This is a genomic window from Tenacibaculum geojense, assembly GCF_042676005.1.
Lineage (GTDB): Bacteria > Bacteroidota > Bacteroidia > Flavobacteriales > Flavobacteriaceae > Polaribacter > Polaribacter geojense.
In genome coordinates this window covers 1-57,671 of sequence record NZ_JBHTJR010000047.1, presented here as the reverse complement: position 1 = coordinate 57,671, position 57,671 = coordinate 1, and the positions used below count along the sequence as shown (strand labels likewise).

Sequence of the window (57,671 nt, the reverse complement as noted above, 5' to 3'; positions counted from 1 at the left end):
TGTTTCAATGTTAGATAAATTAGCAAAGAACAACATTATTCATAAGAATAAAGCGGCAAACTTAAAGTCGAAGTTGGCTAAGCATGTAGCTGCTTTATAAGAGTTTTAAGGTTAGTTAATATAAAAGCATCACTTTTAAGTGATGCTTTTTTTATGGTTAAAATGTTAGTTGGTTCTTTTTATGAGAATAGGATATGTTCAAGCATTCTATAATTTAAGATTACGCTATAAAATTGATGCTTTGGACTTTACTCTACATTGATTAAGTTTACTTTTTTGTGTTTTTTACATGAATTAAAAGTCTTTTTAAAAATATTTAAAGAATGTCTATAATTAGATCTTTTGTATTTAGTTTAAACCTTTAATTTAAGTTCTGTGATTAAATTCTGAAAGCTTAAACTTTTTTATTAGTTCATAACTACAGAATTATTATTTATGATTTTTTGATTAAAAAATATAGTAGTTTACCAATCGTATTTTTTATGAGCATCTAATCTTATGAAGATAAAAAGAAGTAAGGTGAATCCCCATAAAGAAGAGCCTCCATAGCTAAAAAAGGGTAATGGAATACCTATGGTAGGTAATAGACCTATAACCATGCCTATATTAACAATTACATGGAAAAAAATAATAGATGCTGCTCCATAACCATAAATTCGAGCAAATTTGTTGGTTTGTTTTTCTGAAAGATATATTAAGCGATATAATAATATCATAAAAAGTATAATTACCATACTGCTACCAATAAAACCCCATTCTTCTCCAACTGTACTAAAAATATAATCTGTGTCTTGTTCTGGTACAAAATTTCCTTGAGTTCTGTCACCTTGTAAAAAACCTTTACCCCAAAATCCACCAGAATTAATTGTAAGTTCAGATTGATATGTGTTGTAGCCTAACCCTTTATTGTCTTCAATCTTCCCTAATAAAATATCAAATCTATCTTTTTGATGTTGTTCAAGAATGTTTGTATAACTATAACCTACAACAAATATAAATATGGAGCTTATTAAGTAAGTAATTAATATAATTGGCCAATTAAATCGTAAAAACTGTTTGTTTCTGTATATAATGTAAACTAGCACAAGGGTTAATAGTCCAATAAAACTTACAAGAACAGTTTTTGTTCCGAAATTTATTGTTAAGATGAATAATAGAATTGTAACAAAGCCTAAAATAAAATATTTTAACGTTAACCCTTCTCTATTTAATACAAAGAAAAATGAGAAATAAATTAATACAGAACCCATATCTGGCTGTAAAGCAATAAAAAAAGCGGGCAGAAATATTATAAAAAAGGCTTTTATTTGATTTTTTATTAAGTCAAGGTTGTATTGCCTATCACTCATCAGCTTAGCTAAAGCAAGGGCAGTAAAAGCCTTTGAAAATTCTGAAGGTTGTAACCCAATTCCTCCGAAGTTATACCAAGAGGTGGCACCATTAATTTTTTTTCCAAAAATAAGTACACCAGCTAAAAGTATTATCGATAGCACATAAAGTATACTAGCAAATTGCTCATAAAATTTTGAATTAAAAAATAAAATAAACACAATTAAAGGTAAACTTAGCCCCATAAATACTAGTTGTTTTCCGAATCTAGTAGAGAAATTTAAAATTTCACCAGAGGTTTCAGTAAAAGAAGCGGCATAGATATTCATCCAGCCAAAAACGACTAAAAGTGCATATATAGCAACTAAAAACCAATCAATATTTTCGAATATGTTATTTTGTTGTTGACGCAATGGAGTCTTTTTTTTCTAATTGTTGATCATATATCTGTTGTAAGCTAGAATTAATCATTCTTTCTTCCACAGTTTTACGATTAATAGATCTATTAATATATTTTTCTATCATTAAACTAGCAATAGGCGCAGCATAGGTTGATCCATATCCACCATTTTCAACAAAAACAGCCAAGGCTATTTTAGGATTTTCTTTTGGTGCAAATGCAATAAGTATAGAATGATCTTCTAACTTTATTTTTTTGCCATTTATTTTTGTGAAATTTTCTACAGTACCTGTTTTTCCACAAATATCAATGCCTTTAACCTGACTGTATTTTCCTGTTCCTGTTTTAAAAACTTCATGCATAGCTTCAATAGCAGGCTCATAATATTGTTTACTAATTGTTGTTTTTTTAGGTGTAGTATATAGTTTATTTTTAATACCCTGTTTGTTTATTTGTTTAACAATATGTGGTGTATAGTAAAAACCTCTATTAGCAATAGCAGCTGTTGCATTTGCTAATTGAATTGGAGTGGTAGATACTTCACCTTGGCCAATAGCATTAGAAATATTAGTAGTTGCACCCCATCCAAATTTATACCAATCGTTATAAAATTGTGCATTAGGAATGTATCCTTTTTGTCCAACTGGCAGATCATATCCTAGGTAGTTTCCTAAACCAAAACTTTTTACATGGTTGCTCCAGTTATCAAAGCCTACAGTTGTTTTTTCAGCTTTATCGATAATTTTTCTGTAAACTGTTGCAAAATAGCTGTTACATGATTTTGCAATGGCGGTTTTAAGTCTAACGGGTCTTCCATACATTCCACAGTGACATCCCATGAATTCGTGTGGTCTTTTACCATAGCGATAACCACCGTAACAATAAACAGCAAAGTTTTCATCAATAACCTCTTCTTCTAGTCCTATTAAACCATTAATAATTTTAAAAGGAGATCCAGGGGAATACATTCCTTGTAAACCACGATCAATAGTTGGGTTATTAATGGTATCTCCAAATAGTTTTACAGAGTTAGCCGATCTGTTTCTTCCAACCATCATGTTGGGGTCATAAGAAGGGGCGGTTACAAGTGCTAAAATTTCTCCAGTACTAGGTTCTAGGGCTACTATTCCACCGCGTTTACCAGTCATTAATAACTCACCGTATTGTTGTAATTCAGAATCTATAGTAAGCGTTAAGTCTTTACCAGGCACAGCTAATGTGTCATAAACTCCGTCTTTATAAATACCCGTAATTTCGTTTAAATTATTACGTTTAAAGTGTTTTTTACCTTTAATACCTCGTAAAACATCTTCATATTGTTTTTCAACACCCCACCAACCTATAAGTTCACCTTGTTCGTAATAATTACTTTTTTTAGCTACTTGTTCGTTTACTTCACTAATATAGCCAACTACATTTGCAGCTGATTTTACTGGGTAATTCCTGATAATACGTTTCTGAATATAAAAACCTTTGAACTTATGAAGTTTCTCTTGTAAATATGCAAAATCTTCTTTTGCCAACTGTTTCACAAATACAGAAGGTAACCAGCGAGCATAACGTTCGGCTTTCTGAAACTTTTTGATAAAATCTTCTTTTGAAATTTTTAAAAGGTTACAAAATTCTAGTGTGTCAAGAGGTTTTACATCTTTTGGTATAACCATTACATCATAAGAAAGTTGATTGGCTACCAAAAGTTTACCATTTCTATCGTAAATGTATCCTCTTTCAGGATAATCATATTCAATTTTTACAGCGGCACTTTGTACAGGATTGGTGTTAGAACCACGTAAAATTTGTAGTTGAAACAGTCTTCCAATGTAAATAACACCTACTAAAGTGATTAAAAATATAAGTAATATGCTTCTCTTCAAGTTTATATCTTTCGTCTAAAAATAAAAGTTCCTAAAAAATAAAGTAATAACGTAAAAATACCCGATAATAGTGTATTTACGATAACTTTTGAAAAATTTTGGAAGCTAAAGTTAATAAAACTAAAAAGAATAAAATGATGAATTAATGTAAGAGATACTATATAGTTAAATATTTTTCCAAAGTTTTCTTGGTCTAGTTTGAAAAACTCGTAGTCACTTTCTGTTTTTTGAAAAGCGACTCTAAAAAAATACGGTCTTAAATATGCAATAGTTAAAGTAGCGAGCGTGTGAATTCCTCCAGAATCAGAGAAAAAATCAACAAATAAACCTAATAAAAAAGCATACGTTAAAAAGGGAAATCGATTTTTTCTTAAAGGAAATAGAAATATAAATACAATATATAAATACGGATTAACATATCCGAAAAGTAAAATATTGTTTAAAATTAATGCTTGCAACAATATTAATGAGAAGAATAAAATAATATGATATAAAGTTTTATTCATCTGTAGATTGTTCTAGGGTGTTTATTTCTTCCTTATTTAAATTCTGAATAATATAAACAGGACTTATATTAGTCATATCATTAAATAATTTTATATCAATTGTATTTAATGCTGAAGGGTTTTCAGGTTTTGTGATTACGGTTCCAATTAAAATGCCTTCTGGAAAAATTGTTGATTTACCACCAGTAATAATAGTATCTCCAATATTATAGTTAGCTTGTCTTGGAATATCAGTTAACTGAACTATATTGATTTTTTCACCGTTCCAAATTAATGTCCCAAAGTGGAAGCTGTTTTTAAATCGAGCGTTTATTTTGCTGTTTCTGTTTAAAATAGATTGTACCCTGGCATACGAATTTGAAACATCATCTGTAATTCCAATAATACCTTTGCTATTCATGACAGCCATTTCTGAAGTAACACCATTTTTTTGTCCTCTATTAATGGTTAAGAAATTATAAGGTTTATGAAATTCGTTTTTAGTTATTTTTCCACTTATATAAATATACTGTTGTGTATAAATACTGTCTGTTGTTTTAGAAGTTACTACAGTGTCAGTAATAGCTTTATATTGTTCTAATAAATTTCTGAGTTTATTGTTTTCTTCAACTAACTCTGTATTTTGTCTTTTTAAATTAAAATAATCAGACCAGTTAGAAGCTTTATTATAAATACTTCCTGTAATAGTACTAGTAGAGCTAACAAATTTACTTCTATGAAAACTATGATTGTTTATAGTAAGTGCAAGTGCAATAAGCTGCAACAGCATAAAGTACAAGAAATACTTATATTTTTGAATAAAATAAAGTAGCTGCTGCATAAAAAAATATTACTTAATCAATACGCTCTTATAACGATCTAAGTCTTTTAAGGCAATACCTGTTCCACGAACAACAGCTCTTAATGGATCTTCTGCTACATACACTGGTAAATCTGTTTTTCTAGACAAACGTTTATCTAAACCACGTAACATTGAACCTCCACCAGCTAAATAAATACCAGTGTTATATATATCGGCTGCTAACTCAGGTGGAGTTTTAGATAATGTTTCCATAACAGCATCTTCAATACGTAATATAGATTTGTCTAAGGCCTTTGCAATTTCTCTGTAAGAAACCTGTACTTGTTTTGGCTTACCACTTAATAGGTCACGACCCTGAACCATCATGTCTTCTGGAGCTTCATCTAAATCTTCGGTAGCTGCACCAATTTGAATTTTAATTTTCTCGGCGGTAGATTCACCAACGTGTAGATTATGTTGGGTTCTCATATAGTACATGATGTCACTTGTAAATAAATCACCTGCAACTTTTACAGATTGGTCACAAACAATACCTGCTAATGCAATAACTGCAATTTCTGTAGTTCCACCACCTATATCAATAATCATGTTACCTTTTGGCTCCATAATATCTATACCTACACCAATGGCAGCAGCCATTGGTTCGTAGATAAGATAAATTTCTTTTGCATTCATATGACGAGCAGAGTCAATTACCGCTCTTTTTTCAACTTCTGTAATACCAGAAGGAATACAAATAACCATTCTAAGAGAAGGAGGGAAGAGCTTTTTTCTGATAGCCGGAATTTGCTTTACAAATTCTTTAATCATTTCTTCAGATGCCTGAAAATCAGCAATTACTCCGTCTTTTAATGGGCGAATAGTTTTTATGTTTTCATGGGTTTTTCCTTGCATTTTTTGTGCTTCCTTACCTGTGGCAATAATTTTACCATTTACACGGTTACGAGCAACAATAGAAGGGCTATCTATAACAACTTTTCCATTATGAATTATAAGGGTGTTAGCTGTACCTAAATCAATAGCAATATCTTCAGTTAAAAAATCGAAAAATCCCATATATAAAGTTTATTACTTTTTTAGTTTAAAATGATGTATTCTCGCAAATCTAACAAAAAAAGTAAGAAAATCATCAATTAAATTTTAATGTTTAAAATGTCTGGTGCCAGTAAATACCATAGACATTTTATTTTCATCACAATAATCTATGCTCAACTGATCTTTAATAGAACCTCCTGGTTGAATAACACTTTTAATACCAGCATTATCTGCTATTTCTACACAATCAGGAAAAGGGAAAAAAGCATCACTAGCCATTACTGCTCCATTTAAGTCAAAACCAAAATTAGTAGCTTTTTCAATTGCTTGTTTAAGTGCATCAACTCTACTAGTTTGGCCTGTTCCGCTTGCACACAATTGTTTGTTTTTTGTTAAAACAATTGTGTTAGATTTTGTATGCTTACATATTTTTGATGCAAACAATAAATCTTCTAACTCACTTTCGTTTGGTTTATTGTTTGTAGGATAGCTTAAATCTTCTAATTTATCAGTTTTATTATCTTTATCTTGAACTAAAAGACCGTTTAAAGCAGTTCTTACATTTTGTGTTGGTAAGGCTACTTCTTTTTGGATTAAAATAATTCTATTCTTTTTACCTTTTAAAACGTCTATAGCATCATCATCATAACTTGGTGCAATCACTACTTCACAAAATAATTTATGAATTTCTTCTGCTGTTGCCTTATCAATTTTAGTATTCGCAATTAAAATTCCACCAAATGCAGATACAGGATCACCTGCTAAAGCATCTATATATGCTTGATGAATAGTTTCTCTTTGTGCAAAACCACATGCATTGTTATGTTTTAGAATAGCAAAGGTTGGTGCTTCACCTGTAAACTCATTCATTAGATTTACTGCAGCATCAACGTCTAATATATTGTTATAGCTTAATTCTTTACCATGTAATTTGTCAAAAATGGCTTCTAGGTCACCAAAGAAATATCCTTTTTGATGAGGGTTTTCTCCGTAGCGTAAAGTTGTAGATGTTGTTTCGCTAGCTTTGAAAACTGTTTCCTCTTCATTAAAATAATTAAAAATAGCGGTATCGTAATGAGATGAAATGTTAAATGCTTTGGCAGCAAAACGTTTTCTGTCTGAAATAGCTGTTTCTCCGTTACTTTCTGTAATTAATTGTAAAAACTCATCATATTGCTCCATAGAAGAAACTATAAATGTGTCTTTAAAGTTTTTAGCAGCAGCTCTAATTAACGATATCCCACCAATATCAATTTTTTCAATAATTTCTTGTTCTGGAGCTCCAGAAGCTACTGTTTTTTCAAATGGATATAAATCTACAATTACTAAATCAATTTGTGGAATATTAAATTCTTCTAATTGTGCAACATCACTTTCGTTTTCTTGACGATTTAAGATACCTCCAAATACTTTTGGATGTAATGTTTTTACTCTTCCCCCTAATATAGAAGGGTAGTCTGTAACAGTTTCTACAGGAACTACATCGATGCCTAATTCTTTAATGAATTTTTCGGTACCACCTGTTGAGTAAATTGTTACGCCTAAGTCGTTTAATTTTTGTGCGATTGGAGCTAATCCGTCTTTATGAAAAACGGAAATAAGTGCAGATTTAATTATTTTTTTAGTGCTCATTGTTGTGTTGTTATTGAGCAAACAAACTTACTAAAAGTAATAGGGGTGTGCAATAAAAAAAATCGGAAAGCAAATTGATGTCAATTAAGCTTTCCGATGATTTGTTTTGTGCGTGCTTCGAAAAATTATTCTGCATTTTCTAGAAATTCTCTAAACCAAATTGCAAATTTTTGAAGCAGTGATAGTTTCTCGGGTTGAGCGGTGTTGCCCAAAACCTCATAACTTGGGAATTGTTTACTCATTTTTAGGGGATTTTGAAAGTTAGTAAAATTCTGCTACCTTTCAAATGTATAAAAAAAAAGTTATTACGCAAATATTTTTGTAATTTTTTACAAAATTGTTGATATCTTTTTGCAGATATACTCTAAAACTTCTTCGTCTTGAGCTGTAAATGGGTTAACAGTGTGAGAATCAATATCTATTTGACCGATGTTTTCATTGTTAACAAAAATAGGAATTACTATTTCTGATTTTACTTTCCACCCACAAGAAATATAATTGTCTTGTTCGCTTACATCTTGCACAACAAAGTTTTCATTACTAACTGCAACTTGTCCACAAATGCCTTTACCAAAAGGGATTATGGTGTGTTCGGTTGGCTCTCCAGCAAATTGAGCAAGTTTTAATTCTTCCTTGTCTCCGTTTTTAAAATAAAACCCTACCCAATCATAATAAGAGATTTCTCCTTTTAAATAATCACATATTTCTTGTAATTTTTCTTCTCTTGAAGCTGAGCTGTTTAAAATACTATCTGCTTTGGTTTTAATGTTTTCAACATTCATAGTAAAATTGGTTTAAATCATCTTTAAATTGTTAATTTCTTGCTGAGTAAGCTCTCTATATCTTCCTCTTGGTAAATTTTTCTTTGTTAAACCGGCAAATATTACACGGTCTAATTTTGTTACATTGTACCCAAAATGTTCAAAGATTTTACGTACAATTCTGTTTCTTCCTGAGTGAATTTCGATACCTACTTCAGTTTTCTTTTCACCTTCTACGTATGATACGGCATCAATAAAAACTTTTTTTCCTTCAATAATTACATCGCCTCTTAATTTATCTAAATCAGCAAGCGTTAATTTTCTGTCTAAAGAAGCATGGTATAGTTTTCTTACGTTATGTTTAGGGTGTGTTAGTTTTTTTGCCATTTCACCATCATTGGTAAATAGTAATAATCCAGTTGTGTTTCTATCTAAACGACCAACAGGATATATGCGTTCTTTAGTCGCATTGCCAATAAGATCCATTACTGTTTTTCTTCCTCTATCATCATCCATAGTTGTGATGTAGTTTTTAGGTTTGTTAAGTAAAATGTATCTTTTTTGCTCCATGGCAATTAGAGTTCCGTCAAATCTTACTTCATCACCAGGTTGAACTTTGTAGCCCATTTCAGTTACAAGTTTACCATTTACGGTAACACTACCGTGTTCTATGTATGTATCAGCTTCTCTTCTTGAGCAAATTCCAGAATTGGAAATAAATTTGTTTAAACGAACACCAGTATCAGTATTTTTTTCTGAAGAATTATTAGTGTTTGTTTTTTTTCTGAAGTCTTTTTTGAATTGATTTCTTTTTTGAGGACCTCTGCTGTTCTTACCAGCTTGTCGTCCTCTCGACGAGTTATTTTTATTCATTTTCTTATTGTTTTAAAAAAGGTGTGCAAAGATACGTTAATTGTTTGGTTTTTAATCCAAAACATTTACAACTTTATCTAAAATTAATGACTTGTCAATAAACAAAAGGCTAAAGACACCTATTAACAATAAGATTTTTAAAACATTATGTAGTAAACGATATTGATTTTTGTGAGTTGCTTTTTGTAAAAATAATCCTACTAACATTAAAATGATGCCTGCAACATAAAAATAGTATTTCATAAATTCAATTGCTGGATAGTTAAATAGAAAAGCTACTGGAACAAGGGTTAAAATCAATAAAAATAATATTAGTTGTTTGGTTTTTTTTTCGCCATAAGCAACAGGAAAGGTTTTATAGTTGTTAGCTATAGTGCCTTTAATGTTTTCTAATTCTTTAATTAACTCACGCACCATGATTACTAAAAATAGAAAACATGCATGAATGAAAATTACTGTTGAAAAATTTTTATAATGAATAAAAACTACAAAAAAAGGAAGTATGGTAAGTACAGTGGCTGAAAAAACACTAGTTAACGGATATCTTTTTAATTTATGAGAGTAAAACCAAATGGCAAAAATATAAACAGCAAAAAATAAGGCTGCTTTCCAGGATACTAGCCAGCCGAAACAGAAGCCAATGAAATTAAGAATAAAATAGAGACTTAACTTTGTTTCTTGTTTAATATAGGCATCTAAGCCAGATTTTAAAGGTCTGTTAATTCGATCTGCTTTAACATCATAAAAGTTGTTGATAATATAGCCAGATGCTACTACGCTAACTGTAGCAAGAACTAAATAAAGTAAATGCCAGTCTAAAAGTATAGGTTTTAGTTTTTTAGAGTCGGAGAAAATGAAAATAGCTGCTAAATATTGAGCAGCTATTAACACGAGAATATTATAACCTCTTACAACAGATAGTAGGCTAAAAAATTTATAAAGTAAACTTCTGTTGTTGGTATTCATTTAAAATCTATAAACTATTTCTAATTTATAATCTTTTAAACTTTGTTGTGCTTTGTCAAAATCTTCTGCAAACCCTAAGATGTATCCACCACCGCCAGAACCACACAGTTTAAGATAATAATCGTTGGTTGCAAGACCGTTTTCCCAAACTTTATGAAAAGCGTCAGGAATCATTGGTTTAAAATTAGCTAATACTACTTTAGATAATTTTTTAACGTTACCAAATAAAGACTTTACATTTCCTTTTAAGAAATCTTCAATACAAGCGTCTGTATGAATAGCAAACTCTTCGCTTATCATTTTTCTAAAACCTTCGTTTTTCATCTTATTCATAAAGATGTTAACCATAGGTTCTGTTTCTCCAACTTGTTCTGAATCTAGTAAAAATACGGCACCTTTTCCTTCTTTTTGAGATGGAATACCTGTGGCTTCAATATTTTCTTTAGAGTTGATAAGTATAGGTAAACTTAAGTATGAATTTAACGGATCTAAACCAGAGCTTTTACCATGGAAAAAAGATTCCATTGTAGCAAATATTTGTTTTAAAGCTAAAAGTTTATCGCGCGTTAAATTTTCTAATACCGTTATTTTATTTTGAGCATATTTGTCATAAATAGATGCAACAAGTGCGCCTGAACTTCCTACTCCATAACCTTGAGGTATTGAAGAGTCAAAGTACATGCCATTGTCAATATCTTTTTTTAGCTCATTTAAATCAAACGAGACTAATGTTGAGTTTAGATTTGCTAAATAGTTATAAAATTTAGCTAAACTTTCGTTTGATTTTTTAGCTTCACCGTTAAGGTTTTGAGCAGATTTTAAGGCTCCTTTGTATGAATTAAAAGGAATGGCTAATCCTTTTGAGTCTTTGATGATGCCATATTCACCAAAGAGTAAAATTTTTGCATAAAATAGGGGTCCCTTCATCGTATAATTTTAGGTTGCAAATTTACGGTAAAATTTAATTAGTACACATTTTTGTAAAAAGTTTTCCAAACACCAACTTTTTCACCATTTCTGTACTTTCCTTTAGAATTTATTTTACCATTTTTATAATACGTTTTCCAAACACCATCTCTCTTACCATAGTTATACGTGCCTTCTTCTTTAAGTTCACCAGTGTCATAGTAAACTCTTCGTAAGCCATGTAGTTCACCCTCTTTATAATTTGCTTTATGGTAGGGTTTTCCGTTGGAATGATAATATGAAACTAAGCCTTCAAACTCTTCTTCTAAAGGAGTTTTGTTTGAGCTTAATCCTTCCATTTGAATTTGTCCATTTTTATAATAATCAACAATCCAATATCCGTTGTCTACTTTTTTAGGTTCAGGTCTGTAGTACATACCTTTGTCCTTAGAGGTTATTTGCCAGTTTGCATCAAACCAAATAGTGCTTTGGGCAGTAATTGAAGTTGCAAAAAAACTAACAAACATTGCTAAAAGTAATGTTGAAGTTTTCATGGTTATAGGGATTTAATTGGTTACAAAGCTTTTGCTCCAGAACCCGTTTCATCACAAATATACTGATTTTTTTGGCAGTAAACCGATAATTTAGTTTCAATGAACTGATTAATAGCCTCTTTTTCATTATGAGGATATAAAACATGAACGTTTGCACCAGCATCTAACGTAAAACAAATATTACTATTGTTTGTAGCTCTATAATTCCATATTTCGTTAATAATTTGAAGTGTATTAGGTTTCATTAAGATGAAATAAGGATTACTGGTTAACATCATAGCGTGTAAAGTTAATGCTTCACTTTCTACTAAGTTTATAAAGTTTTTAATATCACCAGATTGTAGAATTTTAGATAGTTTTTCTAGATTATCATTAGCTTGTTTAAATCTATTTTCAGCATAAGGATGATTATGCATTAAATTATGTCCAACTGTGCTAGATACTTGTTTTTCTCCTTTATCAACAAGTAATATAGTGTCTTGATAGTTTTTAAAAATATCTGCTACTTCATAAGAAAAAGGAACGCCATATAAATCAGAACTTTCTTTAATATTAGGGTGCTCTCCCCAAACAACTAAGGGGCCTTCTATGCTTCTACTAGCACTACCAGAACCAAGTCTAGCTAAAAATGAAGCCTTTTTGTTAAAAAAAGCTGGATTTATATCGGGGTTTAATTCTTTTTCTAAGCTCATTAAACACATAGCAATTGCACTAAGTCCACTAGCGGATGATGCAATACCACTACTGTGTGGAAAAGAGTTTTCTGAGTAAATTGTCATTTTATAATCAAAGATATAAGGACAATACTCTTTTATTCGGTCTAAAAATTTTGCAATTTTTGGCTTGAATTCATCTTTCTTTTTACCTTCAAAAAATAAATCAAATAATGGCGTAGTTTGCTTTTCTACTTTAGTAAAATTAATTTTTGTTGTTGTATGGCAATTGTTTAAAGTGAAGCTAATTGAAGCGTTTTTAGGAATTTGAGGTTCCGATTTCCCCCAGTATTTAACTAATGCAATGTTACTCGGTGTTTGCCAAGTGTAAGTTGCTGTTTCAATATTTTTTTTAGATCCTTTAAAGACGAATTCAGATGTGTTCAATGCTATTAATTTTAATACAAATATAATAGATTTAAGTCTATCATTGTTGCAATGTTTTTAGCACACTTTCTTTATAACTTCTGCTTATAGGAATCGCTTTTTTATTAATTTCAATGTATTCGTTGGTAAAAGATTCTATAGCTTTAATTGATACGATGTATGACCGATGTGTTCGGATGAAGTTTTGAGAGGGTATTTTACTTTCAATATTACTGATAGTTTCTCTTGTAATAATTGTTTTATTGTAAAGATGAATTTTAATGTAATCACTTAAACTTTCTATATAACTAATGTCTTCAAAATTTATTTTAATCATCTTTCTATCAGACCTTACAAAAATATAACTTGAGTTATCGGCGTTTTGTTTAGGTTTTAATTTGTTTACGGCTTTTATAAACCTATCATAGGCAATGGGTTTTAGTAAGTAATCTGTTACGTTTAAATTAAAGCCTTCAATAGCAAACTCTCTGTGCGCAGTAGTGAATATAATTTTCGATTTGTCTCCAATTAATTTGGCTAAACTTATACCGTTAATTTCTGGCATGTTAATGTCAAGAAAAGCAATATCTATTTTATTTGCTTCAATATATCTTAAAGCATCAATAGCATTATCAAAAGTGTTTATAAGTTTTAATTGAGGTGTTTTATTGATAAAGCTTTCAATGATTTCAATGCCCATTGGTTCATCATCAACAACAATGCAAGATAGTTGGTTAGTCATGTGTAATTGGGATTTTTAAAGTAGCAATATAGAAGTCTGTATTACTATTAGTTTTCAATGTATAGTCTATACCATACAACATATTAAGCCTGTTTTTTAAATTTTCAAGACCAATTCCTTCTTTGCTTGTTGTTGTGTTTTTATTAATTGAGTTTTTGCAAGAAAAGTACAATTGTTCTTTATCGGTTTTAATACTGATTGATATTATAAGTTTACCATTTAAAGATTTACCATGTTTAAATGCATTTTCAATAAATGGTAATAAAAGCATAGGGGGAATATAAGTTTGTGAGTTAAAATAAGTTTCAGAAATTTGAATATCAAGCTTGTTTCTAAATCTTATTTTTTCGAGATCGCAGTAATTTTTAATATGATTTATTTCATCAGAAAGTAACACGTGAGGTTTGTTTACATGATATAAAATATAGTCTAATAAACCAGATAGTTTTAAAATAATTTCAGGTGTTTCTTGTGATTGTTTTAATGCAAAACCATAAATAGTATTTAAAGTGTTAAATAAAAAATGTGGATGAATTTGTGATTTTAAATATTTAAGTTCTTGTTCTTTTAGTTTAAGTTGAATATTAATAAACCTATTTTTTAGTTCTTTGTTTTTTAGTTCAGAGTTGTAGTCATTCACCAATATATTTAACATTGTGACAGTTAAAATAATAAAATATACGCTCAATAATATTACAGGTAATGGTTTAGTAAGAGCGGGTATATTTTCTCTTAAAAGATTTTTTGAGAAAATAACAGCATAAAAAACAGATAGGATTATAAAGAAAGTTGAGATTATAAATGTGTAAACACTATATAAAATGAATAAAGTTCTTTTTTTTGTGTGTAAGTATTTAGGTATAAGAAAATATGAGAAAAAATAAGTAGTAATTATAGTTACAGGCATTAAAAACACGCTAAATTTATTGGTGTATTCCGTGTTATTATATCCATAACTTAAAAAAAAGACAAAAAATAAATAAACACATAGCCAACAAATTGTATGTGTTGTAAATGTTAGTATAAGTTTGTGCTTTTTTTTGTTAATAATCATTTGCGCAATTTCTTAATATAAATAGGTTTCTTATTTTTTATCGACAGAATACCATTTTAAAGCATGATTTGACTGTAAAACGAAATACAAACTAAATATGTAGAAAATAAGGTTAAGACGGTAGTTAATCGATTAATTAATTTTAGAGCAACAATGTAAGTTATTTTCACAACAATAATTTTAAAAACTTAATAATATGAATTTTTTAATTTTCAATTTAATGAATGAGGGAGGTAGTTTTTTTATGTATCCTTTGTTAATAATGTTACTTACATCTGTTGTGTTAATTTTTTTAATACTAGCCAAAAAAACGAATCCTGAAAAATATATAGACATATTAAAACATTTAGGTTTATTTGCACTAGTTTGGGGCTTTCTAGGTCAAATGTTAGGTTTAATTCAAGCTTTTGATGTATTAACATTAAGCGGTTCTGCATCAACTGAAATACTAGCAAGTGGTTTGAAAGTAGCTTTATTAAGCCCATCTTTTGGTATGTTAGTATTTTTGGTTGGAAGATTTGGTTTGATGATTAATAGTATTAAATCTGTATAATAAATATGATACAAGCCCATTTCTTCTTGATGGAAATGGGTATTTTTGTAGAATGAAAAAAATAAAATTAATTTGGGATTTTAAAGGTCCTGATGCTTTGGAAACAGCTAAACATCATTGTGTTCATCTTAAAGAGTTTTCTCAAATTGAGAATTTAAAAAATTATGGTGTAGATTTTAATACGCTAAACCCAATGCATACTATAGCATTTGTAATTGTTGATGAGGCAGATATGAAGTTGTACAGAGATGCGTTAAAACCTCATAGAGGTCTGTTAGCATAGTCTATATCAAAAAATATACTATATTTCCGCATTATTTTACTGTTATGAAAACTAAATTAGTAGTTTGTTTTTTAGCTTTTTACATTTGTAATGTTCAAAGTCAATACAAATATTCATCGTTTAATTCACATCAATCTATAAAGCAAGCAATTAATGTTAGTAGTGATGTAATAAAAGCTCGTACGTTAGATTTTGAAAAAAAAGCAGAGCAAAAGCCATTGATGTTTCATCAGGTAAAGATAAAGATTGGCGAATTAAACAGGCTTTCTAATAATGTGGTTAGCTATGTAGAAAAGCTTCAAAAAGAAGTAGATTCTCAAAGAATATTATATGAGTTGTTAGATGAAGATCATTACCAAAAAGTGTTATTTACCCCATTAGGTCACTTAACTTCAAAGGGCAAAAAATTAAAAATTAAAATTGATAGTTTACATAATTATTCTGCAAAAATTAATATTCATAGACTTACGCATTTAGATGATTTTATTGAAAATAATTTTAATACTAAAGCAGATTTTTATGAAGATGAAACACAGATAAATTATTTTGACCATCGTTTTTATGATAAAACTAATTATGGTATAATGATGGCTATGAATTATTTGTTGTTAGATGTTAAAACATTCCAATTATTATATTTTGGAACCGTAATGAGTTACTAAATACCGTGCAAAATTGTTTTTAATTATGTAACTTAGCTACTAAATATTATAAGCTATGTTTTTAATAAATGCACATGCCGTTCCAGGTAAAGAATCAGAATATTTTAATGAAGTAGAAGGAGCTTATGTAAGCTTGTATATTAATTATGCAGATTTAGAAGGAGCTCTTGAGTTAGCTAAATTCTATATTCAAGATGAAGGTTGGAAAGTAGAGGATATTGAAAAAGACTACTATGTAGTAGAAAGTGAAGAAGAATTAGATGAAGATTTAAGAGAGTTTTATACCGAAGCCAAAGAGTATGGTTACTCAATTATTTTTAACTGTTACGAAGAAAGCGAAGATGAAGAGGCTTAATTATTAAATATTAGCAATAGCATTTGCGCAAATGAATCCGCCAGTCCATGCGTTTTGAAAATTAAATCCACCAGTAACGGCATCAATATTTAATATTTCTCCAACGTAAAAAAGGTTTTTGTGTAGTTTGCTTTCAAACTTTTTAAAATTTATTTCTTTTAAATCAATACCTCCAGCTGTAACAAATTCTTCTTTAAAGGTAGATTTTCCTTGGGCATGAAAAACAGCATTAGTTAATTGATTTGCAATAGCGGTAATTTCGTTTTTAGAAACATCTGCCCAATTTTTATTTGTATTAATGTTAGATGTTGTTAAAAAACGTTCCCAAAGCCTTTTTGGTATTTCGTTAAAAGGAGACTTAATTCCTATCTGTTTCTTGCTATTTTTCTTTTTAGTGCTATTTAATGTTTCAATAACTTGATTTGTTGAGGTTGATAACCAATTAACACCAACTTTATATTGGTAGTTTTTATCTGCTAAAATTCTAGCGCCAAAAGCAGATAGTTTTAAAATAGCAGGGCCGCTTAAACCCCAATGTGTAATTAATAGTGGGCCGTAATTTTCAAGTTTAGTATCTATTATGTTTACTGTTGCATTAGGAACAGAAATACCACCCAGATCTGTTATTCTTTCATCTTTTATATTAAAAGTAAATAAAGATGGAACCGTATTAATAATTTTATGACCAAGTTTTGTAGATAAATCCCATATTTTTTTACTGCTTCCGGCGGCAATTACAAGAGCGTCGGCAGTAAATTCAGCTGTTTTTGTTTGAACTTTCCAACAATCATCGGTTAATTTTTCAAAGTTTGTGACTACTTGATTGGTTAAAACTTTAATGTTTAATGTTTCTACTAAATTCTGAAAACAATCAATAATAGCTTGCGAAGTGTTAGCATCAGGAAAAACTCTATTGTCACTTTCAATTTTTAACGGTACACCTCTATTTTCAAACCATTCAAAAGTATCACCTGTCATAAATTGATGAAAAGGACCTAGAAGTTCTTTTTCTCCTCTGGGATAAAATTTAACGAGCTCTTTTGGTTCAAAACAAGCGTGGGTAACATTGCACCTTCCTCCACCAGATATTTTAACTTTTTGTAAAACGTCTTTTCCTTTCTCAAGAATTGTAATGTCTAGGTCAGGATTTAATTCTTTAGCATTAATAGCTGTAAAAAAACCAGCGGCACCACCACCAATTATAACTACTCTTTTCATAATACCATTTCTTTGTAAGGTAGTACGGTAGTAAAACCCTTTGTTTTGAAGTATTTTAATGTTTCTTGATTTCCTGTAGCGAGAACAAAATCGCCACCCCAAGCACCTAAACTTTTAATTTCTCCAAAATAATCAGAAAACAAAAGGTCTTTTACTTTAGGTAATTCAATAATTGAAGCGATTATGTTTTCATGTTCTTTAATTAAATCTTCAAATTCACTAATGTTTTTTGATGCTGTTATTTTTTCGCTTATTTGAGAAATTCTATCAATTTCATGTTGAATATGCTGTTTTTTTTCTTTGTACCTTTTAATACCTTCTCTGCTATTTTGTTTTTGGTTTAGATACACAAAAAACAAATTGTCATAAAATTGCGGGTTAAAATTTGCTGGAGTTGTATTGGGAGTTTTATCTGTTAATTTATAATAAATCGGAAAGTTGTTTTCAGCGCATGCAATATCATAACCACTACCAGAAAAAGCGTTCCACAGTAAGGTATATGCATTTACATTAGCCCAATTGGCTATATTACTTATTAAGGTTGAAGAACTACCTAATCCCCAATTTTGAGGAAAAGTTAGTTTAGTTTTTACTACATAACCTTTTTCAGATTGTAAAAAAGAAGGATTTAGTTTTCTTGCTTCCTGTAATATATTTTGAAGTGTTTCTGCAATAAATTCTGCGCTACCTTCTTTATCAGAATTAAAGGTAGCAGCGTTTAGTCGTAGTTTAGGTAGACTAAAAGAGGCTTCAAACCAACATTCACCCGTATGGGTAAAGCTTCCCCAAATTAGAGTAGGTTCGTTTATTGTTTTGACCACTAAATCTTGTCCGTATTTTGTAGGTACGGCCAATGATTGAGCACCGTCTAAAACTACGTATTCTCCGGTAATTAATAATTTTCCGTTTGCGTAAAATTTTTTCAAAATATAAAAGTTAATTGCCTTATTTGAATATTGAAATACTTTTTTGTTTTCGCTTTTTATCTAAAGCAACAGGACCTATCAGATAAATTCCAAAAATAACAACGGTTAAACTACTTAAAAAACATTATTTTGAAAAAAGCATCCTTAGGCTTCAGTAAGGATAATAGTATTATCAATTTCAATTATAAAATTTTCAGTAGACTTTCACCTGGTAATTTATACTAAACCAAATTGTTTAAAGTGATGTGTAAAATGTTTTATTTGGAATTTTTTCCATTCATCAAAATTTAATTCGCCAAAGAAAGGATGTACAACTTTTCTATTTTTATCTTCAGTAAAAACTTTAAAAAATTCGTCAATTTGTATAAGTAAATCATTTATAGCCTCTTGCATGCTGTTAAATTTCAAATCGGCTGGAGCTTCGGCTAAAAACGGAGCTTTGAATCCAATTTGTAATTCGTTTTCAGTATTTAAAAAAGGTTTTCTTCGTGCTGCTTTTTCATCAGAAACAAATGTGTCAACTTTCCAATTACCATTTGCTATTTGTGTAACAGCGCTTAAATGTTCAATCATTTGTTGTCCATTCATGCTTCCAAACTTTGGTTTAGCGTCTGCTGATAGTTGTAATAAGGTTTCTTTTACTAGCTTTTGATTTTCAAAATCTATCCAGTTTACTGCTGGTTTTCTTAATGAGTTTAATTTTTCTACCACAGCACTATGAGAAACAGTTCTGTTTTCAAAGTATTTAGCTACCGTTTCTTTTTCTTCATTGCTAGCGTGGTGTTGGTTAAGAATATTCATTAGGTGCATTTTCATATGACCGTGTTGAATTCCTTTGGTGGTTAACGCTCTTAAAGCTGCAAAGTTTTGAGCTAAACCTGCGGCAGCAATAATTTGCATTAGCACTCTGGCAGATGGTTTTTGCATCATGTCTAATGATAACTTAGCCATAGGATGTAATGCAGTTAATCCACCAACAGTTCCTAAAGCTAAAGGGATTTCAATCCAAAATTTAAAAACACCTTCTTTAACCTCACAATGTGTTAAGCTAGCATAATTTCCATTTCTGCTCGCGTAAGCATGTGCGCCAGCTTCAATCGCTCTAAAATCGTTTCCTGTTGCTAAAACTACGGCATCAATACCGTTCATAATACCTTTGTTGTGTGTAACTGCTCGGTAAGGTTCTATTTCAGCAATTTTAACTGCTTGTTCAAATTTATGCGCAAATTTTTCTGGGTTTTCGCCTCCTAATTCAGAAACTTTACAGCTAACTTCTGCTCTAACTAAGCATTCAGGAACATAGTTAGATAAAATACTCATGATGATTTCTATGTCATCATTTTCAAACTTTTTAGCAATAGCCTCTAAGCATGAGTTAATAAAGTTGGCCCCCATACTATCTTTAGTTTCAAAAGTAACATGTAATTGATAGTAGTTCGCAAGTTTATCTGTTTTATTAACAAGTTCAATGTCTAAAATACCACCGCCACGTTTCTCCATGTTTTTGGTGATAGCGGCAGTTGCGGCAAAAAGCTCAGTTTTATTTTCTTGAAAATACTTTTCTAAGTTAGATGTATCTCCTGCAAATAAAAAATGAACTTGTCCAATTTTTTTGGTAGCAATTACTTGAGTTTTAAAACCACCTCGTGTACTCCAATATTTAGCAACTTTTGAAGCTGCAGCTACTACAGAACTTTCTTCAACAACCATTGGTACAACATACTCGCGACCATTAATAACAAAATTTGGTGCGATACCATAAGGCATGTAAAAGTTAGAAATAGTGTTTTCTATAAAATCATCATGCAATTGTTGAAGTTTCTCATCAACGTTCCAATATTGTTTTATAGTTTGAATAATTTCGGGCTGATTAGTAAAATAATTTGCAGCTAACCAATCTATTTTTTCTTCTTTAGATAATTTAGAAAATCCGGATATCATTTTAGACATTCATCTGTATTTTTTCTTCAAAAACAAAGATAGTTGATTAATTCAAAAACCAGGCTTATGGCGTAGTTTTCTGTTAAATTAATGTAAAGTTTGTTATTTTTTGCGTAAACTTGGCATTCTTATATAATTAACTACATACTCAGATGAAAAAATTATGCTTTTTAGCAATTTTTTGCTTCATACTCGTCTCATGTAAGACATCAACTCAACAAACAGCTTCAAATACTAATACAGGAACTAAAGAAATTACTTTAGAAGAAATCTGGAATGGTACTTTTTCTGCCGATAGGATGAATGCTTTAAATTCTATGAACGGAGATTTTTATTCCCTATTAAATAGAAATAAAGAAACTAAAGCAGTTACTGTAGATAAGTACAGTTATGAAACTTTAGAAAAAGTAGCTACCATTGTTAGTAGTGAAAATTTAGACGGACTAGATTCTTTTTCTACCTACAGTTTTAATAATGATGAATCTCAATTATTATTAGGTACTAACTTTAAAAAAGTATACAGGCATTCATACAAAGGAACTTTTTATGCGTATAACATAGCAGATAAAAAATTAACCTTAGTTGGAGAAGATATTCAAGAACCAACTTTTTCTCCTGATAGCAAAAAAGTAGCTTACGCCAAAAACAACAATCTTTTTATTAAAAACTTACGTAATGGTAAGGTAACTCAAATTACAAAAGATGGTGAAGTTAATGCTATTATAAACGGAACCACAGATTGGGTTTATGAAGAAGAATTTGGTTTTGTTCGTGCTTTTGATTGGAATGAAACAAGCGAATATTTAGCATTTTTGCGTTTTGATGAGAAAGAAGTGCCTCAATTTTCTATGAATGTAACAGGGAATGATTTATACCCAAGTATGCATACATTTAAGTATCCTAAGGCAGGTGAAGATAATGCTAAAGTAAGTTTACATTTATACAATGTAGCTAATAATACCACTAAAAAATTAAATGTAGGAGAGTATGAGTACATTCCTAGATTACAATGGACAAAAGATGCTCAAACATTGTGTGTAACCACATTAAATCGTCATCAAAATAATTTGAACTTATATTTTGTGAATGCAAAAACAAATGCATCAACAGTTGTTTTAAATGAAAAAGATCAGGCGTATGTTGATATTCAAGACAACCTAACTTTTTTAGAAGATAACAGTTTTATATGGACTAGTGAAAAAGATGGTTACAATCACATTTATCATTATGATGCTTCAGGGAAGTTAATAAATCAAGTAACAAAAGGTGAATGGGAAGTAACTAACTACTATGGTTTTCAAAAAGAATCACAAAAAATATTTTATCAATCAGTAGAGAATGGTTCTATCAATAGAGGTATTTATAGTATTGGTTTAGACGGATCAGATAAGAAATTACTAAGTAAAGAAGATGGAAATAACAGTGCTTCTTTTAGTAAAAACATGAATTATTTCATAGGTACTTATTCATCTGCAGAGAGTCCAGCAGTATACAGTTTGTATAATTCGGAAGGAAAAGAGCTGAAAGTGATTAAAGACAATGCAGCATTAAAATCTTTAATAGCAACTTATAAAATGTCACCAAAAGAGTTTTCAACCATTACTGTTAATGGTAATGAGTTGAATATGTACATGATAAAACCTGTTGATTTTGACGCTAATAAGAAATATCCTATGCTAATGTTCCAGTATTCTGGTCCTGGTTCACAACAAGTAGCTAATAGATGGAATGGGAGTAATGATTATTGGCACAATATGTTAGCTCAAAAAGGGATGATTGTTGTTTGTGTAGATGGTCGTGGTACAGGTTTAAAAGGTAGAGATTTTAAAAAAGTAACTCAAAAACAATTAGGGAAATTTGAGGTAGAAGATCAAATAGCTGCAGCAAAACAATTAGCTCAAAGAAATTATATCGATGAAGATAGAGTAGGAATATGGGGTTGGTCTTACGGTGGTTTTATGAGTACTAACTGTATTTTAAAAGGAAATGATATTTTTTCAACAGCTATTGCAGTTGCTCCAGTAACATCTTGGCGCTTTTATGACACTGTATATACAGAAAGATATATGACCACACCGCAAGAAAATGCAGAAGGTTATGATGATAATTCTCCAATAAATTATGCAGACAAATTAGAAGGTAACTATTTATTAGTTCATGGTTCGGGTGATGATAATGTACACCAACAAAATACAATGAGAATGGTAAATGCATTAGTGGAGGCGAACAAACAATTTGATTTGTTTATTTATCCAGATAGAGCTCATGGTATTTATAAGGGTAAAAACACTAGGTTAAATTTGTATACTAAAATGACTAACTTTTTAGAAAAGAATTTACTTCAAAAAGACTAATCAAATTTAAAAAACAACAACTATGTCAAAATCAATATTATCTGAAAAAGAGCCGCAAATGTTTGGACATCCTAAAGGGTTGTTTTATTTATTCTTTGCAGAACTTTGGGAGCGTTTTTCATTTTACGGAATGAGAGCATTGCTAATGCTTTACATGGTAAATGAAATATTTAAAGCTCTCGCTGAAAAAGATGCAGCCGCTGCTGCAGTTTATGCTTCATACGGATCATTAGTATATGCATCAACAGTTATTGGAGGTAGAATTTCTGATAAAATATTAGGAATGAGAAGTTCTATTTTTTTAGGAGGTATTTTAATGTCTTTAGGACACTTTGTACTTGCTATAGAAAATGATATTGCATTCTTTTTAGCGTTGGCGTTTATTGTTGTGGGTAATGGTTTCTTTAAACCAAATATCTCAACTTTTGTTGGTTCTTTATATGAGGATGGTGACCGAAGAAAAGATTCTGGTTTTACCATTTTTTACATGGGAATTAATATAGGTGCTTTTGCATCTCCTTTATTATGTGGTTGGTTAGGAGAAACCTATGGATGGCATTATGGATTTGGTTTAGCTGGATTAGGAATGTTAACCGGTTTAATATTCTTTTGGAGTGGTATTAAAAATAATGTTTTTGGAGATAGAGGTTTACCACCATCTAAAGAAATTTATGAGAAAAAAATATTAGGAATACCTCAAAAAACATTTATTCCAATAGTTTCATTTTTAGCAGCTCCAATAATCGCTTACTTATTATCTTCATACAAAGCCATTGGAGGAGGAGAAACTTTTTTAGGAGATAAAAATGTAGTTAATTTATTATTTATTGCTATTGGAATAGGAGTATTAATTTATTTAGCAACAATTATTATAAACTCATCTCCTGATGAAAGAAAGAAGTTAATTATGGCTGTTTTAATTACTTTTTTCATGACATTGTTTTGGGGTTTCCATGAGTTATCGGGAAGTATAATAACATTGTTTGCTGATAGAAATGTAAATCTAACATGGTTAAATGCTAGTCAATCTAATGCACTAAACCCAATTTTTATTATTCTTTTATCTATTCCTGTTTCTTTATTATGGGCATATTTATCAAAAAAGAATTTAAATCCAAGAACACCATACAAATTTGGACTTGGTTTGGTTTTAGCAGGATTAAGTTTTTATGTATTAGGTATTAGTAGTGCTAGTGCAGATGAAAACGGAATGGTACCAATGAGTTTTTTATTTGTGATGTACTTCATCCTATCTATTGGAGAGTTATTTATGTCACCAGTAGGTTTATCTAAAATAACGGATTTATCTCCTAAAAGAATAGTTTCATTTATGATGGGAGTTTGGTTTTTATCATCTGCATTTGCATTTCAAATTGTAGGTTTTATTTCCAAACAATTAGCTGTAGAAAGTACAGATGCTAATGTTGGTGGATTACAAACTTTAGGCCTTTATACAGATGGTTTTGTGCTAATAGCACAATATTCTTTAGGTGCAGGACTTTTAGTTTTATTATTTTCGCCGCTAATGAAAAAGTTAATGGGCAACGTTCACTAATTTTTAAATACTAATTCAAAATAAATATATGAACACAGATATCGAAAATCTATTTAAAGACAAGGTACTTGGACATCCTGCAGGATTGTTTGTACTTTTTTTCACAGAAATGTGGGAGCGTTTTTCATACTATGGAATGCGTGCATTATTAGTTTTATTTTTAATAAGCTCTGTAACAGACGGTGGTTTTGGTTGGGAAAAAGCCGAAGCACTATCATTATATGGTACATACACTATGGGGGTATATTTAACTCCTGTATTTGGAGGTTTAATTGCTGATAAATTATTAGGTTACAGATGGGCGGTTATTTTAGGAGCATTAATAATGACACTTGGACATGCTGCCATGGCTGTTGAAACACCTCTGTTTTTATACATAGGTTTAGGTTGTTTAATGTTAGGTAATGGATTGTTTAAACCAAACATGACTTCTATTGTATCTAATATGTATAAAAATCACGAAGAGAAAAAAGATGGTGCTTACTCTATTTTTTACATGGGAGTAAACGCTGGTGCTTTTTTAGGAATCATGTTATGTGGTTATATTGGTGAAAACTATTCTTGGTCATGGGGATTTGGATTGGCAGGAATCTTCATGTTTATTGGAATGTTACAATTCTACTTTACGCAAAATATCTTTGGTGATATTGGTTTATCTCCTAAAAAAATACAAGAAATTACTGTAGCGCAAGTAGGAGCTGATGGTGATCAGGCCTTAGTAGATGTAAATGAAGAAGAAAATACACCGCAAAATGTAATTATAGATAGGTTATTTGCTGTAGGTGTATTCTGTATTTTTACGGTGTTTTTCTGGGCTGCTTTTGAGCAAGCAGGGGGATCTATGACTATTTTTGCTGAAGAATATACTCAAAGAAATTTAACAGGTACTTCTGGAACTTTATTTAAGTATATAGATGCTTTACTAACAATTTTACCTTTAGGTATTATTACTTATGTTTTATACTTATTGTTTAAAAAGACATTTGCTAAATACGCAATAGGTAACATTATTTTATCTGTAAGTTTTATTATAATTTGGGGTATTGTAGGTTGGAAAATTCAACGTGATTTTTCTAAAGAAAGTGTTGAGGTTCCAGCTACTTGGTTTGGTATATTAAACTCTTTATTCATTATTACCTTAGCTCCATTATTTTCTAAATGGTGGGAAAGTAAGTACAATATGTCTGGACCATTAAAATTCGGATTTGGATTATTATTGTTAGGTTTAGGATTCGGGTTTTTATCGCTAGGATCTCAAGGAATTGTGGCAGGGGAGCCTGTAATGAAAGTGAGTATGTTTTGGTTAATTGCTGCCTATTTATTCCATACAATGGGAGAATTATGTATTTCTCCGGTAAGTTTATCTTACATTAGTAAGTTAGTTCCAGCTAAATGGATTGGCTTTATGTTTGGTGTTTACTACTTATTTATTGCTATGGGTAATAAATTAGCAGGTACTGTAGGTAGTTATATTGAAGAGATTGAAAAGGCATATTCTATTTCAGGATTCTTTTTAATTTTTACAATCATTCCTATAGTTGCTGGATTAATTATTGCAGGTTTAAACCCATTAATGAGAAGATTAATGCACGGAGTGAAATAACCCTTTTTTAAAATATTTAGTGAAAACCTGTCTTGATTATTAGAAATCAGACAGGTTTTTTTGTAAGTTTGGTATATTAATTGAGACATATGTAGTATGAAAAAAATAATAGCATTAGCATTTTTTGTGTTCACAAGCTTTGTGACACAAGCACAAGAAGTAAATTGGCTTTCTTTTGAAGAGGCTTTGAAAATGAACCAAACAAATCCTAAACCAATATTGGTAGATTTATATACAGATTGGTGTGGATGGTGTAAAAAAATGGATGCAACCACTTATAAAAATGAGGTTATTGTAAAATATATTAATGATAACTTTTATGCTGTTAAGATGGATGGTGAAGGTAAAGAAGATATCGCTTTTAAAGGAAAAACTTTTAAGTTTGTACAGCAAGGCAGAACTAAATATCACGAGTTAGCAGCAGCAATACTTAAAGGTAAAATGAGTTATCCTTCAACTGCTTTTTTTAATGCAGAACAGCAGTTAATACAAACGGTACCAGGTTATTTAACTACAGAACGTTTCGAGAAGATTTTAGCCTATTTTAGTGGTGAGGCATACAAATCTACTCCTTGGGCAGATTTTGAAAAAAACTTTAAAAGTTCGTTATAAAACTTACTTTGAGTGTAAAATATAAGCACCATTTTCACCTGTATAGTGAAATGGTGTTTTTTTATGCTTACATGTCATTCTCCAATTCATTACATAGCTTTTATAATTACTTCCGTCAGCTATAATTATTTTCGGTTTTAAAGAATCTATTAACCTGTTTAAGTTTATTTTAGGAGAGTTTTGTAAAACAACATGTAGTGGATTTTTAATTTCTTTTGTATAAACTCCAAGACTATCTATAAACATTACGTTTTTCTCATTTATTTTTATGAATTTTGGTAGTGTCTTTACTGTATCAATAATTACTTTTTCTTCATTTATATATGCTTTTATAGGATTCTTTTTTATCAATTCTGTTTTTTCTTCGTTTGATAAAATAGTAATACTATCTCCGTTTCTTATGGCAAGTAATTCTTTCTTGTTGTTATGAAAAATTATAAATTCATGTTTACTTTGTCTTTCATATTTACCTGCAATTAATACTGTTTGAAGAATAATAATGATGCATAATGATACAATTAATGCTTTTGTTTTTTTAGAATATATAAAATAACTTAATGAAATTAATAAAATGTAGAAGAGTAGGGTTGTCATCAAACTTATACTAATGTTTGTGATTAAAAAATCTTCCTTATCTGCAATCCAGCCAATAAAATTATTTATCCATAAAATAATTTTACTATATACAATTACTAATTCATTGGGGAGTTTATTTATTAAAGAAAGCCCAATTATTAACAGACCGCCTATTAAAATTAGTCCTAAAAGAGGAACTATTACTAAGTTGGAAAGTATAAATAATAATGGAAATTGATGAAAGTAATACAAACTAAGTGGTAACACACTAATTTGTGCACTTACAGAAACCGTAATTAATGTCCATATGTAGTTTACAAATTTAATTTTTGGATTCCATAATTCATATATTTTTGGTTGGATAATAACAATTCCAAACACAGCCAAATAACTTAGTTGAAAACCAACATCAAATAAATACATTGGATGAACTAATAATAATATAAAAAGCGAAGTTATTATTGAAAATTCAATAGGTTGTTTTTTAAAAAAAGTTTTTCCGATTGCTATAAAACTAAACATTGTAACAGCTCTAACTACAGATGCCGACATGCCAGCTATTAATGCAAAACTCCATAACATTATTAAAATTAGTATTGTTCTTAAAAATATACCTTTAGGTAACTTCAATAATGGTTTTAGTATAAAATTTAATATCAATAGTATAATACCTATATGTAAACCTGATATGGCGAGTATATGAATAGCGCCTGCATTAATGTAGTTTTTAATAATATCTTTTGATACTTCCTGTCGTTGTCCTAATAATAAAGCATTTATAATAGCATATTCATTTTTTTTAAAACCATTATTTATAAGAGAGCTTTGTATTTTTCGTCTGATATTTGAAGCAATACCTTTTAAAGATAAGTTTCCTTTCTTTAAATAATGAAAATCCCTTTTATTCAGAAAAAGCTGATGTGATATTTGTTGTTTTTCCAGGTACTTTTTATAGCTAAATTCATAAGGGTTTAAAGGCTCTCTTATGCTTTGTAATAATCCTTTTGTTATATAAACATCATCAATCTTAATATTTATTTTTTCTAGTGTGTCTTTTTTAATATTAATGATAATATCCCCTTGTGTAATTGTAGTATCAACTTGGATTATACTTCCTTTAAATTTTACATATTTTTTAGAAGGTTTTAATACTTCATATACTTTTATGAATAAACTACTCCCTCTTTTTGCTGAATATTTATAATGGTTTTTATAGTTACAATCAGCATTAAGTTTTACAGAAAATATACCTAAGCAAATTGCAATTATTAATGCGGAACAGGTAAAAACTATTATTTTTTTATAATACTTGGAGTAAACTAGTATAATAAAGAACAATATAAATATTAGGGTTAAAATATTAATGCTGATATTAGTATAATATTCTATAATTATACCTGTGATGAGTCCAACTAGCAAATGGCCAGGTATATAGTTAAATGTCTTCTTCATAGCTTGTATAAATATATACAAATTCTAACAATCTGTTTTTAATTTATTTAAATCAAATTAAAATAATCATAATTAACATAATTGTATATATTTGTAATTGGTTAACCAAAATGGTTTTCCAATAAAATAATTAATAATTTAAAAACATTTCAAAATGAAAAACACAGTTTTTACATTGAAGTCAATTGCAAAATTTTTCTTTTTGGTAGGTTTTTCTGTTTGTTCATCTTGCGCTAATGATGATTTGACAACAGTAGAAAGTTTATCAGATGAAAAGTTAGTTTCCCCCGAAACAGCACAAAGAATTGTTAGCAGTAGCGAAATTACTGTTACAGCAAATGGAGATGATGGTAACAAGCCCATTAACACACTAGATGGTAATTTAAACACAAGATGGTCATCTTACGGAGCAACAGGTAAATATATTACCTATGATTTAGGTGAAGTAATGACTATTGATGATGTTAGTATTGCTTGGTTTAAAGGAAATCAAAGAGTATCTTATTTTCAAATTGCTATTGGAAATACAACCTCATCATTTACTACGGTTTTAAATAACAAAGTATCAGGTTCATCAGGTTCTACATCTAATTTAGAAAAATATGAACTTCCAGACACCCAAGGTAGATATGTTCGAATTAGAGGCTTTGGTAATTCATCTAATGATTGGAACAGTATAACTGAAGTACAAATAAACGTAATAGGAGGTTCTGATGGAGGTACCACTGACCCAGATACAGGAAATAGTAATTCACCAGCAGGTGTTTTAGGTGGTTTGGTTAATTGGAAGTTAAACGGATACTCTGGAACTTTTAATAGAGGTGCATCAAATAACGGATTAACGTATTTAGACGATACACCAAACTTAGAAAATTATAGTAATTCTAATTGGTTTTATACAGACGGAACTTGGACGTATTTTAAGGCTTATACAGGTAATCCAACATCAAGCGGATCCGGAAATCCTCGTTCAGAATTACGTGAATTAACATCTAACGGTAATGATAATATTTATTGGGATGGAACAACTAGTACAGAGCATAGAATGATTTGGCGAGTACGTGTAGATCATTTACCACAATCTGGTAAAGTGTGTTTTGGTCAAATTCATGATAAAACAGATGAATTTGATGATGTAATTAGAGTACAATGTCAAGGAGATCCCTATCAAACTTCCGGAAATGTAAAGTTAAGAATAAACGGATATGTTACTGAAGTTTTAGAAGGTGGAGGTAAAACTGTAGGAGATTTTAATTTAGGAGATGAGTTACATTTAGAGCTTACCTATAAAAATAGCATTGTAAAGCTATATAGGTTAGATAATAACCGCAATAGAGTAGAAACAATTTTTACATCCAAATCTGCAAAAGCTAAAGAAAATTATTTCAAAGCAGGATGTTATTTACAATCAGTAAAAGGAAAATCATCTGCTAATTCAAGTGATTTTGCGTTGATTGCTATTAGAGAATTAGAAGTTTTTCATTAATCTAACAAGATTAATTAAAATTAAAAAGAGCAACCATTTGGTTGCTCTTTTGTTTTATATAAAGTAAATATTATACTACTGTTACAAATAAACCTTCTTCTGTTTTCTCAACAGCTGCCAATTTATTTTTAGTAAGTCCTTTAATGGTTTTATCCCATTTTTTATTACTAAGTCCACTTTGAGCCTTTAGCTCATTTAAATCAATTTTTTCTGCTTTTTCAATTAGCGCTAAAACAACCTTTTCCTCATCGTTTAATTCAACAGCAGGGGCTTTTTTCTCTGGTTTCATTTGAGGGAAGAATAATACCTCTTGAATAGATTGATTGTTGGTTAAGAACATTATTAAACGATCCATACCAATTCCTAATCCAGATGTTGGAGGCATACCATATTCTAACGCACGTAAAAAGTCCTGATCAATAAACTCTCCAGCTTCATCATCACCACGAGCTGCTAATTTTAATTGAGCTTCAAAACGTTCTCTTTGATCAATTGGATCATTCAATTCCGAATATGCATTGGCAATTTCTTTACCACAAACCATTAATTCAAAACGCTCTGTTAATTCAGGATTATCTCTATGTTCTTTACATAAAGGAGACATTTCTTTTGGATAATCAGTAATAAATGTTGGTTGGATATAGTTTCCTTCACATTTTTCACCAAAAATCTCGTCAATTAATTTTCCTTTACCCATGGTATCGTCCACTTCAATACCCATTCCTTGGGCTGCTACGCGGATTTCATCTTCTGTTTTTCCGTTAATATCAAATCCGGTAAAATGTTTAATAGAATCTGCCATAGTAACACGTGCATATGGTGCTTTAAAATCTACTTCATGTGCTCCAAAAGTAGCTTTGGTAGTTCCATTTACAGCTAAAGCACAATGTTCTAGTAACTTTTCTGTAAACTCCATCATCCAGTTGTAATCTTTATAAGCAACATAAATCTCCATTGCTGTAAATTCTGGATTATGTGTTCTATCCATTCCTTCATTACGGAAATTTTTAGAAAACTCATATACACCGTCAAAACCACCTACGATTAATCTTTTTAAATATAATTCGTTTGCAATACGCATGTATAGTGGAATATCTAACGCATTATGATGTGTAATAAATGGTCTTGCGGCTGCTCCACCAGGAATTGGTTGTAATATAGGAGTTTCTACTTCAAAGTAACCAGCATCGTTAAAAAACTGACGCATAGCATTGAATAACTTTGTTCTTTTTACAAAAACTTCTTTTACATTTGGGTTTACTACTAAATCTGCATAACGTTGACGATAACGTAATTCAGGATCGTCAAATTTATCGTGAATATTTCCTTCAGCATCTGTTTTTGGTAAAGGTAAAGGGCGTAAAGCTTTGCTTAATAACTTAAAGTCTTTTACCAATACTGTTTTTTCACCCACTTGTGTGGTAAATAGTTCACCTTCTATACCAACAAAATCTCCAATATCTAATAATTTTTTATACACTTCATTGTATAATGTTTTATCATCAGTAGTACAAATTTCATCACGGTTGAAGTATACCTGAATTCTTCCTTCACTATCTTGCAATTCAGCAAAAGAAGCTTTTCCTTGTATTCTTCGAGACATTAATCTACCTGCTATAATTACTTTTTTCCCTTCTTCAAATTCCTGTTTTATTTGTTTGGAGTTTGAATTTAATGGAAATAAATCGGCTGGATATGGATTAATACCTAGCTCACGTAATTTGGTTAGCTTTTCTCTACGTACAACTTCTTGCTCTGATAATTGCATTGTTATTTAATTTACAGTTTTAATTTAAAGGCGCAAAGATACAATCAATTGAATTATTAAACAATGTAAAATAGAAGGGTAGGATAAAAAAAAATAAAAAAAACATTTGGTAGTTTATTTTAACGGTGTATATTTGCAGGCTGTCTAATTTTAATTGACAGCATTTAGTTGTGTTGTTAGGCACGAGAGTGCCAGGTTTTGTTAACCAATGGAAAGCTTCCCTTACGGGTTGCTTTTTTTTTGGTTACGCCGTTACTTCAAAAAAAGATAGTTTTAAATATAGACTTTTATTCTTTTTAAAATCAGGCGTTTAAATTTTAACACTAATTGATAGTTAAATAAGTATCCTAATACTGTCAATTAAGCGATTAAGAAAGATTTATATTTCCAAAAATCTGCAATAAAAAAAACAGCATACACTACCGCAACTAAAAATTTAATTGTTGTAGAAGCTAAAAATCCTAAAAATGCACCAAATGAAGCTTTAATAGCCCTATTTGTATCTTTACTATCATATATAAGCTCGCCAACTAAGGCACCTACAAAAGCACCAATTAAAATCCCAAACGGAATAGGCGAGATTAGCCCAATTATTAATCCAATGGTTGTTCCGTAAGCACCATATTTGCTGCCTCCAAATCTTTTGGTTCCTATAGCTGGAATAATATAATCTAGAAAGAAAATAAATACAGCGATACCTAAAGTAATGTATAAAAACGTGTTGTTTTTTGGGACTGCTTCTGTTAAGTGTAATAATAACAAGCCTATCCAACTTGTAATAGGACCAGGCAATACCGGTAAAAAAGAACCTAAAATTCCTAATCCGATAAAAATAAACCCTACAATTGTTAAAAATATATCCATAAACTTTTTTAAATACTATCTAATTAGACGATTGGAATAGTATTTTGTTACATTTTTAACTAAAAAATTAGTTTAAACTAATTTTTTAGTTATATTTGTTGTGTTGATAATTAAATACTTATTTATAATGGGAAAGCAATTAACAAAAGCAGAAGAACAGATTATGCAAGTTTTATGGCAATTAGAAGTAGCCTCGGTAAAAGAAGTAATAGCAGAATTACCAGATCCTAAGCCAGCGTATAATACAGTTTCAACAATTATCAGAATTTTAGAAACAAAAGAATTTGTAGGGCATCAAGCAAAGGGTAGAGGTTATGTTTATTTTCCAACAGTTGCCAAAAAGAATTACACAAACCAACGTATGCATAAAATAATGAATGGATATTTTGGAGGTTCATTTAAAAGTATGGTGTCGTTTTTTATGAAAGAAAATGATTTAGACATATCAGAATTAGAGAGTATTTTAAAAGAAATTGATAAGAAAGAAAAAAAGTAGGGTATGTTACAATATATAATTCAGGTAATTCTTTTTCAGATTTTATTTTTAGCAGTTTATGATTTGTTTTTAAGTAAAGAAACTTTTTTTAATAAAAACCGTGTTTACTTATTAGTAACTGTTTTACTGTCCTTTTTACTTCCGTTATTAAAAATAGAAACAATTCAAAAATCGGTTTCAAAAGAGTATACTATTTTATTACCAGAAGTAGTATTGTTTCCGCAAAAAGTGATAGAAGAGCAAAGTTGGTATCAATCAATACATTATTTAGAAGTACTTTTTTGGTGTGGATTACTTTTTTTCTCAATACTGTTTTTAGTTAAGTTATATAAAATCATTAAACTAATTAGTACTCATATTACTATTAAAGAAAGAGATTATACTTTGGTTTTGCTGCCTAAAAATTCAAAAGCTTTTTCATTTTTCAATTTTATTTTTTTAGGAGAAGAAATTCATCCTGATAGAAAACAAGAAATTATACAACATGAATTAATTCATAGTAAGCAAAAGCACTCACTAGACTTATTGTTTTTTGAATTTCTTAAAATTATTATGTGGTTTAACCCTATGATTTGGGTTTTTCAAAAAAGGATCTCATTAGTTCATGAATACATAACGGACGATATGGTTAGTAAGTCAGTTTCAACCAAAGATTACATTCGCAATTTATTATCAGAAGTGTTTCAAGTAGCGCATATATCATTCATTAATCAATTTTACAAACCTTCACTTATTAAAAAAAGAATTCAAATGATGACAAAAAGAAAATCAAAACAAATTAAACAACTAAAATACTTAGTGTTGGTACCAGTTTTAGCAAGTATGTTATTTTATAGCGCTTGTACTAAAGAGAATTACATAGAACAAGAAAAACAAAGTACGGTGCTTTATAGTGATGTTAAAGGAATGGAAAAAAGGATTTCAGAGACTAAAACCTCTTACATGGATAGTTATTTGGGGTTTGAATCACCTAAGACTAAAGAATTGACATTAAGAGACTTATCAGAAGTTGAACTAAGTGAATACAATGAACTTATGCTAAAAATGAAAGAAAAAGATCAAGACATAAGTTTAAGGATTTTTGAAGGTTTTGAAAATAATAGAAAAATAGTATTTCTTGATATGCAAGAGCGGTTTAAAAAATTTAAAAACAAGTCTAAATCAGAGCGTAATAATGATGAGGTACCTTTTTCTAAGTTAGATAAATCACCCTCTTTTCCTGGAGCTCAAGCAGGAAAAGATATATTTAATAAAAACATGACCCAATTCGTTAAAGATAACTTTGATACAAGTATGATTAATAATTTAGGTTTACCATCTGGTATTAAAAGAGTGTATGTACAGTTTAAGATTGATGAAAACGGACAAATAATAAATATTAATGCAAGAGCACCTCATATAAAAATTAAAGAGGCAGTTATAGAAATGATTAAAAAAGTTCCTCAGTTAAATCCAGGCGAATTTGAAGGTAATAAAGTAAAAGTAACTTACACTTTACCTATTACATTTAAAGTAGACTAATATTTTAAAACTATATGAAAAAGAATGTTTTATTATTAATTATTGCTATGTATGTATGCAAAGCCGAAGCACAATCTTCGGCTTTTCAAGTTATTGATAGTTTATTGGCATACGGAAAATATAAAAAAGCACTAAAAGCTTTAGAGGCAAAACCAATAAGTTATGAGGTATTGTTAAAAAAAGCTTCTATATATGATAAGATAGACGATGCTAAAAATGCTTCTGTAAATTATGAGAAGGCCCTACAGATTAAAGATGATTATTTCGTAAGTATTGCTTATGCAAAAGCTTTAAAAAAAGAGAAAAAACTTATTAAATCTATACAATTATTTGAAAAAGTATTTAAAAAAGATACACTAAACTTGTTTGTAGCGTATGATTTATCTAAACTTTATTTACAAACAAAAAAAGCACATAAGGCAAAACAACAATTAGCTTATTTAATAAAACAAGATTCAAGTAATTACAATTACCACTATCAATTAGGTTTAGTATATAAGCTATTGAAAAAAAGAAACCTAAGAATCAATAGTTTTTTAAAAGCTTATAAAATTAACAATACAGATATACGAAGTATAGAAAAATTAGCAAAAGACTTTTTTTTACTGAAAGATTTAGATTCTGCAAATCTATTTATAAACAAAGGTTTACGTATAAATAGAAATAATGTTAACTTAAATAAATTAAAAGTAAATAAACTGTATTTAGATAAAAAATACATTGAGTTGCTTCCTACGTTACATCATTTAGATAGTATTTTACCAAATGATCATTTTACTAATAAAATGTTGGGAAGAACTTATTTAAAGTTAGACAGTTTAAATAAAGCAAAAAAATACTTTAAATCAGCAAGTGTTATAGACAGAACAGATTATAAATCTTTTACCTATTTGGGACATATAGCTCTAAAACAAGAAGATTTTGAGGCAGCTATGTTTAACTATTTTATGGCAACAATGATTGGAAAAGAAAGTAGGGATGAGGAGTATTTAGGATTGGCTAAGGTGTATTATAAAACTAATAAACCACAAAAAGTTATTAAGTACTACAAAGAAGCGTTAAGAGAAAATCCGTCAAACTATATTGTATTATTAGAGCTTGCCAAGTTTTCAGATAATTATTATAAAGATATAAGCATTGCTCAAAAATATTATCAGCAATACATCAATAAATTTGAATTTAAGAACAAAGAAAATGATAGTTTAGTTCATAAAAGACTTTCTCAAATTAAAAAAATACTTTTTTTGGAAGGAAAACCTATAGAATAGGTTAAATTTTGTAATTTTCACTTTAAAATTCATCTAAGTGACTAAAAAAAGTGTCTTTTTCATACTTGTTGTGATATTATCTTCCTGTAGTTTTTTAGAGGCAGATAAAACAAACAATACCATTGTATTAGATACAATTATAGATTTTACGTCCGTTGATTTGTCTCCTGCTTTTTTAAATTGTGAATCGTTAATAGATGATGATAGAACGGTTTGTTTCCGACAAACAATGCAAGATAAAATGACTCTTGGGTTAAAAGATTTATCATTGGTTTTAGAAGATGAGTTACAAGAAACAGTAATGGTTGTTTTAACAATTAACTCAAAAGGAAGTGTTAGTTTAAAAAAGGTGATTTACCCGGTTTATTTTGAAGAAAAAAATATTAGATTTGACCACGCAATTGAAAAAGCAATAGAAAGTTTACCTAAACTAGCTCCAGCAATTAAAAAAGGAATACCAGTTGCCACAGAGTATAAATTACCGGTAAACATAATTGCCAATTAACATATTTACCCCTCACAAAATTTTGAACTATAAAAACTTATATACTTATGAGGGTACTACTCCTGCTATTTTGTTTAGTTTTTTTACAAACAGCTATTTACAGTCAACAAAGAAAAGATACTTGTGAAAAAGAAGAAGATGATGAATTATATGAACTAATTGGAGAGCGAGATGAAGACGTTAAGTGTGAAGTTCAACCTCAATTAGCATCATTATCTGCTATTCAAATTATAAAAAAGAAAAAGCAATCATCTATTCAAAAAACTAGTATAAGGGTTAATAAAAAGCAGCCAAGAAAGAAAAATAAAGCAAAAGTAGCAATTGTGTTAGAGCCCTATAAAGTAAAACCTTTAATGGGGAATTCAATTTAAAGTTGTAAAAGCTCTTCAATAAAATCTCTTTTATTAGAAAGCCTAGGAACCTTGTGTTGTCCTCCTAATTTACCTTTCGTTTTTAACCAAGTGTAAAATAAACCTTCTTTGGCAGCATGAACGGTTGGCATAGCTAAAGTCATATTATTATAGCGTTTGGCTTCATAGTCTGAATTGCAATTTTTTAAAGAGTTATCTAGCATTTCAGTGAAAAAATGAAGGTTGTCTGGAGCTTTCTTAAACTCAATAACCCATTCGTGAGCACCTTTACTTTTACCGTTCATAAAAATAGGAGCTACTGTATAGTCTTTAATAGCGGCATTTGTTTTTTTACATGCAGCCTTTAAAGCTTCTTCAGCATTTTCAATAATAAGTTCTTCTCCAAAAACATTTATATGATGTTTGGTACGTCCAGTAATTTTTACTCTGTAAGGTTTTATAGAGGTAAATTTAACCGTATCACCAATTAAATAACGCCATAAACCACCATTAGTAGTAATAACCACAGCATAGTTAACATCTTTTTTAACTTTAGACAATGGAATGGCTTTGGAGTTTTCACCATCATAACGATCCATAGGAATAAACTCATAAAAAATTCCATAGTCAAGCATAAGTAACAATTCATCCGAATTATTTTTATCTTGGATTGCAAAAAAACCTTCAGAAGCATTATACGTTTCGTAATATCTAAAATCTTCTTTAGGGATTAATTTTTTGTATTGTTCTTTGTAGGGATTAAAGTTTACACCTCCATGAAAGTATACCTCTAAATTTGGCCAAACTTCTAAGATGTTACTTTTCCCCGTTTTTTCTAAAACTCTATTTAATAAAACAAGCATCCAAGAAGGTACGCCGGCTAAACTAGTTATATTCTCATGAATTGTTTCATCAATAATAGCTTCCATTTTAGTTTCCCATTCTCCCATTAAGGCAACTTCTTGCTTAGGAGCTGAGCTATAATCGGCCCAAAAAGGCATGTTTTCTATAATAATTGCAGATAAGTCTCCAAAATAAGTGTCGTTATCTTCATAAACAGCAGAGCTTCCTCCTAAACGAAGACCTTTACCAGTAAAAAGTTTAGCATCTTCATTATTATTAATATACAAGCAAAGCATGTCTTTTCCCGCTTTAAAATGACAACCTTCTAGTGCTTCATCACTAACAGGAATGTATTTACTTTTAGCATTTGTTGTTCCGCTACTTTTAGCAAACCATTTAATTTTAGTTGGCCAAAATAAGTTTTGTTCGCCTGTTCTACATCGTTCTATTAAGGGTTCTATACTTTCGTATTTTTGAATAGGAACCTGGTTAGCAAAGTCTGTATAACTTTCAATAGTATTAAAATTATACGTTTTACCAAATTCTGTGTTTTTAGCAGTGTGTACAAGCTTTAGTAATAATTCATCTTGTACATAAATAGGATATTTTAAAAATAATTCTATTTGATGTTTTCTTTTCTTTAAAAACCAAGAAATGATAGAATTTATAAATTGAAATCGCATATTTTAACCTGCTAATTTGTAAGTTTGTTTTAGCTAAAATAGTAAAATTTACGAGATGCAATATACCGGAGTTTTAAAAAAAATGGATACTGAAATTACAGAGAAAGTTCAGTATTATTTAGATATGAAATCTGATTTTATTAATGTAAATCAGTTGCTAAATAAACAATTAACACTAGATTTTGTTACTTACGAGTGTTTGAATTGCCATTTAGAAAAAGAAATTTACAGACAAGGATTTTGTAAATCTTGTTTTTTTGAAATTCCAACAGCAGGTGATTGGATTATGAAACCTGAATTAAGTAAAGCTCATTTAGATATAGAAGATAGAGATTTAACTTATGAAAAAAAGGTACAATTGCAACCTCATATTGTATATTTAGCAAACTCTAGTGATGTTAAGGTTGGAGTAACCAGAAAAACACAAGTTCCTACTAGATGGATAGATCAAGGAGCTCATGAAGCAATTGAAATAGTTGAGGTACCTAACCGTTATTTAGCAGGTATTACAGAGGTTGCTTTAAAAGAACACGTAGCGGATAAGACTAACTGGAGAACTATGCTAAAGAATGATATAAAAGATGAAAATTTAGTGGAGTGGCGTGAACGTTTGCAAGCTTTTATTCCAGAGGAAGCAAAAGAGTATTATATAGCTAATAATAGTGAAACTAACATAAATTTTCCGGTAGAAAAATATCCAGCAAAACCAAAAAGTTTAAATATTGTAAAAGAGCAGACTTATACAGGTAAACTTGTTGGTATTAAAGGACAATATTTAATATTTGAAGACGAACGTGTTTTTAATGTTAGATCCAACGAAGGTATAGTTATAAACTTAACTATAAATTAAAAAAGCGACCATTTGGTCGCTTTTTTGTTTATTGTTTTAAGGCTAATGAATTTGTATTCATTTTTAATTCGCTTAATACATTTAAGGCTTCGTAAACATATATATCTTTTTTAAGATTTTTATGCCACATTGTTCTTTTATCTTTTAAAGAGCTGTCTTGTGCCAGTATAGGTTGCTCATATTGTGGTGCGGCAAAAGTTAAATCGGATTCAAATTTAAAAATATCTTTAAATTGCTGACCTTCTTCTTTACGTTGTTTATTTTGAAGTTTATAATCAGAATAGTTTAATGAATATAAGTTGTCATCTTGGTTTTTCTTTAACCATTTAGCGTATTCATTAATTGATAAAAACTTAGGGTTGTTATTAATTCGTTGCTTGCTATTGTAAACTACTTCGTTAAAGTTTGTGTATGAATTTGTTCTACTATATTTAGCTTGAGGCACCTTATCCCAAGGTAAAGCACCCTTTAAATCACGTTCACCAAATTCCATGTAACTATATCTGTCTGGCATGGCAATATCTGAGTAAACACCTTCAATTTGTGTTGAACCACCATTAATTCTGTAAAATTTTTGAATGGTCATTTTTAAAGCGCCTAAATCATCTGGATATTTTTTAAGGTAATAGTTTAAAGGTAATACATTTTGAACGGTACCTTTACCATAAGTTTGTTTTCCTCCTACAATTACTCCACGACCATAATCTTGCATTGCCGCGGCAAAGATTTCAGAAGCAGATGCAGACATTTCATTAACCATAACTACTAATGGACCATCCCACTGTACTTTAGGATCAGTATCATTTTTAACTCTAGCAGGTTCGTTTCTGTATTTTACTTGTACAATTGGTCCTTTATCAATAAACAAACCACCAATTTCTATAGCTGTTTTTAAAGATCCTCCTCCGTTACCACGTAAATCAACAATTAATCCCTCTACACCTTCATTTTTTAATCGTTCAATTTCTTGTTCCATATCAGTAGAAGCTGTTCGGCTATTTTTATCGTCAAAATCAATGTAAAACTTAGGTAAATTGATGATACCATATTTTTTACCGTCTTTAACAACAACACTAGATTTTACAAAAGTTTCTTCCAATTCCACTACATCTCTAATAATTGGAATAACCATAATTGATCCGTCTAATTTTTTCTTTACAGTTAATCGAACTTCTGTTCCTTTTTTTCCTTTAATAAATTTAATCGCATCATCTAAACGCATACCTACAATATCTAAAGGTTCTTCATCTCCTTGGGCAACTTTTAAAATTATATCACCTTCTTCTAAATCACCTTGTTTCCAAGCAGGACCGCCAGAAATTAGCTCAACTATTTTGGTGTAAATTCCGTCTTTTTGAAGTCGAGCACCAATTCCTTCTAGTTTTCCTGACATATCTTGATCAAATCTAGATTTAATTCTAGGTGACATATAAGTTGTGTGAGGGTCAAAGGCTGATACCACGCTATTTAAAAAAGTAGAATACCAATCAGAATTTTCAAGTTCTTCTATACGAACATATAAATCATTCATATTTTGAAGTACTTTTTCACGAGCTTCAACTTCTAATTCTTTAAATGATTTTTGTTTTGCTTTTTTATCCTTTTTCTTTTTTTCAATTTGCTGTAGTTCAGCATCTTCAATATTGCTTAAAATTTGAAGTTTCAATTGTTTTCTCCAATAATCAATAAGCTCACTTTCATTTTTTGCAAAAGGAACTTTATCATAATCTAAGTCAATGTTTTCTTTTTTCTTATAGTTAAAAGGTTCTAATAAAAGACTTCTGTATGTAAGTTTGGCAAATTTTATCTTTTCTAAAAAACGATTGTAAACTAAATGATAAAAATCAATGTTAGATTCGTTTAATTGATTGTCTATTTGATATTTATATTTAGAGAATTCTTTTAAATCTTCTTGTGTAAAGTAACGTTTACTAGGGTCTAAGCCATTAATAAACTCATTGTAAACATGCTCAGAAAACTCATCATTTAAATCTTTTTCCACATAATGCCCATGTGTTAAAATATTTTTAAGAATGTAAATAATTACTTTGTCTTTATCATTGTTAACAGCAGCAGTAGATATGTTTTTAGTATTTGCTGAGGTAACAATTGCTAAAAAAAAGATGCTGATTAGTGTTAAAAATTGTTTCGTCTTCATATATCTTCAGTCGTTATATTACTATAAAGTTTACGGGTAGGTAAATGCTAAGCTACTAAAATAATGCCAAATTTTAATGCTTACTCGTTTGTTTTTTAATTAACGTAGATGAATTGTAGTTTATTTTCAATTATTAGTATTAATGGACACCAAATATTGAAAAAACAAAAAACAATAGTTTTAAAATTAATGTGGTAATTATTTGTATCAAAACACTTACTTTTAATCTATTACAAGTTTACAGTTTTATTTATGGTTTTTATCTTTACAAAATGTTAAAAAGCAAGCCGTAGTTTTTAATGTATATTTGTTTAACTAAACTTATTTATAATGTCAGAAAGACCATTAATACTTGTTACTAACGATGATGGAATTACCGCACCAGGTATTAGAATGTTAATTGAAATAATGAATACTATTGGTGATGTTATTGTTGTGGCTCCAGATAGTCCTCAAAGCGGAATGGGTCATGCAATAACAGTTAACAACGTTTTACATTGTAATCCAACAACTGTTGATGATGGACCTCAAATAGAATATAGTTGTTCAGGTACACCAGCCGATTGTGTTAAAATGGCAAAGCATGAAATTTTAAATAGAACACCAGATTTATGTGTTTCTGGAATTAATCATGGAGCAAATTCATCTATCAACGTAATTTATTCAGGAACAATGAGTGCCGCTGTAGAAGCTGGTATGGAAGGAATTCCTGCCATAGGCTTTTCTTTATTAGATTTTGCATGGAATGCAGATTTTAGAGCAGCTAAAGAATATGTAAAAAAGATAGCTTTAAATGTCCTGTTAAACGGTTTGCCTGACGGAGTAGTACTTAATGTTAATATTCCCAAATTAAAAGAAGAAGAAATTAAAGGAGTACGTATTTGTAGACAAGCAAATGGTGTTTGGAAAGAGAGCTTTGATAAACGTAAAAGTCCGTTTGGAAAAGAGTATTATTGGCTTTCAGGAGAGTTTGTAAATAATGATAAAGGTTTAGATACTGATATTTGGGCGTTAGAAAATGGGTATATTTCAGTAGTACCTGTTCAGTTTGATATGACTGCTCATCATGCTATTCAAAAATTAAATACATGGGATTTATAAAAAAAGAAATTTTAATAGGTTTTTTAGTTTCTATTTTTGCCACATCATGTGGCTTTTTTATCTATTTGCAATACTTCTCTAGGTTTGGTTTTTATGAAACACTAAACATGATTAGAGAGTCTGGAGTATTAGGTTCTGTTATTACATTAGCAGCCATTCCTAATTTATTTGTGTTTTTTGTTTACATGAAAAAAAAGCAAGATTACCGAGCAAGAGGTGTAATTCTAGCAACTATTGTTACAGCTATCTTAACAGCATATTTAAAGTTTTTTTAATTAATGAAGTATTATATAATTGCTGGAGAAGCATCTGGAGATTTGCACGGAGCTAATTTAATGAAAGCTTTGTTTAAAGAAGATATTAATGCAGATATTCGATTTTGGGGAGGAGATTTAATGCAAGCTGAAGGTGGAACTATTGTAAGTCATTACAAGGAACGTGCTTTTATGGGGTTTGCAGAAGTTATCATGAATCTTAGGAAAATTTTTGGTTTTATAAAATTTTGTAAAGACGACATAGCTGCCTTTAAACCAGATGCTATAATTTTTATAGATAATTCTGGTTTTAACCTCAGAATAGCTAAATGGGCAAAACAACAAGGTTTTAAAACTAATTATTATATTTCTCCTCAAGTATGGGCAAGTAGAGCAGGTAGAGTTAAGGCAATAAAAAGAGATATAGATAAAATGATGGTAATTCTTCCTTTTGAAGAAGATTTTTATCAGCAATACAATTATAAAGTAAATTTTGTTGGACATCCTTTAATAGACGCCATCGCTAATCGAAAGCAGACTTCTGTAGAAGAATTTAGAGAACAATATAATTTAGGAGCAAAACCAATTATAGCATTATTGCCAGGTAGTAGAAAGCAAGAAATAACAAAAATGTTATCTGTAATGCTTTCAGTGGTTGAAAAGTTTGAAGATTATCAATTTGTGGTTGCCGGGGCACCAAGTCAAACAGATGAGTTTTATCAGCAATTTTTAAAGCAATCCAACGTTACATTTATAGCTAATCAAACGTATAATTTACTAAACATATCTTATGCGGCTATTGTGGCTTCAGGGACAGCAACTTTAGAAACGGCCTTATTTAAAGTACCTCAAGTGGTTTGTTATAAAGGAAGCTGGTTGTCTTATCAAATAGCTAAAAGAATTATCACGTTAGATTATATTTCTTTAGTGAATTTAATTATGAACAAAGAAGTAGTTAAAGAGTTAATACAAAATGATTTTTCTACAGAAAATTTGGTACAAGAATTGCAAAACATAATTGATGGTCCCAAACGTGAACAATTATTTTTAGATTACTTTGAGCTAGAACAAAAGCTTGGAGGTAAAGGAGCTTCTGAAAAAGCAGCAAAATTAATATATGATCAGTTTAGATAATGATACAAAAAGTACTTTTCCCCATTTTAATTACATTGCTATTGGTATCTTGTGGTTCTTCCAAACAAGTTACTTCTTCTCAAAAACGTAAAGTAGTAAAGCGTAATGTTCATAACTCAGAAACAAAAAAAGAAGTTACTGTTGCCGATAAAATAGTTTGGACAGCTGTAACTTACAAAGGAGTTCCGTATAAATATGGAGGAACTACTACTTCAGGTATGGATTGTTCGGGTTTAATTCATACTTCATTTAAAGCTAGAGATGTTTTTATTCCTAGAACTTCTCAACAAATGTATGCACAAGGCGTTCCTATTTCTCTTCGAGAGGTTAGAAGAGGAGATTTACTTTTTTTTAGAACCAAGTATAAAAACGGAAAAGTGAATCATGTAGGTTTGGTAACATCTGTTAAAGGAAATGATATTCAGTTTATTCATTCTACCAGTTCAAGAGGCGTAATTGTAACTTCATTATTAGAAAACTATTGGAAAAGAGCATTTGTTAGGGCAAAAAGAGTTTTATAGTTATGAATAAACGGTTATGGTTAACAGGAGTTATTGTGTGTAGTTTGTTATACATAACTATTAAAATTAATAGCAAGTATAGAGAACTGCCTGTAAAACAACATCAGGTTATTTCTAAGGCTTTACAGTATGAAGGTATTCCTTACAAAGCTGGAGGGACTACATCAAAAGGTATGGACTGTTCTGGTTTAGTCCAAACTTCTTTTAAAAATATAGCTATTCAATTACCAAGATCATCAAAAGCAATGAGTACTGAAGGAGAGAAGGTTTCTATACATGAGGTGGTTGTTGGAGATTTACTTTTTTTTAATATTGACAGACTTCAGGGATCTATCAATCATGTTGGTTTAGTAACTAGTGTTAATGACAATTCTGTTAAGTTTATTCATTCTACAACTAAAAAAGGTGTTATTGTTTCCTCTATGAATGAAAGCTATTGGAGTGATGCTTTTGTAAAAGCGAAACGTATTTTACTATCAGAATAAAAAAAGCAACCTCAATAAGAGATTGCTTCGTTATAATTTTTTAGAATTTAATTAATTCAACATTTTCCATAGTTGATCTTTCAATTCCATTAATCCTACATGAGCTACAGATGATATAAAAACAACATCTACACCTTCTGGAACTTCATTTTTCATTTCTTCTTGTAATTCATCATCTAATAAATCACATTTTGTTATTGCTAGTAACCTTTTTTTATCTAATAACTCTGGATTGTGTTTACGCAATTCATTTAATAAAATTTCGTAATCTTTTTTTACATCCATAGTATCAGCAGGAATCATAAATAATAAGGCCGAATTACGCTCTATATGACGTAAAAAATAATGTCCTAAGCCTTTTCCTTCAGAGGCTCCCTCAATAATTCCAGGAATATCAGCAACCACAAAACTTTGGTGGTTTCGATACTCTACTATACCTAAATTAGGTTTTAATGTAGTAAAAGCATAGTCAGCAATTTTTGGTTTTGCCGCAGTAATTACTGAAAGCAAGGTAGATTTACCAGCATTAGGAAAACCTACTAAACCTACATCTGCCAAAATTTTAAGCTCAATTCTATACCAAGCCTCTTGACCATCTATACCAGGTTGGGCATATCTAGGTGTTTGATTTGTTGAAGATTTAAAATGCCAGTTTCCTTTACCACCTTTACCACCTTCTAGTAATACTATTTCTTCTTCATCGTCTGTTACTTCAAAAAGAATTTTATCCGTATCAGCATCTCGAATTATAGTACCTAATGGTACAGGAATTACAACATCGGCACCATCGCTTCCAGTACTTCTACTCGAGCCACCATCTCCACCATGTTCAGCTTTAAAATGACGTTTAAACTTTAAGTGAAATAATGTCCATAAATTTTTATCACCTTTAATAATAACGTGACCACCGCGTCCACCATCACCACCATCGGGTCCACCTTTGGCAACAAACTTCTCTCGGTGTAAGTGAGCAGAACCTCTTCCGCCTTTACCCGATGAAGCATAAATTTTAATGTAGTCTACAAAATTTCCTTCTGTCATTGGTATTTAGATATACTTCCTGGTTTTATTCAGGAGTTTTTGTTGTATGAATTGTTGAGCTTTTATGCTCTTATAATTTATCAAATACGTTTGATAAACGTTCTGTTATTTCATCTATTGTACCAACACCATCAACGCCATAGAAATTACCTTGCGCTTGGTAAAAATCTTTTAAAATAGCTGTTTTGGTATTGTATTCATTGAAGCGATTTCTAATTTTTTCTTCATCAGTATCATCACTTCTACCGCTAGTTTTACCTCTTTCTAAAATACGCTCAACTAACAAGTCTTCTGGTACTTCTAGGGCTACCATTCCGTTAATACGCTCATTTTTTTCAGCTAAAAAAGCATCTAAAGCCTGAGCTTGAGATTCAGTTCGAGGAAAACCATCAAAAATAAATCCATTTGCATCTGAGTTTTTGTTTACCTCTTCTTTCAACATGTTAATGGTTACTTCATCTGGAACTAAGTCACCAGCATCAATATATTTCTTAGCTAATACTCCTAATTCAGTTTCATTTTTAATGTTGTATCTAAATACATCACCAGTAGAAATATGAACTAAGTTGTATTTTTCTTTTAATAAGGTTGCTTGTGTTCCTTTACCTGCTCCAGGAGGGCCAAATAAAACAATGTTTTTCATTTTTGGTTGTGTTGTTAATTGATAAATTGCGGGTAAGTTTCTTCCTAAACCATCATAATCCAAACCATATCCAACAATAAATTTGTCTTCAATACTTTTACCAATATATTCAATTGGTAATTCTTTTCGATATACATCTGGTTTAAAAAATAAACTTACTATTTTTAATTCTTTAAGATTTTTATGCCTAAAGATTTCATAAATTTCTTGTAGTGTGGTACCAGTATCTATAATATCTTCTAAAATAATTACAGTTTTACCGGTTAAATCTTCATTTACACCTATAAGTTTTTTTACTTCTTCTGAAGATTCAGTACCATTATAAGAAGCTAATTTTACAAAAGAAATTTCACAATCTCCTTTGTATTGTCTAATAAAATCTGAAGCAAACATAAAGCATCCGTTTAAGATTCCTATAAACAAAGGCACTTCATTTTCTGGTAAGTCTTTTTTTACCTGTAAGGCTAATGTTTTAACTATTTCTTGTAGTTCTTTTTCAGAAATTAACTCTTTAAAGTATAAATCGTGAATTTTGGTAATTTTCATAAGGGTGTAAAGATAATCAATAAAAGAAAAAACCGCCTTGTATTACCAAAAAATCAGTAAATACAAAACGGTTAAGTTTATTAAGAGTGTTTTTTTATAGCTCTTCTTTCTCTTCTTTTTTAGTAGTATCAAACATTACAGGAGTTGCAACAAATAATGATGAGTAGGTACCTACTACTACACCAACAATTAATGCAAACATAAATCCTTTAATACTATCTCCTCCAAAGAAGAAAATGGCTAATAATACTAATAAAGTAGTTAACGACGTGTTAATTGTTCTACCTAAAGTACTGTTTAAGGCTTTGTTAACTAGGTTACTAGTTATTTTGTTTTTTCCTTCAGTAAATTCTCTAATTCTATCAAAAATAACCACGGTATCATTTAAAGAGTAACCAACTACCGTTAAAATTGCTGCAATAAACGATTGACCAATTTCCATATCAAATGGCATAACTTTATATAAGATAGAGAACACACCTAATACTACCAAAACATCATGGAATACTGCTGCTACTGCACCAATAGAGAATGACATTTTTCTAAAACGTAATAAGATATATAAAAATACTACAATTAATGATCCTAATACGGCCCATAAGGCAGCTTGTTTAATATCATCGGCAATAGTAGGTTCTACTTTCATATAGCTCATAATTCCGCTACCTTCTTTTTCAAAACCAGGTTTAAAGCTCTCGTAAGTAGTGTCTCCTAAATATGGTTTTAAACCATTAAATAAGGCAGTTTGTACTTGCTCATCAACTTGCTTTCCGTCTTCATCAATTTTGAAAACTGTAGTTATTTTTAGTTGATTTTCGGCACCGTAGGTTTTAACTTCAGGAGCAGTTCCAAAAGCTTCTTTTAAATTATCGGCAACTTCGTTTGCTTTAACTGCATTGTCAAAACGAACGACATAAGAACGACCACCTTTAAAGTCTACCCCTTGCTTTAAGCCTAAAGTAGCCATTGATCCTAAACCGATAACAATTAAAGTACCAGAAATGATATATGCTAATTTACGTTTGCTTAAGAAAGAAATATTAATGTTTTTAAACCAATTTTTAGATAAACCAGTATTAAATGGTAAACTAACACCTTTACTAACAGCACCGTCTACTAATAAACGTGTGATAAAAATAGCTGTAAATAATGAGGTGGCAATACCTACCATTAATGTTAAAGCAAACCCTTTAATAGGACCTGTACCAAATACATAAAGAATAATACCTGTTAATAAAGTAGTAATGTTAGCATCTATAATTGCAGATAATGCACCTTTAATACTAAATCCTTCTTCAACAGCTGCTAATAAACCTTTTCCTGAATCTAAGGCTTCTTTAATTCTTTCAAAAATTATTACGTTAGCATCCACAGACATACCAATAGTTAAAATGATACCTGCAATACCTGGTAACGTTAATACCGAGTTGAAAGATGCTAATATTCCAAAAATAAATAAGATGTTTACAACTAAGGCAATGTTAGCAAATAAACCAGCTCTACCATAGTAAAGGATCATCCATCCTAAAACTAGTAAAATTGCTAAACCAAAAGACCAAATACTTGCGTTGATTGATTCTTGCCCTAAAGATGGTCCAACAACTTCTGATTGAATAATACGAGCAGGTGCAGGTAATTTACCAGCTTTTAAAACAGTAGCGATATCTTGTGCTTCAGCAACAGTCATTTGACCGCCCGAAATTTGTGTTTGACCTCCAGGAATTGGGCCATTAACGGTTGGAGCAGTGTATACATAATCATCTAATACAACAGCAACAAATTTACCAACATTCTCGCTAGTCATTTTAGCCCATTGCTTAGTACCAACTCCATTCATAGACATAGAAACTACAGGCTTACTTAATTGATCATACTCTTGTTTAGCATCAGCAATTACATCCCCCTCAATTGTTGCTTCATCGTTTCTGTTAGATTTTACTGCATACAAACTAATAACTTCAGCAGTACCATCAGTACTTGGATATGCTTTATAATCCCATAAAAATTTAGCGTAACGAATATTGTCTGGTAATAAATTTCTTATTTCTTTATTAGATAATAAGTTATTTACCATTGCTGTATCTTGAACACGAGCGTTTCCTAATACAGGACTAATTTGCTGTTGCGATTGAGCTACATTCGGGAAAAAGTAAGTGAATAAACTTTTTTGTTCGTTATTTACTTTTGTAGAATCTGCTGTTTCACCTAATAAATCATCAATACTATTGTCAGTTTTAGTAGTGTCTTGTGCAGCTTCAGTAGCACTATCATCTTTTAATAACTCAGCAGCTTTTGCGTTAGCAGCAAAGAAAAAGTTTTGGATATCAGCATTTGTAAATACTTCCCAAAATTGTAATTCGGCAGTACTTTGTAATAATTTTTCAACACGATCAATATCTTTAGCACCTGGTAATTCTACTTGAATTCTTCCAGAATTACCAATACGTTGAATACTTGGTTGAACAACTCCAAATTTATCAATACGGCTACGTAATACTTCAAAAGCAGTGTTGATAGAAGTGTTTATTTCTTCTTGTAAAGTCGATTTAACCTGCTCATTAGTTTTGTTGAAGTCTATTTTATCACGTAATTTTTTAGTTCCAAAAATACTTGGATCACTTAATTTAACGCTTCCTTTACTTAAATTTTCAAATTCATTGTAAAATAAATCTAAGTAATTGTCTTGACTGTTTTTTTGAGCCTCATCAGCATTTGCTAAAGCTTGTCTGAAAACAGTATTTTTAGAGTCATTAGATAAACCAATTAAAATATCTTTAACAGATACTTGTAAAATGGCATTAATACCTCCTTTTAAATCTAAACCAAGGTTCATTTCTTTGTCCTTGATGTCATTGTAAGAGTATTGTGTAAAACCTAAGTTTACTACTTCTTTGTTAGCTACACTATCTAAGTATTTTCTTTCATACTTAGCTAATGCTCTACCATTGTTATCTGTAACATTGGCTTTAGCATACTCTTTCGCACTCTTTTCTACCTTATTGGCAAAAAAGGTAAACGATAATTGATAAATACTTACTATTCCAAAAAGAACAGCAAATAATTTAATTAATCCTTTGTTTTGCATTGTAATTAATTTAAATCGACTTTATTTTTTATAACGGGCAAATATAGTATTTCAATAAAACAAAGCCAATTCTTTGCTCATATTTATCTACTTCTAAACAATTTGCAGTAAAATTGTTAACAAATCAAACTATATATCGTAATTTTAATAGTAGAATTTTACAACAAACAACCAGACCTATATGAAACCAATGTCAGATATTGCTATAGCGCAATCTAAACAACTAAAGCATATTAAAGAAATTGCTAAAAAGCTGAATGTTAAAGAAGATGATTTAGAAATGTATGGTAAATACAAAGCTAAATTACCATTAGAGCTTATTAATGAAGAAACTATTGCTAATAATAATTTAGTTTTAGTTACAGCATTAACACCAACTCCTGCTGGAGAAGGAAAAACAACTACCTCCATTGGACTAACAGAAGGCTTAAATAAAATAGGAAAGCAAACAACAGTAGTGTTAAGAGAACCATCTTTAGGACCAGTTTTTGGTATTAAAGGAGGTGCAGCTGGAGGAGGATATTCTCAAGTAGTTCCTATGGAAGATATTAATTTACATTTTACAGGTGATTTTAATGCAGTAGAAAAGGCTAATAATTTACTTTCAGCATTAATAGATAATAATTTACAGAGTAAGGTAAATAATCTAAACATTGATCCTCGTACCATTTTATGGAAACGAGTTATTGATATGAATGATAGGTCTTTAAGAAATATCACTATAGGTTTGGGTGGAACTGCAAATGGAATACCCAGAGAAGATGGTTTTAATATTACACCTGCTTCCGAGGTAATGGCTATTTTATGTATGGCAACTTCATTTGATGATTTAAAAGAAAGATTAGGGAATATTTTTATAGGATTTACTTTTGATAAAAAGCCTGTTTTTGCTAGAGATTTAAAAGCACAAGATGCTATGGCAATTTTATTAAAAGATGCCATTAAACCCAACTTAGTTCAAACTTTAGAAGAAAACCCTGCAATTATTCATGGTGGTCCTTTTGCAAATATAGCACAAGGAACAAATACTATTATTGCTACAAAAATGGGCTTGTCGCTATCTAATTATGTAGTTACAGAAGCAGGTTTTGGTGCCGATTTAGGAGCCGAGAAATTTTTAAATATTAAATCTCAATACGCAAATTTAAACCCTAAATGCGTGGTGTTAGTAGCAACTATTAGGGCGCTTCGTCACCATGGAGGAGCAATAAAAGAAGACTACAATACGCCAGATATTAATAAAGTTGATGATGGTTTTAAGAATTTAGCAAAACATATAGAAAATATTAGAAAGTTTAACATCGAGCCGGTTGTAGCTATTAATGCTTTCACTTCGGATACGGAGGTAGAAATTGAATTAGTTATTAATAAATGTGCTGAGTTAGGAGTTCAAGCAGTTTTAGCTAAAGGATGGGAAAAAGGTGGTGATGGAATGAAGCGATTAGCCGATGCGGTAGTTGATGTTGTTGAAAATAAAGCCAAAAAATTTAAACCTTTGTATAATTGGGAAATGCCTGTTGTTGAAAAAATTGAAAAGATTGCTAAAGAAATTTATGGAGCAAGAGCAGTTGATTTTGATAACAAAGCTAAACTTAATCTAAAAAGAATAGAAGCTTTAGGTTTTAATAATTTTGCGGTTTGCATGGCCAAAACACAAAAATCTTTTTCTGATAACGATAAATTAATAGGAAGACCTGAAGGTTTTACAGTAACAGTTAGAGAAATTGAAATAGCGGCTGGAGCTCAATTTATAATCCCAATACTTGGTAAAATGATGAGAATGCCAGGTTTACCAGCCGTTCCTGCTTCAGAAAATATGAGTATTAATAATAAAGGTTTAATAGATGGACTCTCATAAAGTAAATCCAATAATTGTTTCTAAAAACATAACAGCATCTCCTGAAAGAATTTGGAAAGCCATAACAGATGTAAGTGAAATGAATTTATGGTTTTTTAATAATATTCCTGATTTTAAAGCAGAAATAGGTTTCAAAACATGGTTTATAGTTTCTAATGATGATCGTAAGTTTTATCATTTATGGGAAGTGATTTCAGTAGAAAAAAATGTGTCCATTCATGTAGAATGGACATATCCTGGTTTTGTTAAAGAGCCTTTTTTAGTTGTTTTTTCTCTTAAGTCTGAAAAAATTAACCTCACAAATTTTAGAGTTACGGCTTATGGTATAGAAAAATTTTTACATTTCAATTTACCAGAGTTTACTGTGGAAAGTTGTAAAGGAGGCTGGGAATTTTTTACAGATAATTTAAAGAAATATATAGAAGGTAGTATTAATTAAGAGGTATCATAACCCCAACTTGATATCTATTCACATCAAAATACTCAATACTATTCAAGTCCCTTTGATAGTCTTTAACATTTTTATATAAGAATTCAATCATTATATTTTTTATAGGTATGGTAAAACCAAAATTAAAACTAGGATGTTTAGTACCCAAAGAAACTCCTATTTTTGTATAGTAAAAGGGACGTAAGTAAAAACTTATTTTTGGCTGAAAAATTGGGCTATCAAAACTTGTTATCACTGTATCAAAACCTACAGAGATTTCGGGTGCACTAAATAATAAAATTAAGTTAGAGAATAAGCAACTACCTATTGAAGTGTTATTGCCACATGGGCTAATATTTCCAAATGAATTAAAATAATAAGAAACTTCATTGCCTAATATTAAGTTAGATGTTGGAGCAGGAGAGTAAAAGCTAATCGCACTTTTTGCAAAAAATTGATGTTTTTTTTGAGCATGACCAGTTAATGTAATTAGTAGTCCTAAAGTAAGTAGTAGTTTTTTGTTCATAGTTTTTTTGTTTTTTACTATTCATCAAATTACATACCAAAAAAAAGAGCAACTTTTAGAAAAGTTGCTCTTTTTTTAAATACCACGTTGTTTATTTATTTCATCTTGAAGTTGTCTTCTTAATTTTTGTTCACGCTCAATAGCTTTTTTTCTATGTAGCTCAAATTCTTCTTCAACTTCGGATAAGTCTTTTTTAGCTTTTTTTGTAGCACTTAAACTATTTTTAAATTGAAAAATAAAAAAGAACAAACCAACTAGTAAGCCCAAAATAATTCCCCATACAATAGTGTTGTATGAAGTTTTTGTAAGTTGAATTCCTATAAAAGCAATCTTATCCTCCTTACCAATGGCTGTGTTTAAGTTATTGTTTAAACCTTCAATTTTATTATTAAGCTCAGTAATTGTTTTTTCGTGTGTATTAATAACATTTTGCTTCTCTTCAATATCTTTCTTTAAAGCCTTAACACTATCTATTATGTTTTCTTGTAATTTTAAAAAACTTGTTTTTTTAATTACTTTGTAAACTTGATAACTACCAGATTTTTTATAAGTTTTTACAAATTGGTTTTCTATAGTATTAGGTAAAGAATCTAAATACTTTTTAGAGTTGGTTTGCGAAAAAATTGTTGTAGTTAATAATAGTGTAATTAGTAAGTTGATATATCTCATTGTTTTTATAACAGATTTTAATTAGTATTAAAAAAACCCAAACGTAAAGTTTGGGTTTTTAGTATAAGCAAGGTTATTAAACTTATTTTACTGTATCTACAATTGCCTTAAAAGCTTCTGGATTGTTCATTGCTAAATCAGCTAAAACCTTACGGTTTAACTCGATGTTATTAGCTTTTACTTTACCCATAAACTGTGAATAAGACATTCCGTACTGACGTGCACCAGCGTTAATACGCTGAATCCATAATGAACGGAAGTTTCTCTTATTGTTTTTACGGTCACGGTATGCATAAAGCATTCCTTTTTCAACCGCATTTTTTGCTACTGTGTAAACGTTTTTTCTACGTCCAAAGTAACCTTTTGCTTGCTTCAAGATTTTTTTTCTTCTATTTCTTGAAGCCACTGAATTTACTGATCTTGGCATAATTTTAATTTTTTTGTAGTAGGCGACTTGCTTAAAAGTGCTTTTTTTAGGCCTAACTCCACGGTTAATAATTAATTCCCGAGCTAACAGTTATTATTTTAATAATAATTGTTGCTTAATGTTACCCTCGTCAGACTTGTGTACTAACGTAGAGTGTGTTAATGCTAACTTACGTTTTTTAGACTTCTTTGTTAAGATATGACTTTTAAACGCGTGTTTTCTTTTAATCTTTCCAGTACCAGTTAACTTGAAACGTTTCTTAGCACTAGATTTTGTTTTCATTTTAGGCATCTTAGCTTATCGTTTTTATCTTGCTTATATTATTGTAATCAGTGTAAACTGTGTTATTTTACTTTTTTAGGTGCAATAAACATAGTCATACGTTTACCTTCTAATTTAGGCATTTGTTCTACCTTACCATATTCTTCTAATTCTTGAGCTAAACGTAATAATAAAATTTGTCCTTGCTCTTTGAATACAATAGATCTACCCTTAAAGAAAACGTATGCTTTTAATTTAGCGCCGTCTTTTAAAAACTTAACAGCATGCTTTTTCTTAAACTCATAGTCATGGTCATCTGTTTGAGGTCCAAAACGAATTTCTTTAATAGTAACCTTGGTAGCTTTAGCTTTTAAGGCCTTATCTCGTTTCTTTTGTTCGTATAAAAATTTCTTGTAGTCAATAATTTTACAAACAGGAGGTTGAGCTTTAGGAGAAATTTCTACTAAATCTAACTCTAATTCTCTAGCTAAACCTTTTGCTTTAGCTAAAGGATATACTCCTACTTCAACATTATCGCCTACTAAACGAACTTCATCAACATATTTAATTTTTTCATTAATTCTATGTTGATCTTCTTTAATGACTCTTGCGGGTCTTCTTCCGCCTCTTCTTTTAATTGCTATGACTTATAAATTTTTAGTTAATATTTAATTATTTGTGTTAAAAGGAACTAATGTTTTTTTAATTTCTTTCTCAATTAAAGAAATAAATTCTTCGATACTAAATGTTCCTAAATCACCTTCACCGTGTTTTCTTACAGATACCGTGCCATCTTGTTCTTCTTTTTCTCCAACAATGACCATAAATGGAATCTTATTAACTTCGGCGTCTCTAATCTTTCTTCCTGTTTTCTCGCTTCGGTTATCTATTAGGGCGCGAATTTCGGAATTTTCTAACAAAGTTAAAACTTTTTCGCTATATTTTTGATATTTCTCACTGATTGGCAGTACAATAACCTGCTCTGGCGTTAACCAAAGTGGGAAATTACCTCCAGTATGCTCTAAAAGTACGGCTATAAATCGTTCCATTGATCCAAAAGGAGCTCTATGAATCATAACAGGACGATGTAATTCATTGTCGCTGCCTTTGTAGTGTAAATCGAAACGTTCTGGTAAATTATAATCTACTTGAATAGTACCTAATTGCCAGCTTCTTCCAAGGGCATCTTTTACCATAAAGTCTAATTTAGGTCCGTAAAAAGCAGCTTCTCCAGCTTCAATAACATAATCTAAACCTTTGTCTTTAGCAGCATTTATAATTGCTTGCTCTGCTTTTTCCCAATTTTCAACTTGACCAATATATTTGTCGGGATTTTCTAAATCCCTTACAGATACCTGAGCTGTAAAATCTTTAAATCCTAAAGATCCAAATACATATAATACTAAATCGATTACATTTTTAAATTCACTATCTAGTTGATCAGGAGTACAAAAAATATGAGCATCATCTTGAGTAAATCCACGTACACGAGTTAACCCATGAAGTTCACCACTTTGTTCGTATCTATATACCGTACCAAACTCAGCAAATCTTTTTGGTAAATCTTTATATGAATAAGGTTTGTGATTGTAAACTTCACAATGATGAGGACAGTTCATAGGTTTTAATAAAAACTCTTCATCATCTTTTGGAGTTGTTATAGGTTGAAAACTATCTTCACCATATTTAGCATAGTGTCCAGATGTCACATATAATTCTTTCTGACCAATATGTGGAGTCATTACCATTTCATAGCCAGCCTTTTTTTGTGCAGCTTTTAAAAAGTCTTCCAGTCTGCCTCTTAATGCAGCACCTTTAGGTAGCCATAAAGGTAAACCTTGACCAACTTTTTGAGAAAAAGTAAACAACTCTAACTCTTTACCTAATTTTCTATGATCTCTTTTCTTAGCCTCTTCTAATAATTCTAAATATTCAGTTAGTTGTTTTTGTTTAGGAAAAGATATACCATATACACGAGTTAACTGATTGTTTTTTTCGTCACCACGCCAATACGCCCCAGCGACGTTCATGATTTTTATAGCTTTGATAATGCCTGTATGTGGTATATGTCCACCACGGCATAAATCTGTAAAATCACTATGATCACAAAATGTGATATCTCCATCTTGTAATCCTTCTATTAACTCAACTTTATATTCGTTGTTTCTTTCTTTATAATAAGCTAAAGCATCTGCTTTAGAAATAGAGCGTATTTTAAATTCAGCTTTTTCTCTTGCGCGTTCTAAAAATTTCTTTTCAATTTTAGAAAAGTCTTTTTCAGAAATAGCTTCTTCACCAAAATCAACATCATAATAAAACCCGTTGTCAATAGCAGGTCCAATAGTTAATTTAGCATTAGGGTAGAAATCTAAAATTGCTTGAGCCAAAACATGGGCAGAAGAATGCCAAAATGCTTTTTTACCCTCGGGAGCATCAAATGTAAATAAGGTTAACTCACCATCTTTAGTTAAAGGGGTGGTCGTTTCTACAGTCTGGTTGTTAAAACTAGCAGAAATAACATTTCTAGCTAAACCTTCACTAATACTTCTAGCTACATCCATAGGAGTGCTATTCATTTCAAATTCTCTGACGCTGCCGTCTGGTAATGTAATTTTAATCATTATATAGATATGTATATTAAACTTATTTCCCTACAAGTGGAAATTTAGAAGCGCAAAGATATTGTAAAAGCAAATCTTGTACAATATATATGTATGTATTTTATAATATATTAATATGACGAATAGTTTTTATGTATTAGGATGTTTTTAATATCAATATATAATTAGTTATTTAGCAATTTGTGATATTGTATGGTGTTCTCATACTGTATTTATTAAGTTGTAAAAAAACTTTGTCATGTAAAGTGTTGTTTAGCAAGTGATTGTTGATTGTTTTAAAAAAAGATTAAGAAAAGGTGTTGTTATATTAAAAAGAGGTTGTATATTTGCACCCGCAAACGGGGAAACGCAGTAGTAAAAACGTTTGAAAGTTCATTAACAGATTGTAAAAATAGCTTTAGGGTAAGGTTGAAAAATACTTTACTTTTTTCTTGTTTAGAATAAAATAAAGCTAGTATATTTGCAGTCCGTTTTTAGGACGGTTGTTCATTAAAATAATGTGGGGTTAGATTTAAAAATCTTAAGGAAAAAAAGGAATAAATATTAAAAATAATATTTGTCAGATTAAATTAAGTTTCTATCTTTGCGTCCGCTTAAACAGAGTGGTTACGAAATAAAAATCTTGGAGTGTTTGAGAGAGCATCTAGTTCGATTCTAGAATTTTTACAAGAGGA

54 protein-coding genes (1 of these 54 running past the window's edge) are annotated in these 57,671 nt (G+C 30.1%); 23 read left to right on the top strand and 31 right to left on the bottom strand.

What is annotated here, in order from left to right; translation table 11 throughout:
• Positions 1–100: the 3' end of a 30S ribosomal protein S20 gene (gene rpsT / locus ACFQ1U_RS09500; RefSeq protein ID WP_086031075.1), read on the top strand. The gene continues 152 nt to the left of window position 1, outside the view; only the last 100 of its 252 coding nucleotides appear in the window; its start codon lies beyond the left edge, outside the window; it ends in the stop codon at positions 98–100.
• A 364-nt stretch (positions 101–464) separates the two neighbouring features.
• Here rpsT and rodA read toward each other — a convergent pair whose 3' ends face one another.
• The 14 genes from rodA to ACFQ1U_RS09430 all read right to left on the bottom strand — a co-directional run bounded on the left by rodA (position 465) and on the right by ACFQ1U_RS09430 (position 14,114).
• Positions 465–1,742, bottom strand: coding sequence for a rod shape-determining protein RodA (rodA, locus tag ACFQ1U_RS09495; protein ID WP_386107699.1), 1,278 nt, complete (start codon positions 1,740–1,742; stop codon positions 465–467).
• Entirely contained in the window at positions 1,723–3,603 is a 1,881-nt protein-coding gene (mrdA, locus tag ACFQ1U_RS09490) for a penicillin-binding protein 2 (RefSeq protein WP_386107697.1), read from the bottom strand. Before mrdA ends, rodA begins: the two co-directional genes overlap by 20 nt.
• Positions 3,604–3,605: 2 nt before the next feature.
• A complete protein-coding gene (locus ACFQ1U_RS09485) occupies positions 3,606–4,109 on the bottom strand; it encodes a hypothetical protein (protein WP_386107695.1) in 504 nt (167 codons plus the stop codon).
• Positions 4,102–4,929 (bottom strand): rod shape-determining protein MreC, encoded by an 828-nt coding sequence (mreC, locus tag ACFQ1U_RS09480; RefSeq protein ID WP_386107693.1) that lies wholly within the window; start codon positions 4,927–4,929, stop codon positions 4,102–4,104. The genes ACFQ1U_RS09485 and mreC overlap by 8 nt, the downstream gene beginning before the upstream one ends.
• Before the next feature lie 9 nt (positions 4,930–4,938).
• On the bottom strand, positions 4,939–5,967 hold the full coding sequence (locus tag ACFQ1U_RS09475) for a rod shape-determining protein (protein ID WP_386107691.1): 1,029 nt from the start codon (positions 5,965–5,967) through the stop codon (positions 4,939–4,941).
• An 84-nt stretch (positions 5,968–6,051) separates the two neighbouring features.
• Positions 6,052–7,578, bottom strand: a complete 1,527-nt coding sequence (gene purH / locus ACFQ1U_RS09470) for a bifunctional phosphoribosylaminoimidazolecarboxamide formyltransferase/IMP cyclohydrolase (protein WP_386107689.1) — start codon at positions 7,576–7,578, stop codon at positions 6,052–6,054.
• A gap of 329 nt (positions 7,579–7,907) precedes the next feature.
• Complete coding sequence (locus ACFQ1U_RS09465; protein ID WP_386107687.1) at positions 7,908–8,360, bottom strand: GAF domain-containing protein; 453 nt, start codon at positions 8,358–8,360, stop codon at positions 7,908–7,910.
• Positions 8,361–8,372: 12 nt separating this feature from the next.
• Complete coding sequence (locus ACFQ1U_RS09460) at positions 8,373–9,212, bottom strand: pseudouridine synthase (RefSeq protein ID WP_386107685.1); 840 nt, start codon at positions 9,210–9,212, stop codon at positions 8,373–8,375.
• Positions 9,213–9,263: 51 nt separating this feature from the next.
• Positions 9,264–10,178 carry a geranylgeranylglycerol-phosphate geranylgeranyltransferase gene (locus tag ACFQ1U_RS09455; protein ID WP_386107683.1) on the bottom strand — a complete coding sequence of 305 codons (915 nt, stop codon included), beginning with the start codon at positions 10,176–10,178 and terminating at the stop codon, positions 9,264–9,266.
• Positions 10,179–11,105, bottom strand: coding sequence for a mevalonate kinase family protein (locus ACFQ1U_RS09450; RefSeq protein WP_386107681.1), 927 nt, complete (start codon positions 11,103–11,105; stop codon positions 10,179–10,181).
• 38 nt (positions 11,106–11,143) lie between these two features.
• A complete protein-coding gene (locus tag ACFQ1U_RS09445) occupies positions 11,144–11,638 on the bottom strand; it encodes a toxin-antitoxin system YwqK family antitoxin (RefSeq protein WP_386107679.1) in 495 nt (164 codons plus the stop codon).
• A 20-nt stretch (positions 11,639–11,658) separates the two neighbouring features.
• The gene (locus ACFQ1U_RS09440; protein ID WP_386107677.1) at positions 11,659–12,738 is read right to left on the bottom strand and encodes a diphosphomevalonate/mevalonate 3,5-bisphosphate decarboxylase family protein; all 1,080 of its coding nucleotides are present in this window, start codon (positions 12,736–12,738) and stop codon (positions 11,659–11,661) included.
• A 40-nt stretch (positions 12,739–12,778) separates the two neighbouring features.
• A complete protein-coding gene (locus tag ACFQ1U_RS09435; protein ID WP_386107675.1) occupies positions 12,779–13,459 on the bottom strand; it encodes a LytR/AlgR family response regulator transcription factor in 681 nt (226 codons plus the stop codon).
• Positions 13,452–14,114: a sensor histidine kinase gene (locus tag ACFQ1U_RS09430; RefSeq protein WP_386107673.1), complete on the bottom strand. Its 663-nt coding sequence runs from the start codon at positions 14,112–14,114 to the stop codon at positions 13,452–13,454. Before ACFQ1U_RS09430 ends, ACFQ1U_RS09435 begins: the two co-directional genes overlap by 8 nt.
• Positions 14,115–14,709: 595 nt before the next feature.
• On the opposite strand from ACFQ1U_RS09430, the gene ACFQ1U_RS09425 reads away from it, so the two are divergent.
• The 4 genes from ACFQ1U_RS09425 to ACFQ1U_RS09410 are packed head-to-tail and all read left to right on the top strand — an operon-like array spanning position 14,710 to position 16,366.
• Positions 14,710–15,066, top strand: coding sequence for a MotA/TolQ/ExbB proton channel family protein (locus ACFQ1U_RS09425; RefSeq protein ID WP_386107671.1), 357 nt, complete (start codon positions 14,710–14,712; stop codon positions 15,064–15,066).
• 52 nt (positions 15,067–15,118) lie between these two features.
• On the top strand, positions 15,119–15,349 hold the full coding sequence (locus ACFQ1U_RS09420; protein WP_386107669.1) for a hypothetical protein: 231 nt from the start codon (positions 15,119–15,121) through the stop codon (positions 15,347–15,349).
• 44 nt (positions 15,350–15,393) lie between these two features.
• Positions 15,394–16,011, top strand: coding sequence for a hypothetical protein (locus ACFQ1U_RS09415; protein WP_386107667.1), 618 nt, complete (start codon positions 15,394–15,396; stop codon positions 16,009–16,011).
• 55 nt (positions 16,012–16,066) lie between these two features.
• Positions 16,067–16,366 carry a hypothetical protein gene (locus ACFQ1U_RS09410; protein WP_386107665.1) on the top strand — a complete coding sequence of 100 codons (300 nt, stop codon included), beginning with the start codon at positions 16,067–16,069 and terminating at the stop codon, positions 16,364–16,366.
• A 3-nt stretch (positions 16,367–16,369) separates the two neighbouring features.
• Here ACFQ1U_RS09410 and ACFQ1U_RS09405 read toward each other — a convergent pair whose 3' ends face one another.
• From ACFQ1U_RS09405 to ACFQ1U_RS09395, 3 genes are all read right to left on the bottom strand, one after another.
• Positions 16,370–17,584, bottom strand: coding sequence for a BaiN/RdsA family NAD(P)/FAD-dependent oxidoreductase (locus ACFQ1U_RS09405; protein WP_386107663.1), 1,215 nt, complete (start codon positions 17,582–17,584; stop codon positions 16,370–16,372).
• The gene (locus ACFQ1U_RS09400; RefSeq protein ID WP_386107661.1) at positions 17,581–18,510 is read right to left on the bottom strand and encodes a GYDIA family GHMP kinase; all 930 of its coding nucleotides are present in this window, start codon (positions 18,508–18,510) and stop codon (positions 17,581–17,583) included. Before ACFQ1U_RS09400 ends, ACFQ1U_RS09405 begins: the two co-directional genes overlap by 4 nt.
• A gap of 216 nt (positions 18,511–18,726) precedes the next feature.
• Positions 18,727–20,460 carry a hydroxymethylglutaryl-CoA reductase, degradative gene (locus tag ACFQ1U_RS09395; RefSeq protein WP_386107659.1) on the bottom strand — a complete coding sequence of 578 codons (1,734 nt, stop codon included), beginning with the start codon at positions 20,458–20,460 and terminating at the stop codon, positions 18,727–18,729.
• 143 nt (positions 20,461–20,603) lie between these two features.
• Here ACFQ1U_RS09395 and ACFQ1U_RS09390 point away from each other — a divergent pair, with 143 nt between their 5' ends.
• From ACFQ1U_RS09390 to ACFQ1U_RS09375, 4 genes are all read left to right on the top strand, one after another.
• Positions 20,604–22,805: a S9 family peptidase gene (locus ACFQ1U_RS09390; protein ID WP_386107657.1), complete on the top strand. Its 2,202-nt coding sequence runs from the start codon at positions 20,604–20,606 to the stop codon at positions 22,803–22,805.
• A gap of 22 nt (positions 22,806–22,827) precedes the next feature.
• The gene (locus ACFQ1U_RS09385) at positions 22,828–24,360 is read left to right on the top strand and encodes a peptide MFS transporter (RefSeq protein WP_386107655.1); all 1,533 of its coding nucleotides are present in this window, start codon (positions 22,828–22,830) and stop codon (positions 24,358–24,360) included.
• Positions 24,361–24,388: 28 nt separating this feature from the next.
• Positions 24,389–25,963 carry a peptide MFS transporter gene (locus ACFQ1U_RS09380; RefSeq protein ID WP_386107653.1) on the top strand — a complete coding sequence of 525 codons (1,575 nt, stop codon included), beginning with the start codon at positions 24,389–24,391 and terminating at the stop codon, positions 25,961–25,963.
• 96 nt (positions 25,964–26,059) lie between these two features.
• Positions 26,060–26,575, top strand: a complete 516-nt coding sequence (locus ACFQ1U_RS09375; RefSeq protein WP_386107651.1) for a thioredoxin family protein — start codon at positions 26,060–26,062, stop codon at positions 26,573–26,575.
• A 3-nt stretch (positions 26,576–26,578) separates the two neighbouring features.
• Here the strand turns inward: ACFQ1U_RS09375 and ACFQ1U_RS09370 are convergent, their stop codons facing one another.
• Positions 26,579–28,603 (bottom strand): ComEC/Rec2 family competence protein, encoded by a 2,025-nt coding sequence (locus ACFQ1U_RS09370; RefSeq protein ID WP_386107649.1) that lies wholly within the window; start codon positions 28,601–28,603, stop codon positions 26,579–26,581.
• Between the two features lie 154 nt (positions 28,604–28,757).
• On the opposite strand from ACFQ1U_RS09370, the gene ACFQ1U_RS09365 reads away from it, so the two are divergent.
• A complete protein-coding gene (locus tag ACFQ1U_RS09365; RefSeq protein WP_386107647.1) occupies positions 28,758–30,089 on the top strand; it encodes a polysaccharide lyase family 7 protein in 1,332 nt (443 codons plus the stop codon).
• 70 nt (positions 30,090–30,159) lie between these two features.
• Here ACFQ1U_RS09365 and lysS read toward each other — a convergent pair whose 3' ends face one another.
• Both lysS and ACFQ1U_RS09355 read right to left on the bottom strand, forming a co-directional pair.
• Entirely contained in the window at positions 30,160–31,857 is a 1,698-nt protein-coding gene (gene lysS / locus ACFQ1U_RS09360; protein WP_386107645.1) for a lysine--tRNA ligase, read from the bottom strand.
• Between the two features lie 360 nt (positions 31,858–32,217).
• Complete coding sequence (locus tag ACFQ1U_RS09355) at positions 32,218–32,721, bottom strand: DUF456 domain-containing protein (RefSeq protein WP_386107643.1); 504 nt, start codon at positions 32,719–32,721, stop codon at positions 32,218–32,220.
• A 127-nt stretch (positions 32,722–32,848) separates the two neighbouring features.
• Between ACFQ1U_RS09355 and ACFQ1U_RS09350 the strand changes: the two genes are divergently transcribed.
• Genes ACFQ1U_RS09350 through ACFQ1U_RS09330 form a run of 5 tightly spaced genes read left to right on the top strand, consistent with a single transcriptional unit; the run spans position 32,849 to position 36,882 of the window.
• Complete coding sequence (locus tag ACFQ1U_RS09350) at positions 32,849–33,217, top strand: BlaI/MecI/CopY family transcriptional regulator (protein WP_386107641.1); 369 nt, start codon at positions 32,849–32,851, stop codon at positions 33,215–33,217.
• Between the two features lie 3 nt (positions 33,218–33,220).
• Positions 33,221–34,738, top strand: a complete 1,518-nt coding sequence (locus ACFQ1U_RS09345) for a M56 family metallopeptidase (protein WP_386107639.1) — start codon at positions 33,221–33,223, stop codon at positions 34,736–34,738.
• Positions 34,739–34,752: 14 nt separating this feature from the next.
• A complete protein-coding gene (locus ACFQ1U_RS09340; protein WP_386107637.1) occupies positions 34,753–36,006 on the top strand; it encodes a tetratricopeptide repeat protein in 1,254 nt (417 codons plus the stop codon).
• A 37-nt stretch (positions 36,007–36,043) separates the two neighbouring features.
• Entirely contained in the window at positions 36,044–36,511 is a 468-nt protein-coding gene (locus ACFQ1U_RS09335) for a hypothetical protein (protein ID WP_386107635.1), read from the top strand.
• A gap of 47 nt (positions 36,512–36,558) precedes the next feature.
• Positions 36,559–36,882 (top strand): hypothetical protein, encoded by a 324-nt coding sequence (locus tag ACFQ1U_RS09330; protein WP_386107633.1) that lies wholly within the window; start codon positions 36,559–36,561, stop codon positions 36,880–36,882.
• Here ACFQ1U_RS09330 and ACFQ1U_RS09325 read toward each other — a convergent pair.
• On the bottom strand, positions 36,879–38,387 hold the full coding sequence (locus tag ACFQ1U_RS09325) for a GH3 auxin-responsive promoter family protein (protein WP_386107631.1): 1,509 nt from the start codon (positions 38,385–38,387) through the stop codon (positions 36,879–36,881). The two genes, ACFQ1U_RS09330 and ACFQ1U_RS09325, sit on opposite strands and share 4 nt — an antisense overlap.
• 55 nt (positions 38,388–38,442) lie before the next feature.
• On the opposite strand from ACFQ1U_RS09325, the gene ACFQ1U_RS09320 reads away from it, so the two are divergent.
• Positions 38,443–39,237 carry a DUF2797 domain-containing protein gene (locus tag ACFQ1U_RS09320; RefSeq protein WP_386107629.1) on the top strand — a complete coding sequence of 265 codons (795 nt, stop codon included), beginning with the start codon at positions 38,443–38,445 and terminating at the stop codon, positions 39,235–39,237.
• Between the two features lie 28 nt (positions 39,238–39,265).
• Here the strand turns inward: ACFQ1U_RS09320 and ACFQ1U_RS09315 are convergent, their stop codons facing one another.
• Positions 39,266–41,395: a carboxy terminal-processing peptidase gene (locus tag ACFQ1U_RS09315; protein ID WP_386107627.1), complete on the bottom strand. Its 2,130-nt coding sequence runs from the start codon at positions 41,393–41,395 to the stop codon at positions 39,266–39,268.
• 330 nt (positions 41,396–41,725) lie between these two features.
• Here ACFQ1U_RS09315 and surE point away from each other — a divergent pair, with 330 nt between their 5' ends.
• The 5 genes from surE to ACFQ1U_RS09290 are packed head-to-tail and all read left to right on the top strand — an operon-like array spanning position 41,726 to position 44,890.
• A complete protein-coding gene (gene surE, locus ACFQ1U_RS09310) occupies positions 41,726–42,496 on the top strand; it encodes a 5'/3'-nucleotidase SurE (RefSeq protein WP_386107625.1) in 771 nt (256 codons plus the stop codon).
• A complete protein-coding gene (locus ACFQ1U_RS09305) occupies positions 42,484–42,771 on the top strand; it encodes a hypothetical protein (protein ID WP_386107623.1) in 288 nt (95 codons plus the stop codon). The genes surE and ACFQ1U_RS09305 overlap by 13 nt, the downstream gene beginning before the upstream one ends.
• 3 nt (positions 42,772–42,774) lie before the next feature.
• Positions 42,775–43,884, top strand: a complete 1,110-nt coding sequence (lpxB, locus tag ACFQ1U_RS09300; RefSeq protein WP_386107621.1) for a lipid-A-disaccharide synthase — start codon at positions 42,775–42,777, stop codon at positions 43,882–43,884.
• Positions 43,884–44,405: a C40 family peptidase gene (locus tag ACFQ1U_RS09295; RefSeq protein WP_386107619.1), complete on the top strand. Its 522-nt coding sequence runs from the start codon at positions 43,884–43,886 to the stop codon at positions 44,403–44,405. Before lpxB ends, ACFQ1U_RS09295 begins: the two co-directional genes overlap by 1 nt.
• 2 nt (positions 44,406–44,407) lie before the next feature.
• Positions 44,408–44,890, top strand: coding sequence for a C40 family peptidase (locus tag ACFQ1U_RS09290; protein WP_386107617.1), 483 nt, complete (start codon positions 44,408–44,410; stop codon positions 44,888–44,890).
• Between the two features lie 51 nt (positions 44,891–44,941).
• On the opposite strand, the gene obgE is transcribed toward ACFQ1U_RS09290, so the two are convergent.
• The 3 genes from obgE to secDF form a co-directional block, all read right to left on the bottom strand.
• Complete coding sequence (gene obgE / locus ACFQ1U_RS09285) at positions 44,942–45,931, bottom strand: GTPase ObgE (protein ID WP_386107615.1); 990 nt, start codon at positions 45,929–45,931, stop codon at positions 44,942–44,944.
• A 70-nt stretch (positions 45,932–46,001) separates the two neighbouring features.
• On the bottom strand, positions 46,002–47,120 hold the full coding sequence (locus ACFQ1U_RS09280; protein WP_386107613.1) for an adenylate kinase: 1,119 nt from the start codon (positions 47,118–47,120) through the stop codon (positions 46,002–46,004).
• Between the two features lie 94 nt (positions 47,121–47,214).
• Positions 47,215–50,205, bottom strand: a complete 2,991-nt coding sequence (gene secDF / locus ACFQ1U_RS09275) for a protein translocase subunit SecDF (protein WP_386107611.1) — start codon at positions 50,203–50,205, stop codon at positions 47,215–47,217.
• Between the two features lie 190 nt (positions 50,206–50,395).
• Between secDF and ACFQ1U_RS09270 the strand changes: the two genes are divergently transcribed.
• Positions 50,396–52,063, top strand: a complete 1,668-nt coding sequence (locus tag ACFQ1U_RS09270) for a formate--tetrahydrofolate ligase (RefSeq protein ID WP_386107862.1) — start codon at positions 50,396–50,398, stop codon at positions 52,061–52,063.
• On the top strand, positions 52,050–52,502 hold the full coding sequence (locus ACFQ1U_RS09265) for an SRPBCC family protein (RefSeq protein WP_386107609.1): 453 nt from the start codon (positions 52,050–52,052) through the stop codon (positions 52,500–52,502). Before ACFQ1U_RS09270 ends, ACFQ1U_RS09265 begins: the two co-directional genes overlap by 14 nt.
• On the opposite strand, the gene ACFQ1U_RS09260 is transcribed toward ACFQ1U_RS09265, so the two are convergent.
• From ACFQ1U_RS09260 to thrS, 6 genes are all read right to left on the bottom strand, one after another.
• A complete protein-coding gene (locus ACFQ1U_RS09260) occupies positions 52,495–53,019 on the bottom strand; it encodes a hypothetical protein (protein ID WP_386107607.1) in 525 nt (174 codons plus the stop codon). The two genes, ACFQ1U_RS09265 and ACFQ1U_RS09260, sit on opposite strands and share 8 nt — an antisense overlap.
• Before the next feature lie 75 nt (positions 53,020–53,094).
• The gene (locus ACFQ1U_RS09255; protein ID WP_386107604.1) at positions 53,095–53,688 is read right to left on the bottom strand and encodes a hypothetical protein; all 594 of its coding nucleotides are present in this window, start codon (positions 53,686–53,688) and stop codon (positions 53,095–53,097) included.
• Positions 53,689–53,770: 82 nt separating this feature from the next.
• Positions 53,771–54,115: a 50S ribosomal protein L20 gene (gene rplT / locus ACFQ1U_RS09250; RefSeq protein WP_386107601.1), complete on the bottom strand. Its 345-nt coding sequence runs from the start codon at positions 54,113–54,115 to the stop codon at positions 53,771–53,773.
• A 93-nt stretch (positions 54,116–54,208) separates the two neighbouring features.
• The gene (gene rpmI / locus ACFQ1U_RS09245) at positions 54,209–54,406 is read right to left on the bottom strand and encodes a 50S ribosomal protein L35 (protein ID WP_386107599.1); all 198 of its coding nucleotides are present in this window, start codon (positions 54,404–54,406) and stop codon (positions 54,209–54,211) included.
• Between the two features lie 53 nt (positions 54,407–54,459).
• On the bottom strand, positions 54,460–54,978 hold the full coding sequence (infC, locus tag ACFQ1U_RS09240) for a translation initiation factor IF-3 (RefSeq protein ID WP_386107860.1): 519 nt from the start codon (positions 54,976–54,978) through the stop codon (positions 54,460–54,462).
• 66 nt (positions 54,979–55,044) lie between these two features.
• On the bottom strand, positions 55,045–56,997 hold the full coding sequence (thrS, locus tag ACFQ1U_RS09235) for a threonine--tRNA ligase (RefSeq protein ID WP_386107597.1): 1,953 nt from the start codon (positions 56,995–56,997) through the stop codon (positions 55,045–55,047).
• Positions 56,998–57,671: the final 674 nt, after the last annotated feature.

What these genes read in the sequence shown, in the direction of transcription:
- ACFQ1U_RS09445 (WP_386107679.1), bottom strand. Translation starts at nt 11,638, where the DNA reads ATGAAAACTTCAACATTACTTTTAGCAATGTTTGTTAGTTTTTTTGCA.
- ACFQ1U_RS09370 (WP_386107649.1), bottom strand. Translation starts at nt 28,603, where the DNA reads ATGAAGAAGACATTTAACTATATACCTGGCCATTTGCTAGTTGGACTC.
- rplT (WP_386107601.1), bottom strand. Translation starts at nt 54,115, where the DNA reads ATGCCAAGATCAGTAAATTCAGTGGCTTCAAGAAATAGAAGAAAAAAA.
- purH (WP_386107689.1), bottom strand. Translation starts at nt 7,578, where the DNA reads ATGAGCACTAAAAAAATAATTAAATCTGCACTTATTTCCGTTTTTCAT.
- ACFQ1U_RS09425 (WP_386107671.1), top strand. Translation starts at nt 14,710, where the DNA reads ATGAATTTTTTAATTTTCAATTTAATGAATGAGGGAGGTAGTTTTTTT.
- obgE (WP_386107615.1), bottom strand. Translation starts at nt 45,931, where the DNA reads ATGACAGAAGGAAATTTTGTAGACTACATTAAAATTTATGCTTCATCG.
- ACFQ1U_RS09395 (WP_386107659.1), bottom strand. Translation starts at nt 20,460, where the DNA reads ATGTCTAAAATGATATCCGGATTTTCTAAATTATCTAAAGAAGAAAAA.
- rpmI (WP_386107599.1), bottom strand. Translation starts at nt 54,406, where the DNA reads ATGCCTAAAATGAAAACAAAATCTAGTGCTAAGAAACGTTTCAAGTTA.
- ACFQ1U_RS09330 (WP_386107633.1), top strand. Translation starts at nt 36,559, where the DNA reads ATGAGGGTACTACTCCTGCTATTTTGTTTAGTTTTTTTACAAACAGCT.
- ACFQ1U_RS09405 (WP_386107663.1), bottom strand. Translation starts at nt 17,584, where the DNA reads ATGAAAAGAGTAGTTATAATTGGTGGTGGTGCCGCTGGTTTTTTTACA.
- ACFQ1U_RS09410 (WP_386107665.1), top strand. Translation starts at nt 16,067, where the DNA reads ATGTTTTTAATAAATGCACATGCCGTTCCAGGTAAAGAATCAGAATAT.
- ACFQ1U_RS09290 (WP_386107617.1), top strand. Translation starts at nt 44,408, where the DNA reads ATGAATAAACGGTTATGGTTAACAGGAGTTATTGTGTGTAGTTTGTTA.
- ACFQ1U_RS09280 (WP_386107613.1), bottom strand. Translation starts at nt 47,120, where the DNA reads ATGAAAATTACCAAAATTCACGATTTATACTTTAAAGAGTTAATTTCT.
- ACFQ1U_RS09295 (WP_386107619.1), top strand. Translation starts at nt 43,884, where the DNA reads ATGATACAAAAAGTACTTTTCCCCATTTTAATTACATTGCTATTGGTA.
- ACFQ1U_RS09385 (WP_386107655.1), top strand. Translation starts at nt 22,828, where the DNA reads ATGTCAAAATCAATATTATCTGAAAAAGAGCCGCAAATGTTTGGACAT.
- mreC (WP_386107693.1), bottom strand. Translation starts at nt 4,929, where the DNA reads ATGCAGCAGCTACTTTATTTTATTCAAAAATATAAGTATTTCTTGTAC.
- ACFQ1U_RS09380 (WP_386107653.1), top strand. Translation starts at nt 24,389, where the DNA reads ATGAACACAGATATCGAAAATCTATTTAAAGACAAGGTACTTGGACAT.
- ACFQ1U_RS09315 (WP_386107627.1), bottom strand. Translation starts at nt 41,395, where the DNA reads ATGAAGACGAAACAATTTTTAACACTAATCAGCATCTTTTTTTTAGCA.
- ACFQ1U_RS09265 (WP_386107609.1), top strand. Translation starts at nt 52,050, where the DNA reads ATGGACTCTCATAAAGTAAATCCAATAATTGTTTCTAAAAACATAACA.
- ACFQ1U_RS09455 (WP_386107683.1), bottom strand. Translation starts at nt 10,178, where the DNA reads ATGAATACCAACAACAGAAGTTTACTTTATAAATTTTTTAGCCTACTA.
- lpxB (WP_386107621.1), top strand. Translation starts at nt 42,775, where the DNA reads ATGAAGTATTATATAATTGCTGGAGAAGCATCTGGAGATTTGCACGGA.
- ACFQ1U_RS09450 (WP_386107681.1), bottom strand. Translation starts at nt 11,105, where the DNA reads ATGAAGGGACCCCTATTTTATGCAAAAATTTTACTCTTTGGTGAATAT.
- thrS (WP_386107597.1), bottom strand. Translation starts at nt 56,997, where the DNA reads ATGATTAAAATTACATTACCAGACGGCAGCGTCAGAGAATTTGAAATG.
- ACFQ1U_RS09485 (WP_386107695.1), bottom strand. Translation starts at nt 4,109, where the DNA reads ATGAATAAAACTTTATATCATATTATTTTATTCTTCTCATTAATATTG.
- ACFQ1U_RS09340 (WP_386107637.1), top strand. Translation starts at nt 34,753, where the DNA reads ATGAAAAAGAATGTTTTATTATTAATTATTGCTATGTATGTATGCAAA.
- ACFQ1U_RS09350 (WP_386107641.1), top strand. Translation starts at nt 32,849, where the DNA reads ATGGGAAAGCAATTAACAAAAGCAGAAGAACAGATTATGCAAGTTTTA.
- ACFQ1U_RS09375 (WP_386107651.1), top strand. Translation starts at nt 26,060, where the DNA reads ATGAAAAAAATAATAGCATTAGCATTTTTTGTGTTCACAAGCTTTGTG.
- ACFQ1U_RS09260 (WP_386107607.1), bottom strand. Translation starts at nt 53,019, where the DNA reads ATGAACAAAAAACTACTACTTACTTTAGGACTACTAATTACATTAACT.
- lysS (WP_386107645.1), bottom strand. Translation starts at nt 31,857, where the DNA reads ATGCAATTATCAGAGCAAGAAGTTGTACGTAGAGAAAAGCTAACCAAA.
- ACFQ1U_RS09270 (WP_386107862.1), top strand. Translation starts at nt 50,396, where the DNA reads ATGTCAGATATTGCTATAGCGCAATCTAAACAACTAAAGCATATTAAA.
- ACFQ1U_RS09305 (WP_386107623.1), top strand. Translation starts at nt 42,484, where the DNA reads ATGGGATTTATAAAAAAAGAAATTTTAATAGGTTTTTTAGTTTCTATT.
- ACFQ1U_RS09355 (WP_386107643.1), bottom strand. Translation starts at nt 32,721, where the DNA reads ATGGATATATTTTTAACAATTGTAGGGTTTATTTTTATCGGATTAGGA.
- ACFQ1U_RS09320 (WP_386107629.1), top strand. Translation starts at nt 38,443, where the DNA reads ATGCAATATACCGGAGTTTTAAAAAAAATGGATACTGAAATTACAGAG.
- ACFQ1U_RS09255 (WP_386107604.1), bottom strand. Translation starts at nt 53,688, where the DNA reads ATGAGATATATCAACTTACTAATTACACTATTATTAACTACAACAATT.
- secDF (WP_386107611.1), bottom strand. Translation starts at nt 50,205, where the DNA reads ATGCAAAACAAAGGATTAATTAAATTATTTGCTGTTCTTTTTGGAATA.
- ACFQ1U_RS09345 (WP_386107639.1), top strand. Translation starts at nt 33,221, where the DNA reads ATGTTACAATATATAATTCAGGTAATTCTTTTTCAGATTTTATTTTTA.
- ACFQ1U_RS09415 (WP_386107667.1), top strand. Translation starts at nt 15,394, where the DNA reads ATGAAAACTAAATTAGTAGTTTGTTTTTTAGCTTTTTACATTTGTAAT.
- ACFQ1U_RS09420 (WP_386107669.1), top strand. Translation starts at nt 15,119, where the DNA reads ATGAAAAAAATAAAATTAATTTGGGATTTTAAAGGTCCTGATGCTTTG.
- surE (WP_386107625.1), top strand. Translation starts at nt 41,726, where the DNA reads ATGTCAGAAAGACCATTAATACTTGTTACTAACGATGATGGAATTACC.
- ACFQ1U_RS09460 (WP_386107685.1), bottom strand. Translation starts at nt 9,212, where the DNA reads ATGAATAAAAATAACTCGTCGAGAGGACGACAAGCTGGTAAGAACAGC.
- ACFQ1U_RS09465 (WP_386107687.1), bottom strand. Translation starts at nt 8,360, where the DNA reads ATGAATGTTGAAAACATTAAAACCAAAGCAGATAGTATTTTAAACAGC.
- ACFQ1U_RS09435 (WP_386107675.1), bottom strand. Translation starts at nt 13,459, where the DNA reads ATGACTAACCAACTATCTTGCATTGTTGTTGATGATGAACCAATGGGC.
- ACFQ1U_RS09390 (WP_386107657.1), top strand. Translation starts at nt 20,604, where the DNA reads ATGAAAAAATTATGCTTTTTAGCAATTTTTTGCTTCATACTCGTCTCA.
- ACFQ1U_RS09325 (WP_386107631.1), bottom strand. Translation starts at nt 38,387, where the DNA reads ATGCGATTTCAATTTATAAATTCTATCATTTCTTGGTTTTTAAAGAAA.
- ACFQ1U_RS09475 (WP_386107691.1), bottom strand. Translation starts at nt 5,967, where the DNA reads ATGGGATTTTTCGATTTTTTAACTGAAGATATTGCTATTGATTTAGGT.
- ACFQ1U_RS09430 (WP_386107673.1), bottom strand. Translation starts at nt 14,114, where the DNA reads ATGTTAAATATATTGGTGAATGACTACAACTCTGAACTAAAAAACAAA.
- ACFQ1U_RS09365 (WP_386107647.1), top strand. Translation starts at nt 28,758, where the DNA reads ATGAAAAACACAGTTTTTACATTGAAGTCAATTGCAAAATTTTTCTTT.